Genomic DNA, 55,389 nt, shown 5'->3' on the forward strand with positions numbered 1-55,389 from the left:
TGAAAATGATGCGTCGCAAAAGCTTCCGTCAACGCCATGCGTCCGACGCAAGGCTGGGTTGCGTACCGTGAAATCCGGCAAGAAAAGCTTACAAAAGCGTGGGTTTGGAGAGACGCAGCAACGAAACCATACCGTATCGCAACAGCCGATCTATTGCGTTGCAGCATCGACCGCCTAGCTTGGGTGGATGGCCGACCGCTTTGCCGAAATCGAATCCTTTGTGAAGATCGCCGAATCGGGCACGCTGTCCGAAGCGGCGCGTCGGCTGGGTCTGTCGCTGGCCGCGACCAGCCGCAGACTGTCACAGTTGGAGGCGCGGCTGGGGGTCATGCTGATCCGCCGTAACAGCCGCCATCTGTCGCTGACGGAGGAAGGTTCGCTGCTCTATGACAAGGCCGGCCGGGCCTTGAGCGCCATCGACGATGTCGAAACCGACGTGATGCGCCGCGCGACAGAAGCAACCGGCCTGCTGCGGGTGGTGACGACCGTCAATGCCGCGCGCATGCGCCTGGCGCCGCTGTTCCGCGAATATGCGACGCTGCATCCCGACGTCGCCATCCACCTCGAAACCGCCGAACAGGCAACCAATATCGTCGAGACGGGGCATGACATCGCCATCTGCTTCGACCCGCCGCCGGACAGTATGCTCACCATGAAGCGGCTGACTGACAATCCGCGCCTGCTTTGCGCCGCGCCGGACTATCTCGCCCGCCGCGGCCGGCCTAAGAGCGTCGCGGACCTCGCGCTGCACGACAATATCGTTGTGGGCGAAGCGCAGCAGGACATCTGGCGCTCGGTGGTCGGCAGCGGCAATAGCCCGCGCGTGACGCTCAGCACCAATGACGGCGAAATGGCGCGCGCCTGGGCGCTGGATGGCGCGGGCATTGTCATCAAATCGCTGTGGGAAGTGGCCGACGATCTCGACACTGGCCGGCTCCAGCAATTGCTGCCGGAACTCCCGTTGCCGGCCTCGTCCATTGTCGCGCTTTACGTGCCGGGGCAGGGGGAAATGGCGAAGGTTCGCTCCTGCCTCGACTTCCTCGCCCGCCATCTCAAGCGCGACTGGGTAGCCAAGGCGGCCTAAACCCGCCGGAACGGAAAGGGCGCGATCGTCCGTTCATAGCTGTGCAGGTCCAGCGCGCGCGTGACCGGCGGCAGCGCCCGATCCGGACAGTCGCGCCGCTCGCACAAGTGGCATGTCGGCCCAACCTCGGTGGCATTGCCCTTGTCCAGATCGATCCCGTCCGCATGGACGATCCGCCCGCCATGTTTCGCCTCGCACCCCAGCGCGATCACCGCCCGCCCGCGCGCTGCACCTTGTGGCAGGCCGATCGCCAGCGTCAGGAACCGCTTGCCGTCCAGCGTCTCGACCAGCTGTGATGTCACCTTGTCTACCTCTTGTGTGGCATGCGCATCCCAGCGCGGGCAGGTGCCACCGAAACGGGCGAACGGCCAGGCCTCGCCATCGAAGCGCTTGGAGACAAGTCCCGCCCGGTCGATCCGCGCCATGAAGAAGGGGATACCGCGCGCGCCCGTGCGGTTGAGGCTGGTCAGCCGATGCGCCAGTTGCTCGGTCGATACGCCGAACCGGTCGCGCAGCAATGGCAGGTCATGCCGGCTCTGCTCCGCCGCCTGCCGGAACCGGTCATAGGGCATGATGAGGGCGGCCGCGGCATAGTTGGTCAGCGCCATCACCGCGAGCCTGCGGCTATCCTCATCCGGGGGCGCGGCGCGGGCAATCTGCGCGGCGATCGCATCGGCCAGTTCCTGCGCGCACAGATGATAGGCGATGGCGAACAGCCGCCCGGACGCGGGCAATCGCTCGCTCAGCAACAGCCTTCGCCGGTGCATGTCATAATGGCGCAGCGTCCCGGCCAGCACATCACCGCGCACCACCTGCACGTTCATGCCGTGCCGGTCCTTCAGCCGCGTGCGCAACTCGGCCTGCAACAGGGCAGGATCGTCCGGCAGGTCGGCGTCGATCGCCTCCGCTCCGGCGTCGATTTCCGCGAAATGATTGCCCGCCCGCGATATCGTCTCGCGCAGCCAGTCGACCGGCGCGACCAGCGGTGCCGGCCCGCTGCGCTCCAGCGCCTCGCCCGGCAGCCGGCGCAAATCGCCCAGCGCGCGATAGAATCGGGCGATCGCCTCACTGACGCCGGGGTAGTTTTCCGCCACCTCCAGCACTTCGTCGCGTGCGATGCCGATGTCGCGCACCAGCGCATCGGACAAGATCTCGCTCAACTCTCCGGGACCGCCCTCCTGCGCCTGTGCCGTGAAATCGCGAATGTCGATGTCATAGGTATTGGCCAGCCGTAGCAGCATCTGCGCCGTTAACGGTCGCTGGTTGCGCTCCAGATGGTTGAGATAGCTGGGCGACACGCCCAGTTCTTCGGCCATCTGCGTCTGGTTCAGGCCCAGTTCGCGGCGCAGCACGCGCAGCTTCGGTCCCAGATAGAGTTTGCGATCGGTCAGCTCTGCCATAAAGTCATAATGTCATAGAATGACTAAATGACCAAATCGGATTGTGACTTGCGGCCACTCATCGGCCTTATCGCGGGCGATGCATCTGTCTATCTCGGTGTTCATCAGCCCGGACGGGCCAAGCCGCGAAGGACAGAGATATGACCACCGACACGATCGACCAGACCCGCGAGCCGAGCCGTTCGCGCGCCGTTTTCTCCCAGCAGGATTTCGGCCTGATCCGCACCGCCATCGCGCACTATCTGAAGGAAGTGCAGGACCAGCCGGAATCGATCAAATATGCCAATCTCTATCACCGCCTCGGCCGCGTGGCCTGACGGATCGGACGGACCAAATAGAAAGGGCGCGGGATCACTCCCGCGCCCTTTTGTTATGCCCAATGGACGAATTCTCAGAACAGTCGCGTCAGCCCGTAGAAGAGCGCGCCGATCGCGGCCGAGGCGGGCAGGGTCACGACCCAGGCGACGATGATGCTCGACGCCACGTTCCACCGCACCGCCGACAGCCGCCGTGATGCGCCCACGCCGACGATCGCGCCGGTAATGGTATGGGTGGTCGATACCGGCACGCCCAGATGGGTCGCCATGAACAGGGTGATGGCCCCGCCCGTCTCCGCACAGAAACCCTGCGCCGGGGTCAGCCGGGTGATCTTCGACCCCATCGTATGGACGATCTTCCAGCCGCCAAGCAGCGTGCCGAGGCCCATGGCCGCCTGACAGCTCAGCACCACCCACATCGGCACATGGAAACCGCCGGTCAGCATGCCCTGCGAATAGAGCAGCACGGCGATGATCCCCATCGTCTTCTGCGCGTCATTGCCGCCATGGCCCAGCGAATAGAGCGATGCGGACACGAGTTGCAGCTTGCGGAACACTTTGTCCGCGCCCTGCGGCGTGAACTTGCGGAAGATCCAGCTGATGACCAGCACCAGCATCAGTGCCAGAAACAGGCCGACGGCGGGCGAAATGACGATCGCCGCACTCGTTTTGAACACGCCGCTCCACACGACTGCGCCCAGCCCCGCCTTGGCGGTGCCCGCGCCCAGCAATCCGCCGATCAGCGCATGGCTGGAGGAAGACGGGATGCCCAGCCCCCAGGTGATGAGGTTCCAGGCGATCGCCCCCATCAGCGCGCCGAAGATCACCTGCGGGTCGATGATGCTGGCGTCGACGATGCCCTTGCCCACCGTCTCGGCCACATGCAGGCCGAAGAAGAGGAAGGCGATGAAGTTGAAGAAGGCGGCCCAGGCGACCGCATATTGCGGTTTCAGCACGCGGGTCGACACGATGGTCGCGATCGAGTTGGCGGCGTCGTGCAGGCCGTTCAGGAAATCGAACAGCAAGGCGACACCGATCAGCGCGATCAGTAGGGGTAGGGCGATGGGGTCCATGGGATTGACATCTGTCCTTCAATATTCCGTTCGTCCTGAGTAGCCGCTGAGCGAAGCCGAAGCGGCGTATCGAAGGATGGGGGCAATGCGCGACCCTTCGATACGGGCCTTCGACTTCGCTCAGCGGCTACTCAGGGCGAACGGGTAAGGGCAAAGCCCATCAGGCGTGGTCGATGACCAGGCCAGAAATTTCGTTGGCGACATCCTCGAACCGGTCGGTGACCTTTTCCAGATGGCTGTAAATCTCGTTGCCGACGATGAAGTCCATCGGATTGCCCGCCCGCGCCTGCTCGTACAACGCCTTCAGCCCTGCTTCGTGCAGGATATCGGCATGGCCCTCCAGCTTGACGAGCCGCTCGGTCAGGTCGTGCAGTCGGGTCGCGTTCAGGTTCAGCGAACGCAGCAGCGGCATCGCCTCGGCGGTGATGCGCGCGCATTCCACGATCAGCGCGCTCATATCCTGCATTTGCGGGGCGAAATCCTTCACCTCGTACAGGGCGATCGCCTTGGCGGTCTGGTTCATCTGGTCGATCGCGTCGTCCATGACGCCGATCAGGCCGGTGATAGCGCTGCGGTCGAACGGGGTGACGAAGATGCGGCGCACATCCTGCAACACGTCGCGGATGATATCGTCCGCTTCATGCTCGCGGTCGGATATTTCCTTGATATGTTCGGCCATGTCCGGGCCGCCCTTGAGCAGCTTGGCCAGCGCATCCGCGCCGACGACCAAAGTGGCGGCGTGATCCTCGAACTGCTCGAAGAAGCGCCCCTGTTTGGGCATCAACGCATGAAACCAGCGCAGCATTCCAGTCCTTTCACTTTGCTTTTCGCGGATCGCCAGCAACAGCCGGAAGAACCAGCCGGGATTGGCGGGCGGTTCGCGGAAGGCCGCGATGATCGACTGCAAATCCGGTTCGTCCACCGCTTTTGCAGCGTCGGCTACCGGGAACCAGCGCAGCTCCCTTTGACCCTGTTCGGGCCATTGCGTCAGGTGGCCGGTGACCGCAAGCGGAAAAACCTCGACCGTCGCCTCGCGCGAGTTGCCGTTGCGCTTGCGTTTGTCATAGCGATAGCGGCCGAGCGGGGCGGGACAGGCGATGCCATGGATGCCCGCTTCCTCATAGGCTTCCAGTTCGGCGGCGCGGTGGCCGGCCATGCCCTTGATCCGATTCCCCTTGGGAATCACCCATCGCCGCGTCTCGCGCGACGTGATCAGCAGGATCTGCATCGCGCCGTTCGCATCGGTCGTATAGGGAAGGGCGGCAATCTGGCGCATGGAGCGCTTGTAACGAAATTGTCACAAAACGCAAGATTCTACTCATGGGACGGGGCGGCGCCAGCACGCCCCGTCCCATTGCCGTCTTACAGCGAGAAGCGTGCCGTCACACGAATGTCGCGCCCGGCGAGCGGGGCGAAATCCTTGAGCACGCTGGCGTGGCGGCGGGCCTCCACATCGAAGATATTGTTCGCCGACAGCATCAGCGTCGTGCGGTCATTGCCCTTGAACGGCTTGAAGGCCAGCGACGCGTTGACCAGCGTAAAGCCGTCGGTCGGTGTTTCCGTCGCGGCGATCCGGTTCTGCTCGAACACATGTTCGACCTCGGCCCGCGCGGTGATCCGCTCGCCCTGCGCCTCGATCCCGCCCAGCAGGCGCAGCGGGGGAATGCGCGGCGCCGGGCCGCTGCCCTTGATGGTCGCGCGGACATAGTCGGCCACGCCATCCAGGTTGATCGCATAGCCCCCCAGTTGCGCCAGCTTCACATTGCCCTCGGCCTCGAAGCCATAATAGCGGGCGTCGGCCTGATTATAGGCGTAGCAGGGGAATTCCAGCTCGGCCCCGCCATTGGCGGCCTGGCACACGCTGTCATCGACGATCGAGTCATAGATATAGCCGTCGAACCAGTTGTGATAGGCGGAGAAAGAGACGCTATAGCCAGTGCCCTGACCGCGCAGCGTGCCTTCGACGCCCCAGCTCTTTTCCTTGTTGAAGTCGGCATTGCCCAGTTCGAACGCCTGCGTGCCGGCATGATTGCCACGGGCGAACAGTTCCTCGGCCGACGGCGCGCGTTCGCTGCGCGACAGGTTCAGGCCCACGCGCCAGCCCGGCATGACCGCCTGGCTGATGCCCAGCGATCCGGAAAGCGCGTTGAAATTGCGGCGTCCGCCCGCTGTGAACAGATCCTCGTCTGCTACCGCCGACAGATCCGTATGCTCGAACCGGCCGCCAGCCTCGATGCGGGTGTCGCCCAGATCCAGCGATTGCAGGGTGAAGACGCCCAACTGGTTCGTCTCGTTGCGCGGCAGGAACTTCTCCTCGCCGACCGCCTCGAACCGGCGAGTGAAGAATTGCGCGCCGAAAGCACCGTCCCAGCCGCCCTGACGCGCCTGGATGAACTCCAGTCGGCTTTCCATCGACTGGTTCTTGAAGGTCGTGCCCACCTCGCCGGTCGGCTCGATTTCCTGATGCTGATATTGTGCCCAGCCCGCGCGCAGGCGGATACTGTCCAGGAAGCCGCCACCGGTCGCCACTTCGCCGCGCAGGTCGGCGCGCGTCTGCTTCATCGACAGTGTCACATCCTCATGGGTGTGGCCCGGCTCGTCATGGTCGTGATCTTCGCCTTCATGGTCATGATCCTCGGCCACATCGATCCGCGACGGCACGCCATAGCGATTTTCGCTGTGCGATACCGACACGCCCAGATTGCCGCCCGTGCCGACATAGGCGAAGCCGCCCGCCACTTCCCATGTTTCGGCGGCCGTGTTGGGCAGCTTGCCCTTCCACTGACCGTCCTCGCGAATTTCCGCATCATCCGACTGGGCGGCGATCGCCCGCATCGGTTTGGACAATATATAGCCGCCGGTGCGCAGATCGTCGGTCTTGGTCCAGCTGCCGTCGACATGGACGACGAAATTCTGCGCGATCGGTGCTTCGACTTCGCCGCTCAGCGTGCGCTCATTGGCGGCGCTGCCATAGGTGGCGATGCCATCGACATGGATCGGCTCGTCTGGCACGCGGCGCGGAATGCGGCTGTCGATCACATTGACCACGCCGCCGATCGCCGACGACCCATAGAGCAGGGCGGCCGGGCCGCGCAGCACTTCGATCCGGTCGGCGGTCAGCGGATTGATCGCGACCGCATGGTCGACCGATGTGTTGGACACGTCGAAGCTGCCGATGCCGTCGGTCAGGATGCGCACGCGCTCCCCCTGGAAACCGCGCAGGATCGGGCGGGAGGCGTTGGGGCCAAAGCTGGTGGCCGACACGCCCGGCTGGCGTGCCAGCGTCTCGCCGATGCTGGGGCGCAGGTCGCGGACCAGCTTCTCGCCGGTCAGGACCGATGTGCCCGACAATATGTCGCCCTGCCGGCGCGGGATCAGCGCGGTCACGACGATGTCGGACTTGGCATCGTCATGATAGGCTTGATCGGGGGCAGCGGCCTCTTCGGCCAGGACAGGAAAGGCAAGGCACAGCGCGGACAGCGCGCAACCGGCGCGCAGCAACGGAAAGCGGGACATGAGGATCAACCCTTTTGGTTCTGGTCTGATGTGACCCTGTATCTAGGATGATACATCATATCAAGATCGGTCTGCCGCATTTCTGCTGCGATGCGACATTAAATCTTCGTCATGATGTTAGAGAAACAGAAACTCCGCCAGCGCTTCGACCGCCGGCTTGGCGGTCGATCGCGGCGCAATCGCCTGGCGAATTTCGATGGAGGGCAGCGGCATATCGAGTGCCAGCCGCTGCACGCCGCTCATCCGCCCGATATCGCGCGCCAATGGACCGAACGCCGCGAAACAGCCTGCGCCTTCCCGCAGCGCGGCGATGATCTCGAACATATTGTCGCTTTCCAGCAGCGGCATCATGTTGCGAAACCGCCCCTTGGCCAGTGCCGCCTCGATAATGTCGCGCATCCCGCTGCGCGTCTCCAGCGCCAGCATCGGCGTAAGCGCCAGATCGTCGCGGCTGACGCTGTCGGCCCGCGCCAGCGCATGGTCGCTGCCGGCGTACAGGTTCAACTGTTCCGACCAGCCATAGCGCGAACCGAAGTCCGTCGGCTCCTCCAGCGCATAGAAATAGGCGATGTCCGCCCGTCCGTTGGCCAGCGCGCTCGCTGCATCCCCCGCCGTATGGACATGCAGGTCCAGCGTGATGGCGATATCCTCGTTCGCTGCCTCGAACGCGGTCAGTCCGTCCTGTATCTGGCCGAACACCGGCGCCGGCGCGGCCAGTGTTATGACCTGTCGTGCTGTCCCCTCCAGCACAATGGGGGGAGGGGCCGCGACCGGAATGACGGCAGGAACGGGGGGTGTTTCAGGCTCGGCGTCGGGCGGAAGGACTTCCTCTATCGGTGCTTCGATCGGTGCGGGCGTATCCTGCGTCAGCAGCGTCATCGCCTGCGCGGTCTTGCGCCCCGCCGGCGTCAGCCGCGTCGCCCCGTCCAGATCCTCGAACAACCGATAGCCCAGCCGCATCTCCAGCGATGCCAGGTCCTGCAACACCTGCTCGATGCTGAGGCCCATATTAGCCGCGCATCGCGTCACACCGCCGGCTGCCACCATCTGCGCGAATATATCCAACTGGCGCAGGGAAGGACTGTTCATGTCCGGGATGTAGAACAAATGATGCAGGGGGTTAAGGGGCGATCTGCGCTTTATGGCGCAATCATGGTTGACGAGCGCTATCCGATAATGGCAGGGCGCTCTCCTGCCGGGCGGGTATAGCTCAATGGTAGAGCACTAGCCTTCCAAGCTTGTGATGCGGGTTCGATCCCCGCTACCCGCTCCAGCCCTACCCTACATTCCCCGCCGGCGGTCCTGAACTGCCCCGCTCGACCAGCGTGAACAGGAATTCCGGCGCATCCGCCGGGCCGTTGGCCAGCGCGTCGATGACGGAGCGGCCCATATCCTCCAGCGGCTGGCGCACGGTGGTCAGCGGCGGCCAGGATGTCAGGCTTGCGGTCGTGTCGTCGAACCCCGTGACCGACAGATCCTCCGGCACGCGCAGGCCGATGCGATGGGCCAGCGTCAGCACCCCCAGCGCCATTTCGTCATTGGTGGCGAAGACGGCGCTTGGCGGCTGGGGCAGGGCCAGCAAGGCTTCGCCCGCCTCGATGCCTGAGGCGAAATCGAACCGCCCCTCCACGAACAGGTTCTCTTCCACGGCGATGCCCGCCGCTGCCAGCCCGTCGCGAAACCCGTCGACCCGCCGCAACGCCGCGCGGTGGGTGGGTGGCGGGGTGATGACGCCGATACGGCGATGGCCGAGGCCAATCAGATGGTCGGCCACCATGCGCCCCGCTGCGCGCTCGGGCGTGTGGATGGTGAAGCTCGCCGCCGTCACCGACCCGGCGATCCGGGCGCAGGGCAGCTTCATGTCTGCCAGTCGCGCCAGCAGCCCCTCATCGTCCGACAGCGGCGGCACCAGCAGCACGCCGTCCGGGCGCAGCGCCCCGACCAGCCGTTCCAGCACCTCATAGCGCTCTTCGCCCCCGATGGAGATCGGCTCGACCACCAGATGATAGCCCAGTTCCCGGCAGCGCCAGGCCGCACCGATCTGGATACGGCTGACATAGCCGGGGGCGGGGTTGTTGTAGAGGAAAGCGATCATGAACGACTTGCCCCCGGCCAGCCGCCGTGCCGACTGGTTGGGGCGATAGCCCAGTTGTGCGATGGCGGCGTCCACCCGCGCCTGCAAAGCTGGGCTGACATTGGGCGCTTTGTTGACGACGCGCGATACCGTCTTGATCGAAACCTGGGCAAGCGCGGCGACGTCGTGAATACTGGTCATGGATAAACCATGGCGACAGCCGACGGCGGTTGGCAAGAGGCATTGGCAACAGGCCGGGCGGAAGATTATGGTCTGCCGCAGTTGCCGAGGGGCTGAGGCGACAAGGAACCGATCATGACCAACATCGTCAATCTGCGCCAGGCGCGCAAAACAAAGGCGCGGACCGACAAGGCAAAGCTTGCCGATGAAAATCGCGCCCGCTTTGGCCGGACCAAGGCGCAGCGGCACGCAGATGATATGGAAGAGCAGCGCCGAAAGACTCTGCTGGAAGGCGCCAGGCGAGATCGTGGTGAAGAAAAGTAAAGTTTCGTTTATTACCTCAATGATGAAGTGATGGTTTCATCATCTTCTGTAAATGTCGCATTCATGTCAAAATGAACAATTGTTCATCTTTTTCATCCTGGCGTTCATCAATAACAATTCGTCGTGATTCTGATGCATGCTTTGCGTTGAATCACGCATTCGGTCGTTGACTGATCACTATGACTGGAAATATTCGCACAAACCGCCCCGCCAGGGCCGCGATTGCCGCTGTTCTGGCTTTGACTGCCACCCCGCTGCTGGCTCAGACCGTCGACGTGCCGGCCGCTCCGCCGACCGCACCGGTCATGGTGCCGGATGCCGCGCCAGCCGTAGCGCCCATGCCCGCGACGGCGCCCCCTGCATCGACAATGACTGCGCCGACAGCGCCTGACGCCTCGGCGCCGGCCACGCAGTTCACACCCAGCCAGCCTGTTGTACAGGCGACCCCGCCGATCGACGAGCGGATCGCCGCCGCGACCGCCGCTGCCGAAGCGGAAAAGGCCTCGCCTGTGGCGACCATGCCTCGCACCGCGCAGCGCGCTGCCCCGGCTCCGGCCGCGACCCGTCCGGCGCCTGCACCCCGCGCGGTTTCGCCAGCGCCGGCTGCTCCTGTCGCAACGTCTGAACCGGCTCCGGTGACGCCGCCGGCCGCACCGATGGCCCAGCCTGCGCCCGAAGCCACGCCAGCGCCTGTCGCCGCATCGGCTGATCCTGCTGCGGCGCGCACCGATCAGGCTTTGCTCTGGGCGCTGGGTGGCGGTGCGCTGCTGCTGCTGGGGCTGGGTGGTGCCGCGCTGGTCCGCCGTCGTCGCCCGAGCGAGGAAGACGCGGTCGTGCCGGTCTATGAACCCGCGCCTGTTCCCGCGGCTCCGATGCCGGCCATGGCCGCGCCGGTCGCCCCGCGCCCCGCCATGGCCAGCCCGCGCATGGGCGAAGACGCCACGCTGGAAGCGATGGTGGCTGAGGCGCCCAGTGCGGAAAACCCGTTCCGCACGCGTACGAAGCGTCTGCGCCGCGCCCAATATCTGATCGCGCAGCGTGAAGCCGCTTCGGTCACCGCGCCCGCGCCTCAGACGACGCATGCCGAACCCGTGTCGGTCCCGGCCGCCGATCGCAGCCAGACCGTCTATCGCTTCGGCAGTCAGCGGGCCTCGTCGGGTTTCCTGCGCCCGCGTCCCGCCAAGTAAGGCGCAGGTCCATGACTGAAGGGGCGGAGGGTCCGTGATCCTCCGCCCCTTTTCCTGTGCGGCTCTTGTTGCGCTTTGAGCGATCGGCTGTTACCGGCGCGCCGGTCATTACCGCGCCTCGTTAACGGAAGAATCGCTCAGCCATGTCAGACAAGATCAACCGCATCGTCCTCGCCTTTTCCGGTGGTCTAGACACCAGCGTGATCCTGAAATGGCTTCAGCAGACCTATCAGTGCGAGGTGGTGACCTTCACCGCCGATCTGGGGCAGGGCGAGGAGCTGGAACCTGCGCGGGCCAAGGCCCGCCTGATGGGCGTCAAGGAAGAGCATATCTTCATCGACGACCTGCGCGAAGAATTCGTGAAGGATTATGTCTTCCCGATGATGCGCTCCAATGCGCTCTATGAGGGCCTCTATCTGCTCGGCACCTCGATCGCCCGTCCGCTGATCGCCAAGCGCCAGATCGAGATCGCCAAGCAACTCGGCGCCGACGCCGTCAGCCATGGCGCCACCGGCAAGGGCAATGATCAGGTCCGCTTCGAACTGGGCTATTATGGCCTCGCCCCGGACATCAAGGTGATCGCCCCCTGGCGCGAATGGGATCTGACCAGCCGCACCAAGCTGATCGAGTTCGCCGAAAAGCACCAGATTCCGATCCCGCGCGACAAGCGTGGCGAAAGCCCCTTCTCGACCGACGCCAACATGCTGCACACCTCGTCGGAAGGTAAGGTTCTGGAAGATCCGTGGGAAGAAACCCCGGACTATGTCTATTCGCGCACGGTGAATCCGGAGGATGCGCCCGACGCACCCGAATATATCACCATCGACTTCGAGCGTGGTGATGGCGTGGCGATCAACGGCGTCGGCATGTCACCCGCAACGCTGCTGGAAACGCTGAACGAATATGGCCGCAAGCATGGCATCGGTCGCCTCGATCTGGTCGAGAACCGTTTCGTCGGCATGAAGTCGCGCGGCATGTATGAAACGCCGGGCGGCACCATCTATCATCTCGCCCATCGCGGCATCGAGCAACTGACGCTCGACCGTGGTGCCGCGCATCTGAAGGATGAACTGGCCCCCAAATATGCCGAACTCATCTATAACGGCTTCTGGTTCTCGCCCGAGCGCGAGATGCTTCAGGCCGCGATCGACTATAGCCAGGAAAAGGTCACCGGTACCGTTCGCCTGAAGCTGTACAAGGGCGGCGTCTATGTCGTCGGCCGCAAGTCGCCTTATTCGCTCTACAGCGAAAAGGTCGTGACGTTCGAGGATGACGCGGGCGCCTATGACCAGCGCGACGCGGCCGGCTTCATCAAGCTGAACGCCCTTCGCTTGCGCCTGCTGGGGCGCCGCGATCGCTGATACCGGTGCGGCTTCCCTTTCGGGGTTATCGACAGTTTAATCTTTGCACAGCATATGCTCCATGATGGAGTTATGCTGTGCACGGGCTTGAACTGGAAGCTGCCACGATCTTTCGGGCGATGGATCGCTCGACGGCGATCATCACCTTCGATCGCGATTGCCGGGTGACGGGCGCCAACGACAATTTTCTCGCCCTGTTCGGCTATCGCTTCGATCAGGTGCAGGGGCGGCATCACAGCATCTTCTGCGACGCCGACTATGCCCGGTCGGCGGACTATGCCCGCTTCTGGCAACACCTCCTGTCCGGCCATTTCGACACCGGCGCCTATTGCCGGCTGGACGCGCGCGGCCAGCAGGTCTGGATCAGGGGCAGCTATAACCCCATCATCGGCCCGGACGGCACGCAGACCGGCGTGATCAAATTCGCCAACGACATCAGCGCCGAACATCGCGCCATCGCCGCGCGCGAGGAGGCGGAACAGCGCCTGCGCCAGCAGGAAAGCGATCGCCGCAACGTCGTCGAGCATGTGCTGGGCGAAGTCAGCAGCATCGTGGATTCCATCGACGGCATCGCGCGCCAGACCAATTTGCTTGCCCTCAACGCCTCGATCGAGGCTGCCCGTGCCGGCGATGCCGGGCGCGGCTTCTCCGTCGTCGCGTCGGAAGTCAAGAAACTCGCGGTCGATACCCAGGCCGCAACCAGCCGGGCGCGGGCGATCATTGCTGGCTAGAGCGTTTTCTAAGCAGATTCTAAGCAGATGGAATCATCTGCTGACTCGGAAAACGCGAAAAACAATGGCTCTAACAGGATACAAATTGCGACATTTCCCCCGCTGACCTGACATATCTGCGGGACAACTGCCCTTCATAACCGGTTTCAAGGACGGCGAACCGCCGTTCAGCAAGACCCTTTAAGAAGGAAGACAGACATGCTTCGCAAATTCTTCACCACCGTCGCGGTCGGATCGCTGTTCGTCGGCGGCCTCGCGGCTACCCATGCCGTTTATGCTCAGCCCGGTGCAGACGGAGGCCCCGGCCCGCGCGGCGGACTGATGACCATGGCCGACAGCAACAAGGACGGCAAGATCAGCAAGGCGGAACTGACCGCCGCGCTTGAAGCCCGTTTCGCGAAAATGGACGTCGACCGTGACGGCCAGTTGACGCAGAAGGATCGCGACCTGCGCCGCCAGCAGCGTCTGGACGAACGCTTCGCCGCGCTCGACACCGACAAGAATGGCCAGATCAGCAAGGCCGAATTCACCGCCGGTCATCAGGCCCGCGCCGACAAGCGTGACGACCGCCGCGCCGAAGCCGGCAAGCCCGGTGAGCGCGACGGGCGCGGCTGGGGCAGGGGCCATCGCGGTCCCGGTCGTGGCGGCATGATGATGCGCGGCGGCCCAGGCTTCGGTGATGCGAACAAGGACGGCACCGTCACCAAGGCGGAATTCATGGCCGGCCCGCTCGCCATGTTCGACAAGGCCGACACCAACAAGGACGGCTTCGTCACCGCCGACGAACTTAAGGCAGCCCGTCCGCAGATGCGCGGTCCGATGGGCAAGCGCGGTCCGGGTCAGGGCGGTCCGGGCCATGACGCCCCGCCGCCGCCTCCGGCCGACTGACGCACCTTATATCGGCACGGCGTTCCTCCCCTGGCGCTGTGCCGATACCTCGGAAGGGCGAAGGTTTTCCCCTTACCTTCGCCCTTCCAACCTTTCTCCAGCCATGACAGACAGGCAAGATGAGCGAACGACCCCATCTCCTGCTCGTCGATGACGAGCGCTCGATCCGCGAACCGCTGGCGCAATATCTCTCGCGCAACGGCTTTCGCGTCACCGCTGTGGAAAGCGCGGCCGAAGCGCGCGTGCGGCTCAACGCCAACGCGATCGACCTCGTCATCCTCGACATCATGATGCCGGGCGAGGACGGCCTGTCGCTCTGCCGCCATATCCGCGAGACGAGCGATATCCCCGTCATCCTGCTGACCGCCCGCACCGAAGAGACGGATCGGATAGTCGGCCTCGAAATGGGCGCCGACGATTATGTGCTGAAGCCCTTTTCCCCGCGCGAACTGGTCGCGCGGATCAAGGTGATCTTCCGCCGTGTCGCCACCGGTGGCCAGCGCGTCACCGCGCCCGATGGCGCCAATTACAGCTTCGCTGGCTGGTTGCTGAAGACGCAGGAGCGCACGCTGGTCGACAGCGAAGGCGTGTCGCTGCCGCTCTCCACTGCTGAATATAATCTGATGCTGGCCTTCGCCACGCGCCCCAACAGCGTGCTCAGCCGCGACCAGTTGCTCGACATCACGCAGGGCCGCGAAGCCAATGCCTTCGACCGGGCGATCGACAATCAGATCAGCCGATTGCGCAAGAAGATCGAGCCGGACCCGAAAAACCCGACGCTCATCAAGACCGTATGGGGCGGCGGCTACACCCTCTCGGCGGAGGTCCGCAAACTGTGAAGCGGCTTCGTCTGTGGCCGCAAAGCCTGGTCGGCCAGATCATCATTCTGGTCGCCATCGCCCTGTTCGTGGCGCAGGCGATCAATTTCGGTCTGCTGTTGCGCGAACGCAACCGGGTCGACCTGACCAGCCAGACCGCGCCGGTCGTCTATCGCGTCATCAACGCGCTGGATGCGCGGCCGGATCGCCGCCCCGATCGCCCGGATCGGCGTGATGAAGACCGCGACCGCCCCGACCGGCGCAATGTCGAATTTTCCACGACCCGCCCCATATTGGAGGGCAGGGCGCGCCCCGACGTTCAGGCGCGGGCGGAGGCGATGTTCGATGATATCGGCCTCACCGTCCATTCGGTCGCCGCGGCGGAGGACAGCCGCGTCATGCCCATGCGCCGCTGGGAACAGATACGCAGCCGCGCCACGGGTGAAACGCCGCGCGACCGGCGCGTCGGGCGCCTTAGCCTGGCGGTCGAATATGAACCGGGCAAATGGGTGACGACCGAAGCGCGCATCGGCAATCGCCCGGCGCGCTTTGGCGGCTGGCTGATCGGCCAGACGCTGATCCTCTACGTCATCGTCCTGCTGCCCTTGCTGTGGGTGGGTAGCCGTCTCGCCCGGCCGCTTAGACAACTCACCGGCTCTGCCCAGCAATTCGCCCGCACCGGCGCCGCCGATCCGGTGGACGAGCGTGGCCCCGGTGACGTGCGCGACCTCACCATGGCCTTCAACGCCATGCGGTCGCGGATCATCGCCATGCTGGATGAAAAGGACCGGATGCTGGGCGCGATCGGCCATGATCTGCGCACACCGCTGGCATCGTTACGGGTTCGTACCGAATCGGTGGAGGATGAAGGCGAACGCGCCCGCATGTCCGAAACGATAGACGAGATGAACCGCATGCTGGAGGATATCCTCTCGCTCGCCCGCGCCGGCCGCAGCACGGAGGCCGCGCAGAAGGTCGATCTTGCCGCGCTGGCGGACGCCGTGGTGGAGGATTTCATCGAACTCGGATCGCCCGTCGATCTGGCGGACAGCGACCGGGCCGTCGCCTTCGTCCGTCCGCAACAGATCCGCCGCGCGCTACGCAACCTCATAGAAAACGCCATCGTCTATGGCGACCGCGCCCATGTGACGGTGCTGCACGAAGCTGGCACGATCCGCATCGCCGTCGCCGACGACGGTCCCGGCATCGCCGAGGATCGGATGGAGGAAATGCTCGAACCCTTCACCCGTCTGGAAGGCTCCCGCAACCGCGAAACCGGTGGCGCAGGCCTGGGCCTGGCTCTCGTCCGTGCGATCATGGCCGAACATCAGGGCGAACTGCGTCTGGAAAATCGTCCCGAAGGCGGTCTGGAAGCGAGTCTGGTTCTACCCGCATGAACGTCCGCTAGCGGGCAGAAGCGGACATGTTTCCCCTCCCGTTGACGGGAGGGGGCTAGGGGGTGGGCTGGACGTCGCGACAGCCCACCCCGCTGCGACTAACGCGCTGCGCGCGCAAGTCTCGCTGCCCCTCCCGCAGGCGGGAGGGGAATGGCCGCTCTCCACCCAAATCTGTCCTATTCGCCCACCCTCAGCTATACTCGACACACCCGTCGAAACATAATTTCCGTCTCACGACCGGAAATTACGCATTCAGCGGGAAAAGTGCGAAGTTAAGGCAGCGGTGTCGCCAGCGCCGTCGCCTCCAATCAATGTTTGCCGGGCTTGTTCGATGTCCCCGGCGCGGTCGGGTTGATCAGCGCCGCGCCGGTCGGCAGGCCGGTGCCGCCCATGTCCAGCTTCTGCGCCTGCTCCTTGGCGACGCGCTGCGGATTGTCGCGTTCCTTGATCGCCGCCTGCGTTTCGGGGTCCTGATCCTCGTCGTCATCCTTGCTGCTGCCACGGGTCCAGCCCAATATGATCGACATGCGCCGGTTGCGCGGATCATAGGCATCATCCTTGATGAACGGCTCGCGGTCGGCGACGCCCTCGATCCGGGCGAAGCGGTCGTTGCCGATGCCGGACTGGCTGAGCGCCTGCCGCGTCGATTCGGCGCGCGCGGACGAGAGCATCCAGTTGTTCATGCTGCGACCCGACGCATAGGGCAGGCCATCGGTATGGCCGCGCACGATCAGCGGGTTGGGCATGGTCTTGAGCACCTGCGACACTTCGGCGATCAGCGCGCGGGCCTCTGGCACCAACTGTTCGGTGCCCGATTTGAACATCGCGAAATCGGCTTCGTCGATCAGGTCGATACGCAATCCCTCGCGCGTCTCGGTAAAGCGCACATTCTTGCGCAGCTTGCCCAGCCCCTTGCGGGACATGCGCTCTTCCAGATCTTTCTTGATCGACTCGAATTTCTGCCGGTCCTGCGCCCGCATCGCCTTGCCGCCCTGGTCCTTGGTGCCGGTGGCGTCGCGCGGGATGGTGATCGACAGATTGCCGACGCCGCCCGTGGTCGGGTAATTTTCCTTGCCGGTCATGCTGTCGCCGCCCATCAGGCCGGTCGACCCGGCCGACGCCATCTTCAGTTCGACCAAAGTCGGCGTGAAATAGTCGGCCAGCGCCTTGCGCTGCTTTTCGGTGGTCGCGCCCAGCAGCCACATCAGCAGGAAGAAGGCCATCATCGCCGTCACGAAGTCGGCATAGGCCACCTTCCAGGCGCCGCCATGATGGCCGCCATGCCCTTCGACGATGATCTTCTTGACGATGATCGGCCGGGGTTCCGGCTCGTTCGCCCCGCGCTTCTTTTCCGCCATGGCTTATTTGCCCCGCATGCCGTCGAACACCTCGGCAAAGCCGGGCTGGTTGGCATGGGTCAGGCCCGAACGGGCGGCTTCGATGACCAGCGGCTGCGGATGGCCGTGGAGCGACGCGATGATGATCTGCTTGACGACATGGTAAATGGCGCCATCGGCCTCGATCACCGACCGGCAGCGATTGGCGAAGGGATTGACCATGCCATAGGCGAGCAGAATGCCGAGGAACGTACCGACCAGCGCCGAGCCGATCATCGCACCCAGGATGGCGGGCGGCTGGTCGATCGAGCCCATGGTCTTCACCACGCCCAGAACCGCCGCGACGATGCCCAGCGCGGGCAGGGCGTCGGCCAGCCCTTGCAGATTGTCGGCCGGCTTGATCGCTTCATGGTGATGCGTCTTGAGCGCATTGTCCATCACATCCTCGACCGCATGCGGGTCGAGCGTGCCGGACGAAATCACGACCAGGCGCAGCGTGTCGCTGATCAGGTGGACCAGCGCCTTGTCCTTCATCAGCTTGGGATATTCGGTGAAGATGGTGGAGCTGGACGGGTCCTCGATATGGGGTTCCAGCGCGACCGGGCCTTCGACCCGCAGCGTCTTCATCAGCTTCGACACCAGAAAGATGCAGTCGAGAAAGTCCTGCTTCTTATATTTGGCGCCCTTGAACACCTTGCCCAGGCCGCCGCCCAGCGCCTTCAGGTCCGCGCCGCTATTGCCGATGACGAGCGCGCCGACGGCCGCGCCACCGATGATCAGCATTTCGTGGGGCAGGGCATGGAGCACCGGGCCAAGGTCGCCGCCGGTGAAGGCGAATCCGCCGAACACCATGACGAGCAGAATGACGAGGCCGATGGCTGCGAACATGATTATCCCCGATTGAAGCGCCCCGCAGGCGTTAGTCCGATGGCATCTTTGGCGACGCCGTTCTTAAGGTTAATACGGACTGGTTAGCGTCCGGTTTAGGACCATCGCGCCTTTTTCGGGCCGATCACTTGATCAGGTCGAACAATGTCTGCTGGTTGATCCGTGCAAAGGTGGTCTGCGCCGCATCCAGCTGCAACAGCCCCGCCTTCACCTTGGCGATCACCTCTTCCAGCTTGGTCGATTCCAGGTTGGAACGCTTTTCGGTCAGGCCCAGATCGACATCGGTCAGGCGCGTACCGATCACTTCCAGCCGGTCGCTGCGCACGCCCTGTCTGGCCTGCTCGACGGTGATATGGCCCTGCGCGGTCTGCGTCGCGGTCACGGCAGAGGCCATGGCGGCGTCGTCCCCGCTTTGCACGGCGGCGATACCCTGCGCCAATATGTCGTCGATCGACATGGATGTGCCGTCGACGTCGACGGTCGTCACTTCCTGCTTCGTGCCCACGACGGCCAGATTGAGGCCGCGGCTGACCGGCACCAGCACGCTCTGGTCCTCATCGAACACGGAGACGCCCTGATAATCCTTCTGGTTCACCAATTCGTTGATGGTGGTGCGGATGGTCGACATTTCCTCGACGATCGCGGCCCGGTTGGTTTCGTTGAGCGAGCCGTTGCGGGCCGACGTCACCAGTTCCTGCGCACGAGTCAGCAGATTATCGATTTCCGACAGATTGGCTTCGGCATTGCCGGACCGGGCGTTGCCATAGCTGACATTGGCCTGCCAAGCGGCCTGCTGGGCCTGCGCCCGGCCGACATCGGATACCTGCACCCAGGCGAGCGCGTTGTCCGACGGTTTGTTCAGCGTCACGCCGGTCGAAATCGCGGTCTGCCCGGCGACCAGTTCCTGCGACAGTTTTTGCTGCCGGCGAATTTCGGCGAGCATGATCTTGTTGGTGATGCCTACCATGACTCAGTCCTCTCTCAGATGATGTTCATGATGGAATCGAGGGTTTCCTTGGCGACTTGCAGAATCTTTGCCGACGCCGAATAGGCCTGCTGCAACCGCAACAGGTCTGCCGCTTCCAGATCCAGATCGACGCCGCTCACGGCTTCGCGCGCCGCGACCGCCTGGTCGTTGCGGCTTGATGCCGTTTCCGCCTCCGCCTTGGTCGACGACAATAATGTCGCCTGCTGGGCGATCAGCGACGTCCAGTTCTGCTCCACGCTGCCATTGCCGCGCAGGGCGGTGCCGACCGTCAGCAGATTGCCATTGGCCGTGCCATCTGACGATTTGAGCGCCAGTTGGGCCGGGTCGGTAATCAGCGCGGACAGGCTCGCCGCCGTTGTGCCAGACAGCAACGCGGCACCCGCAGCGCCGCCATCGGTCACACCCTGCGCATGCCATTCATTGATGTCGGTGACGAACTGCGCCGCCAGCGTATCCAGGCTTTCGCGGCGGTCCGCTACCGTGTTGGCGGATGAAAACAGGCCGCCCAGCGTCCCGCTGGCCGGTGCGGTCAGCGCCGTGCCATCCGCCATCCCCAGCGACAGCGTACCATCATCATTGGCCGTCAGGGCAAGGGATGTGGCGCTATTGCCGGTGACCAGCGTCTGCCCGTTGAAGCTGACTTCGGCGCTGTCATTGGCGCCGAAGCTGATCGTGATATTCATGTTTTCCGACAGCGTCTGGAGCGCGGAGTCGCGACTGTCGAGCAACTGCGCATAGGCAGAGGTGCCCGGCTGCGCGCGCAACAGGCTGTTGTTGATGTCGGCCAGCGCGTCGAGCGACTGGTTGATCGTGGCGACCGATGCCTTGCCTTCGGTGGCGATGCCCTCCGACACGGTCTTGAGGTCGGCGGAGGTCTGGTTGAACGCCTGGGCGACGCGGCTGATGCTGTCCAGCGTGGTGACGCGCAGCGACGTATCGGTCGGGCTGGCGGCCAGCTTTTCCATATTCTGGAACATGCTGGTCATCAGCTGGCCGACGCCGGTGCTGGTGTCGTTCATCGCCGTTTCGGCATCGCTCAGCCAGCGCAGCCGCGCATTGGCGCTGCCCAGCGCCATGCCGGTATTGCGGACCGTCGCGTCCAGATAGGGATCGGATGCGCGATTGACGCCTGCAACCTGCGTACCGCCGAAATTGGCGCGCGAAATATACAGCGACATGGTTGCCGTCGATGCGCCGGATTCGATCGTCGTCACCGACCGGCGGGCATAGCCTTCAGTGCTCGCGTTGGAGATATTCTCCGCGATCGCGGCCATCGCCGTGCGATAGGCCTTGGTGCCCGATGCGCCGATGACGAACAGGTCACTCATGCGCCGGCGGCCTTGCTTGCCGTGTCAGTAGCGGCGGGCGTATCGCTCACACGGGCGCCAAACTGCTTCATCAGCAGTTCTGCGATGCCCATCGCGCCCTTGCCGGCCATCGCGTCGGCGGTGCGGGCGTCTGCCATGTCCTGAAATTGCTGTGTCGCGCTGGAATCGCTGATGCCCTCGGCGAGGCTCGCCGAGCGCATCGCGCCGATCATCTGGCGCAGGAAGACGGCCTCGAACTGCTGCGCCGCTTTCTGCAGCTGCGCCTTTTGCGAGGATGTGGCGCCCGTTGCGGCGGCATTGCTCGTCGTCGTTACCTGCATCACAGCACCACCAGTTCCGCTTTCATCGCGCCCGCCTGTTTCAAGGCTTCGAGGATCGCGACCATATCCGCCGGGGAAGCCCCGATTGCATTGACCGCCTTCACTATATCGGCCAGCGACGCTCCACCTTTAAAATTAATCATCGGTTTCTTTTCCTGGTCGATGCTGATCGCGCTCGACGGTTCCAGCGCGGTCTGGCCCTGACTGAAGGGCGCGGGCTGCACGATACGGGGGCTTTCATTGACGCTGACGGTCAATTTTCCGTGCGCCACGGCGGCCGGATGGATCTTGACCGCGCCATTGATGACGACCGTACCGGTGCGGGCATTGACGATCACCTTGGCGGGCGCATCGGCGGGCGCGACCTCGATATTCTCGATCATGCCCATCATCAGGATGCGGTCTTCGGCGCCCGGCGTGGCGTCGATGCTGACCGACACGGCGTCGGTCGCGCGGGCGCGGCGATCGCCGAACATCTTGTTGATGCCATCGGCAACGCGCAGCGCGGTGGTCAGGTCGGCTTCGGCAAGATTGAAGGTCAGGGTCGGCGCAGTGTCGAAGCCGGTCGCGACCGCCCGTTCTACCGTCGCGCCGCCGGGAATGCGGCCGGCCGACGGCACGTTGACCGACACCTGGCTGCCATCGGCGCCGGTCACGCCCAGACCGCCGACGGCCAGATTGCCCTGCGCCATGCCGTAGATTTCGTTATCCGCACCGCGCAGCGGTGTCATGATCAGCGTACCGCCGCGCAGCGACTTGGCCTTGCCCAGCGCCGACACGGTAACGTCCAGCCGCTGGCCGGGCTTCGCAAAGGCCGGCAGGTCGGCGGTGACGAGCACGGCCGCTGCATTCTTCAGCGCCGGATTGACGTTCGAAGGCAGCGTCAGGCCAAAGCGCGAGACGACGCCTTTCATGCCCTCGGTCGCATATTGGATGCTGTCGTCGCCGGTGCCGGCCAGACCCACGACGATGCCATAGCCTGTCAGCTGGTTGGGACGGACGCCCTGGAACGTGCCCAGATCCTTGATCCGCTCGGCATGGGCCGGCACGGCAACAAGCGCGAAGATCGGCAAAAGCAGGCGAAGCAGACGGATCATGGCGTTTGCGGTTTCCATCAGAAGGGGCTGATTGCGGAGAAGAAGCGCTGGAACCAGCCCTGACGGCTGGCATTGGCGATCTCGCCTTTGCCCTTGTAGATAATCTTGGCGTCGGCCACGCGGGTCGATGCGATGCGGTTGTCCGGTGCGATATCGGCCTGGCGGACGAGGCCGCTGATCTGGATGAACTCGTCGCCGCGATTGAGCGTCAGTGCCTTTTCACCCTTCACCAGCATCGTGCCGTTGGGGTAGACCGCCGCGATCGTCACGGTGATCTCGCCGGTCAGCGCGTTCGACTGGCTGGCATTGCCCTTGCCGGTGAACGTATTCTGGCCGCTGGCACCGATGTCGGTGGGCGAAATCAGCTTGGACAGGATGCCGGTGCTCGGCGGCGTCAGGCCGACCGAGCCGTTGCGGGCGGTGTCGGCGCTGGTCGTCTTGCTCGCCTGCGTCCGTTCGACCAGCACGATGGTGATGATGTCGCCCACTGTGGTGGCGCGCGCGCCGCTGGTCAGCGGCGTATAGCCCATCGATGCTTGGAATATGGAGCCGTTCGCGGCCGGCGCGACAGACTGCGCGACGGTCGGCATATAATAATCGCGCTCGACTTCGCGCTTCTTCTTCTTGGCGGCTTCCAGCGGGGAAGCGGCCAGGGCGATCAGCGAGGCGGCGGCGAGAACGGCGTGGGACAGGCGCATCATTCAGCCTTAGATATTCTGGTTGACGTACTGAAGCATCTCGTCGGTCGCCTTGATCATCTTGCTGTTGACCTCATAGGCGCGCTGCGTCTCGATCATGTCGACCAGTTCCTCGACGATGTTGACGTTCGACGTTTCCAGATAGCCCGACCGCATCAGGCCGCGACCTTCCAGCCCCGCGACACCGACCTGCGGCACGCCACTGGCAGCGCTTTCGGTCAGCAGGTTGCCGCCGATGGAGGTCAGGCCCGCCGGGTTCATGAAGGTGGCGATTTCGATCTGGCCGAGGTTGCTCGGTTCGCTCTCGCCCTGCAAAGTGGCCGATACGGTGCCGTCATTGCCGATCGTCACCGACGTCGCGCCTTGCGGCACGGTGATCTGCGGGATCAGCGGCAGGCCGTCACTGGTGACGACAGTGCCTTCTGCGGTGACGCTGAAATTGCCGGCGCGTGTATAGGCGATGGAACCGTCAGGCTGCTGCACCTGAAAATAGCCGGACCCTTCGATCGCGATATCCAGCACATTGTTGGTCTGGTTCAGCGTGCCCTGAGTGTTGATCTTGCTGGTGCCCTGCAACGCGACACCGGAGCCGAGGTTCAGGCCGTTGGCGAACTTGTTCTCGCTGTCCGAATTGGAACCGGCCTGAATGATCTGCTGATAAGCCAGCGTCTCGAAATCGGCACGGTCCTTCTTGAAACCGGTCGTGTTGACGTTCGCCAGATTGTTGGCGATCACGCGCATCTTCGTGTTCTGCGCGTCAAGGCCGGTGCGGGCGACATGAAGGGCGGCGTTGCTCATCGTTCAATCTCCGTGGCGGCATCCCGGAAGATGCTCATGCGTCCATCACAGCAAGATACGTGCCAATATTAACCATTCGCTCCGTCAACCGTCGAGGCGCATCAGCGACGCGCCGCCATCGTCCAGCTGCTTGGCGGTATCGATCATCTTGACCTGGGTTTCCCAGGCGCGGCTGGCCTCGATCATCTGGATCAGGGCCTGGGTCGCGTTGACGTTGGACCCTTCCAGCGCGCCGGATGTCACGGTCGCCAGCGGATCGGACGGCAGCGCGCCGCCATTCACTTCGCGAAACAGGCCGTCCGTGCCCTTGGCGATGCTGGACCCTGCGGCATTGACCAGCTTCAGCTTGTCGACCTGCGCCGGATTGGCCGGGTCGCCGCCCTGCGGCACGCCCCAGATGCTGCCATCCTTGGCGATCGACACGCTGTCCATCTGGGGCAGGGTGATCGGACCGCCTTCGCCCATGACGGCCAAGCCGTCGCCGGTGGTCAGCAGGCCGCTGTCCGTGACCTTCAGATCGCCGCGGCGCGTATAGGCTTCACTGCCGTCCGCGGCCTGAACGGCGAGCAAAGCATCGCCGTTCATGGCCACGTCCAGCGTGTTGCCGGTTTCGGTCATCGCGCCTTGCGCCATGTCGGCGGCGATGACCTGTTCGGAGGCTTGGGCACGGGTGTCGAACGTGTCGCCCTTGATCCAGCGCGTCTCGGCATTGGCGATTTCGGCGCGAAAGCCGACGGTGTTGACGTTCGCGAGGTTGTTCGCGACCGACGCCTGCCGCGCCATCGCGCCGCGCATCGCCGTAAGGGCCGTGTTGACGAGCCGATCCATGGGCTAAACCTTCTATCCCGTGCCTTTAAACGTCTTAGGTGCGCAGGTTGACGATGGTCGTGGTCAGCGTGTTCGCCGCCTCGATCGCCTTGCTGTTCGCCTGGAAGTTGCGCTGTGCCGCGATCAGGTTGACCAACTCGTCGGTGATGTCGACGTTGGAGCGTTCCAGAAAGCCCGAGTTGACGGCGCCGAACAGGCCCTGATTGGCGGTGCCCAGCGTGGGCTGCCCGCTGGCGACGGTCGAGGTCCAGTGGGCATCGCCCTCCTGACGCAGGCCTTCCTGGCTGTTGAACGAGGCCATGGCGACCTGACCCAGATAGACGGTGCTGCCATCGGCATAGACCGCCGAAACCAGACCTTCCTTCGACACGGCGACGCTGTTCAGCTGCGCGCCATCGGCCGCACCATTCAGCGTGGTCGGGATTTGCAGGTCGGTCAGGTCGGCCGGCGTCGCGCCCGTGGTGGCGCCAGTGCGATCGCCGGTCTCGGGATCGACGGCGAACACCTGAATGCGCGAACCGGTGGTATCGACGGCATAGCGATCTTCATCGACCGAGAAGGCGCCGTTGCGGGTATAGCTGACGGTGCCGTCCTCACCCTTCACGGTGAAGAAGCCTTCGCCGGTGATGGCAAGGTCCAGCGTCTTGTCGGTGCCTTCGATCGTGCCCTGCGTGAACTGCTGGGCGACGTCCTGCACGCGCACGCCCTGGCCGGCGACCTGATTGGTGGTCTGCATCGGGGCAGCGGCGAAGATGTCGCCAAACTGCGCCTTGCTCTTCTTGAACGCGGTCGAGCTGACGTTGGCGACGTTGTTGGACGTGGTGGCGAGGTCGATCTGGGCGGCCTTGAGGCCCGACAGGGAGATGTAGAAGGACATGGCGTTGCTCCTTGGGTGAAAAGGATTGTGGGTGAGAAAGGGAAAAAAATTACATCAGGCTGATCGCGTCGGACGGGCTGTAGCTGCCGAGCGCGGTGATGAGTTTCGAGGATGATCCGTCGGCGGGCGACTGGACGGCAGCAATGGTGGCCCAGGTCGCGACCTTGCTGGTCGTGGCGCCGCTGACCTTCACCTGAAGGGCAGAGGTCGAAACCGTCTCGCCTGCATCATTCTTGCCATCCCAGTAGAAGGTGAGGTCGCCGGCCGGCTGCGCGCCGGTCTCGATCGTCTTGACCACATTGCCGGCCGAATCGACCAGATCGATGGTCGCGCCACTGGTGGCGGCGGACAGGGTGATCTGGCCGGCATAAGTGCCGCTGGCGTCGGGCGCGGCGATATTGCTCTGGACCAGCATCGACTTGCCGATCCAGCTGGCCGCATCGCCCAGCCGCGTGCCGGTCAGTTCGCTCGCCATATTCTTGAGCGTCTGGTTCATTTCCGCGATGCCGGACGAATTGGTGATGGTCGCCATCTGCGACACCATCTGGGCGTTATCGACCGGTTCGAACGGATCCTGATATTGCATCTGCGCGGTCAGCAGCGTCAGGAAGCTGGACTGGTCCATCGTCGCGCTGCCGGTGCCGACATTCTTGGTCGGATTATAGACCGAAAGGCCTGCGCTATCGGTGACCGTGGATGTGGTCGTCATTTGCCGATCCTTATGGTTTCCATCATCAGGGACTTGGCCGTGTTCAAGACCTGGACGTTGTTCTGGTACATGCGAGCCGTCTCGATCATGTCGATCAGCTCGGCATTGCCGTCCACGGCCGCTTCCCACACATCGCCATTGGAATCAGCGAGTGGGTGGTTGGGGTCGTGGCGCTTGGTCGGTTCCGCATTGGTGGTGACGACATTCTTGACCTTCACCGTCGACACGCCGGGCGTGTCGGTGACGCTTTCGAACACCGGCTTGATCGCGCGATAGGCTTCGCCGGCGGTGCCGGTGACGTTGCCGGCATTGGCCATGTTGGACGCGGTGGCGTTCAGGCGCACCAGCTGGGCGCTCATGGCGCGGCCGGCAATGTCGAAGATGTTCATGGGCGTATTGCTGCTCATGCTCATTCTCCCTTCAGGGCGCGGTTGATGGTGTTGATGCGGCCCTCAAGGAAGGAGAGGGTCGTGCGATATTTGACCGCATTTTCGGCAAACAGCGTCTGTTCGGTGCTCAGTTCGACCGTATTGCCGTCCAGGCTGGGTTGCAGCGGCACGCGATAGCCCATCGAGTCGTCGACGGCCCTGGACACGTCGGTTGCGCTGTTCCCGGCCTGCGTCGTGGCTTCCTTCAGCGCGGACTCGAAATCGATGTCGCGCGCCTTGTAACCGGGCGTGGAGGCATTGGCGATGTTGGACGCGAGCAGGGACAGGCGCTGCGAACGAAGCGCCAGCGCCTTTCCGTGTATCCCGAACAGATTGTCATCCACCGACATGGTCAAATTCGCTCTAAAAGTTTTGCGTCCCCCGCCGTTCTGACACCTGATGGCGTCTCCTTCCGGGTGATCCTGTCGGAGATCAGCAAGAGCCGTGCCAATTTGCGTGGGTGACGCATCGGCAGCACGATAATCCCCGGCAAACGGGGCGCTTGCTGGGGGAGGCGGCAAGGGCGGCAATTTTTTGCCGGCCAGCGGCAGGGCGTTGCCGTTGGTCGATAAGGTGATGGGAAACAGGCGTTCATGATCGCGATTATCAGCCATTTGTTCGACCCGCTGACGCTGGCAGCGATGCTGGCCGGGATCGCGGCGGTGGCGCTGTTCCAGAATGGCGTCGGCGCGATGGGGCGTGCCATGGCTGCCCTGCGTCCGCTGCTGACCGCCGATCCCGCGCGCGACCGCGATGCCGCCCGCGCGGCGATGCTCAAGATCGATCAGGTGGCGCAATTGCGCGGTCTGTCCTGCACTGACCGGGTGAAGACCGCCAATCCCTTCCTGACCGAAGCCGCGCGCAAACTTGCCAATAGCGAGCGCACCGACCTGTTCGAACTCTGGGCGGCGCAGGCGCTGGCCGACCGGGCGCAGCGCCATGGCGCCGTGCACAAGGTCTGGCTGTCGATCGCCGACGCTGCCCCGGCGCTCGGCATGGCGGGCACCATCATCGGCCTGGTCGGCATGTTCGCCGCGATGGACGATCCGGCCAAGCTCGGCCCGTCCATGGCGCTGGCGCTGCTCACCACCTTCTATGGCGTCGTCATCGCTAACATTATCGCTGCGCCTGTCGCCGCGCGCCTCGCCGACTTGTCGGAGCGCGAACTGGCCTGGCAGAGTGAAGTGGCGGACCGGATGCTGGGCATAGCCCGGCGCGAAAATGCGCCGCTGCGCCGCGCCACGATCCGCGAAGTCGCATGACCGCGTCTTACTCCACGACATCGGCCTCTGCTGCCCGGCGCAATCGCTGGGCGGTCAGCTTTGCCGATCTGCTCCTCCTCCTGCTTGCCTTCTTCGTACTGTTGCAGGCCAGCGGATCGCGCCGCGACGCCATGCTCTCGCAGGTCAGCCAGCAATTTGGCGGCCGGGCCATGCAGCAAGGCGTGGAATTGCGCGCCGCCGACTTGTTCCTGCCGGGCGAGGCACTGCTCAGCGATGCTGGTCGCGCCCGCTTGTCCGCAGTCGCAAAGCGGTTCGCGCATGAACCGGGTGGGCTGGAAATCCGCAGCGACGGGTCCGACCAGGGGCGGCAACGGTTCGACGACTGGGATCTGGCCGCCGCCCGTCTGGGTGCGGTCGCCCGCGCCTTGCGCATGGATGGCATTGCGCAGGATCGCCTGCGCATTCGGGGTCTTGATCAGGGGGACAGCCAGAGCACGGGGCAAGGCGGGCAGGGGCAGATCATCCGCATCGCGCCCGGCCGTTAATCATATTTGGCACGAAAATTGCTGAAATCCTGACAAGACCGTATTTCCGTCAGGAGACATGCCGTGTTCCGATTTTCGCCCCTCCACCTCGCCGCCGCCGCGCTGATCAGCGTGTCGCCTGCGCTGGCTCAGGCGCAGGGAAGCCAGAAATTCGAGAATCTCGACCGTATCGACAGCCTGGTGGCGATGACCGTCGGCGCCAATCTGGGCGAACCGGGCGGCCCTGCCGCGCCGGTGGATCGCCGGTTGCGCCTAGCCGCCTGCCCGACCACGCCCAGCGTCGAAGGGCCGATCTTCGGCGCCGCGATGGTGAAGTGCGATGCCCTGAACTGGCGCATCCGCGTGCCGCTGGTCGCCGGATCGGCCGCTGCCGCATCCGGCCCGGTGCCGCGCGCGGCCTCCTCCTTCGGCGCTAGCCGCTTCGCCCGCCCGGCACCGGCCGTCGCGAAGGAGGCGGTCGTGCGCAAGGGCGATCCGGTGCAACTGATGGCCGGCAACGCGGCTTTCAGCGTGTCGCGCATGATGGTAGCCGACGAGGACGGCGCCATGGGTGAGACGATTCGCGTGCGTGAAGACAAGAAAAGCGCGCCTATTTTCGCCCAGGTCGTAGAAATGGGCGTTGTGCGCGTTCCGGGATTTAATGATTTTTGAACTTGTCCGTTATAGTCAGTAGGGACGAGTGAAGGATTATCCAATGATCAAGTCAGTGGGCCAGAATATCAGCGCTGCCATCGAGGCTTCCCGCCTGCGGGAAGGTGCCAAGGTGCGCGCGACTGCCACCACCGGATCGACCACGGCCGCTTCCGCCGCCGCGTCGAGCAGCCCTGCCGCGCGCATGGCCGCCGAAGGCGCGCCGGTCGACATGGACCGTATCGCCGCCATCAAATCTGCCATCGCATCGGGCAATTACCCGGTTAACCCGTCCGCCATTGCCGAGCGCATGATCGCACTCGACCTGTCGGCGGCCTGATAAAGGATTAAAGCCATGCCGCTGGGTCTTGCTGCGCTGGATGATCTGTTCGACGCATTCGAGGATCTTCGCGACGTGCTCGACGGCACTGACGCCGCCGCGATCGAAATCGCCAGCAATCGTGTCAGCCGCGCGGCCTCGTCCGTCCGCGCGATCGGCGCCTGGCGTTCTGACCCTGCGGTGGTGGAGCGGCTCAGCAAGATGATGCCGTTGCTCGACAGCGCCCGCGTCCGGGTGAAGCTGCTGGCCGATCATGCGCATCAGCGCCTTGCCATCCTCGCCACCCATGGCGCGCAGACCGCACCGCTGACCTACGGCCGCTAACGGCGTCCGTAAAAAATATTTCGACTTTCGACTAAAGCGGCGCCTTCGGGCGCCGTTTTTCGTTGTGGGAATACGAATCCCTTACCCACGTTAACCAAATCTTGGCACAAACATTGCTCTAATGTCCTCGCTAGCAAGTGAGGATTTTAGTCGTGTCCGCTTTCGCAGACATATCAGCAACCGGGACTTCGACGGGTAATCGCGTGACCAACGCGATTGCGATGGCGAGCCGCCGTACTGGTGTCGACTTCTCCTATTTGCTGGGTCAGGCCAAGATCGAATCGAGCCTGAACCCCACGGCCCGCGCGGCGACGTCGTCTGCCACCGGCCTTTATCAGTTCATCGACCAGAGCTGGCTCGCCGTCATCGACAAACATGGCAGCGAATATGGCCTGGGCTGGGCCGCCAACGCGATCCAGCAGAGCGGCGGCCGCTATTATGTCGCCGACCCGGACATGCGCAAACAGATACTCGACCTGCGCAAGCATCCCGAAACCGCCTCGGTCATGGCGGCGGAACATGCCGCCGACAACAAGGCCTATCTGGAATCGAAGCTGGGCCGCGAGGCCGAGCCGGTCGATCTCTACCTCGCCCATTTCCTTGGTGTCGGCGGGGCGTCCAAATTCCTGTCGGTGCATGATCGTGCGCCCGGCGCCACGGCCGCCTCGCTCTTCCCGTCCGCCGCCCGCGCCAACCGCTCGATCTTCTACGACAAGCAGGGCAATGCCCGCAGCTTCGCCGACATCCGCGATCGTTTCGCGTCCAAGCTGCAAAAGGGCGTCGATAGCATCGGCGGCGACGTCCAATATGCGTCCGCCGGCCTGCCTGCGGGCAGCAAGACGGTCCAGCCCGCCGACTATGTGCGGATCGAAACCCAGCGCCTCAGCGAGCAGCCTGACATCATGGTCAAGCCGCAGCCGCAGACGGCGCGCCTCGCCTATCTCATGCTTGCCACCCTCGGAAGGTAATCGGCCGCAATGTCTCCTGCCCAAGTCAAAGCGAAGATCTGGATGAGCGCCGTGAAGGGAGCCGTGCTCCCCTTTGCGACGCTGATGGTCGTGCTGTTCATGATGGTGCCGGTCCCGGCGGTCATGCTGGACATTGGCTTCATCACCAACATCATGATCTCGCTGGCCGTGCTGATGGTGGCGCTGAACGCCGCCAAGCCGCTCGATTTCTCCAGCTTCCCGACCGTGCTGCTGTTCGCCACGCTGCTGCGCCTGGCGCTCAACGTCGCGTCCACCCGCGTCGTGCTGGTGTCGGGCCATGAAGGATCGGACGCGGCGGGGCAGGTGATCGAGGCGTTCGGCCACTTCCTGATCGGCGGCGACTATGTCGTGGGCATCTTCGTCTTCGCCATCCTGATGATCATCAATCTGGTCGTCATCACCAAAGGTGCGGGCCGCGTGTCCGAAGTGTCGGCCCGCTTCACCCTGGACGCCTTGCCGGGCAAGCAGATGGCGATCGACGCTGATTTGAACGCCGGCCTGATGACGCCCGAAGAAGCCAAGCTCCGCCGCGCCGAAGTCGCGACGGAGGCCGACTTCTACGGTTCGATGGACGGTGCCAGCAAGTTCGTGAAGGGCGACGCGGTCGCGGGCATCCTGATCCTCGTCATCAACATCGTCGGCGGCATCATCCTGGGCGTGGTCAGTCACAAGCTGGCGATCGGCGAAGCGGCGCAGACCTACATCATCCTCGCCATCGGCGACGCGCTGGTCGCGCAGATTCCGGCGCTGCTGCTCTCGATCGCGGCGGCGTCCATCGTCACCCGCGTCAAGAGCGAGCAGGATCTGTCCAGTCAGGTCGCCAACCAGTTCGGCTCGGGCAAGGCCTGGGTACCGGTCGCCGCGATCCTGGGCTTCCTCGGCATCCTGCCGGGCATGCCGCACATCATCATCCTGACCGCTGCGGCCATTGCCGGCGGCATCGCCTGGCAGTTGCGCAAGAACAGCCAGAAAAAGGCCGCCGAACCCGCGCCCGTGGCGCCGCCGCCCAATCCCGCCATCATCGAATGGGACGATGTCTCGGACGGCGCGATCCTCGGCCTCGAAATCGGCTATGGCCTCATCAGCCTGGTGGACGAACGCAAGGGCGCGCCGCTCATGGCTCGCATCACCGGCATCCGTCGCCAGCTGTCGAAGGAACTGGGCTTCGTCGTGCCGATGGTCCGCGTGAAGGACAACCTGGCGCTGGAACCGAACCAGTATCGCATCACCATCGCTGGCGTCGTGGTCGGCGAAGACGAAATCTGGCCCGAAGACCTGCTCGCGCTCGACAGCGGCGCATTGGAAGGCACCGTCGCCGGCCGCGTTGCGAAAGATCCGACCTTCGGCCTCGACGCCGTCTGGATTCCGCAGGGCAAGCGCAGCGAGGCCGTAGTCGCCGGCTATACGGTGGTCGATCCGCCGACGGTCGTGGCGACGCACCTCAACCAGCTGATCGCGATGAATGCGTCGGAAATGTTCGGTCTGGACGAAGCACGCAAGCTGCTCGACAACCTCAAGGACGCCGCGCCGCAACTGGTCGACGGCCTGACCCCCGGCACGCTCAGCCTGACGCAGATCAGTGCGCTCTGCCGTGCGCTCCTGTCCGAAGGCATCGCGCTCAAGGATTTCCGCCGCATCTGCGAAGCCATGGTCGATGCCGCACGCCCGGACATGAGCCACGAGCAGCTGGTCGAAGCCGTGCGTCAGCGGATCGGCGCCCTTATTATCCAGGGCCTCGTGCCCGTGAAGATGCCGCTGCCGGTCATCACGCTCGACGGCGATCTGGAAGGGCTGCTGGCCCAGGCCATGCGTGTTGCAGGCGATGCCAAGCATCCGATCGAACCCGCGCTCGCCAATCGCATCGTCGAAGCGGTGATCCACGCCGCCCGTCCGCTGATGGGTCAGGCGCGCGCCTTCGCCATCGTCACCTCGCCGGTGGCGCGCCGCGCGCTCGCCCGCCTGTTCAAGCCGCATCTGCCTGAAACGCCGGTGCTGTCCTTCCTCGAAATTCCTGACGGCAAGGGTGTCGAAGTGGTGGCCGTGGTGGGTAATGAGCGCCCCGCACCGCGTCACGATCCCTTGCCGCAACGCGAACGGGTCGCCTGAAAGGAGGCTGAGCCATGTATATGAACAAGATAACGGCCGGCGCCCATACTTATGGTAAACCCGGTGAAAACAGTCCGGAACGCCTCGCCCGCCAATATATGCCGCTGGTGCGCAAGATCGCCTGGCATGTCCATGGCCGCGTCTCGACCGCGATCGAGGTGGAGGATTTGCTCCAGATCGGCATGGTCGCGCTGGTCGAGGCCGCCAACAGTTTTGAGGATCGCGGCCTTGGCTTCGCTGCCTATGCCCAGCTGCGCGTGCGCGGCGCGATGATCGACCATTTGCGGCGGCAGGCAACAATTTGCCGGTCGGCAATGACGAAGCGGAAAGAACTTGCCAAGGTGCGCAACCGGCTGGAGCAAAAGCTTGGCCGCCTGCCGACCGAAGCGGAAATGTCCGCCGACATGGGGCTGGAGCCAGCCGCCTATCGCGAAGTCGCCGACAGCGTCGAAATGGTCCAGCATACCAGCATGGACGAAGTCTATTCCGACCAGTCCATGTGGTTCGCCGACGTCGAGGACCGTGCCGACGACATCATGGAGCGGGAATCGCTGAAGAAGGCGCTGGCCGGCTGCATCGGCGAACTGCCCCAGCGCGAAGCGCTGGTGCTGCAACTCTATTTCGTCGAGGAAATGAACCTGGAGGAAATCGGCCAGACGCTCGACATCGGCGCCGCGCGCGTCTGCCAGATCAAGAAGGCTGCGCTCGACAAGCTGCGCGAAAAGCTGCGCGACTGGGACGACTAGTCGATCCGACGCTATGATTCATGAAGAAGGGCGGGGCAGTCTGGCTGCACCCGCCCTTCTTCATGATATCCTATTCGTCGTTTGCCGCCAGCGGTCCCACATCCTTCTTGTCGCCGGTCGGCCAGCGGAAGCGCAACGGCCGATAGCTTTGCGTCCGCCACCACGGATCGGCGACTTGAAACAGGCCACTTTCCTCGGCCCGGCGGCCCAGATCCTTGCGCGCTGTCACCGCCGCCAGGATCGGCGCGGCGAACAGGCCCGCCAGCACCGGCGACATCCAGGCGACACTACCGGCCTTCACTGCCATCACGGTAAAGGCGACGCCCAGCAGCAGATGCCATTTGAACAGCCAGATCGCGCTGGTGATCGCCATGCCGTCACGATCGCGGGTCTGCCCGTTCCAGTTCGCCTTCTTGCCCATCAAGATGCCGAACAGGTTGATCGTCTGGGTCAGCATCGCCACCGGCGCCATCAGGATCGACAGCAGGATATCGGCGATCACTCCGCGCGTCATCCGCGCCGCGCCGCCAAAGCCGATGCGCCGGGCCGGGTCGGCCATCGCCCACAGGATCGCCAATATCTTAGGGCCAAACAGCAGCACCACGGTCAGTGCCAGCAATCCGCCCGACGGCAGCACCGCCGTCGGCGGCCAAAGCCCGCTGATCGCGCCGCCCAGCACCACCAGCATCAGCAACAGCCAGAGCGGCGACGTGCAATAGGCCGATGCGCCGACCAGCAACTGGAACCGGCTGACTGGGTGCAGGCCCTTGATCTTCACCAGCAGCGGCACATGCTGGATATTGCCCTGGCACCAGCGCCGGTCGCGAGTGAACAGGTCCGGCATGGACGGGGGAAATTCCTCGAAACTGTCGTCGGCCGTGACCATATGCACGTCCCAGCCGCGCCGGCGTAGCAAAGCGGCCTCCAGCATATCGTGGCTGAGGATATGCCCGCCAAACGGCGCGCGGCCCGGCAATTCCGGCAGGCCGCAACTTTCGGCAAAGGCGCTCACGCGCACGATGGCGTTATGGCCCCAGAACATGCCCTCTGACCCGGCCCACCAGATCATGCCGGCGGCGGAGGTCGGACCGAACAGGCGGCTGGCAAATTGCTGCCAACGGGCGAAGAGTGTCGCCGCCCCCATCACCGTGGGCACGGTCTGGATCAGGCCGACATGCGGATGCCGTTCCATATCGGCGGCGAGGCGCGCCATGGTCTGACCGCTGACCACGCTGTCCGCGTCCAGCACCACCATATAGTCATAGCCACCGCCGAAGCGCTGCACCCATTCGGCGATATTGCCGGGCTTGCGCCCGATGTTGAGCGCCCGGCGGCGATAATGGACAGGCCGCGAGAAGGAGTCGCGCATTTCCAGATAGGCGCGCCGTTCCGTCTCGCCGCTTTCGACATTGGAATCGGACAGGATGAAGAATTCGAACCGCTCGCCGCCCATCACCTGCGCCAGCGACCGTTCCATGATCGACAGTCGGCCCAGCACACCCAGGAAATCCTCATTGCATACCGGCAGCAGAATCGCGGTCTTGCCCTTCAACGGCGTGGCTGCATTGAGCGGGCGGGGGGTGACGCTGCGGCCCTTGCCGACGGTCAGCAACAGGAAACCGATCATCGCAGTGGCAAAACCGAAGGCGATCCAGGCGAAAAGGGGGATGAACAAGGCAAGATAGATGCCCTCCATCAGGTCGATGCCATCCAGACCGATCGACTGGCGCATCTCATGGCCGGCCATGGCGGCAGGTAGAAGGGCCAGCAATACGACCAGCAAGCGCCGCGCCCATATGTCGATATTGAGCGGGCGGCGCACGGTCAGGTCCGGCTTCGTGCCGAAATCCTGCTCCGGCATTGCCAGTGGACTTTCCGCCGGTACTTGTTCAAAGGCGCGCGCCAATGGCTTGCTCTCCGCATCGTCCTGCGGCGCCTGCACGCCCCCGTTCCCCGTCATCTGCAAGCCCTATCGCGATTGACCCAAGTTAGGGGAACCGCTCAATAGGCCGACGGTTCCCTTCACGCGCCCAGCGGATAATGGACATATTCGCTGAGGGCGCGATCACCCGACCGCAATTGCAGTCGGATGTCCGCTGCTTTACCCTGTGGACGCACGACATCAAGCACTGTGCGGAACAGCCTGTCCTGCCCCAGCACCGGATAGCCCGCCTGCTTGGCGATGGTGCCGCCGCTCACATCGACCCAGATGTCGGGTTTGGGATCGGCGGCCACGCCGACAAAGTCGATCACCAGCTTTTCCGCGCCCTTCTGCTCGCTATGGCCGCGCCAGACATTCTGGACGATAGCCAACCCTGCGGACGCCGGTGCGCGGGCGGCCGACCAGTCCAGATGATAGCTGGCGTCGATCCGCTTGCCCGGCTGCGCTGCGCCCTCCGGCGTCCAGTAGGCGCAGACATTGTCGGTATATTCGCTGTCGGTGGGGAAAGCATAGAGCCGCACCTGCCCCTTGCCCCATGGGCTGTTGGGCGTGGCCCAGAGCGAAGGGCGGCGATCATAGAAGACACCGTCATCCTGATAATGGCTGAAATCGCGGTCGCGCTGCAACAGGCCGAACCCCTTGGGGCTGACCTCGGTAAAGGCACTGAAATGCGGCGCGGACGGATTGACGATCGGCCGAACATGGGCGGTCCCGTCGGCATCGGCGATCGACAGCATGTCATTGTCATGCACGGCCGGGCGCCAGTCCGTGCCCTGCGTCCGGTTCGCCTGATTGTACCAGAACATGCTGGTCATCGGCATCAGGCCCAGTTCCTGAATCGGGCGGCGAGGGAAGAGCGCGGCGGTCACATCCTGCTTCACGCCATCCGGCCCCAGACTGCTGACGAAGCGATAGGCGCCGGTGATCGACGCCCCATCCAGCAGCGCATAGATGGTGACGCTGTTGTTGCCGGTCCGCTCCAGCCAGAAATGGGTGAAGGCGGGAAATTCCTCCTTGCCCGGCAGGCTGGTGTTGATCGCGATACCGCGCGCCGACATGCCGAACTGTTTCTGCGGGCTGGGCGCGCGGAAATAACTGGCGCCCAGAAAGGACAGCCAGTCGCCGTCCCGCTTGGCATTCATAATGCGGAAACCGGCAAAGCCCGCATCCGGCCCCAGCTTCGCCACGGCATTGTCGGCCGGCATGTCGAACATCGTCGGATCGTAGCGCAGCGGCGTGGCGCGCCCTTTCTCGACGGTCGATATCTGCACCGGCTGGGTCGAATATTGCGACAGGGGAAAGAAGCGGATGCCGGTATCGCCCGGCAGGTCGTTCCATAAGGTGCGCTCGTCGCGGAACCGCGCTTCATGCTGCGCTATATAGTCGACCTTCGCCGCACCGGGATGGCGCGGTACTTCCTTATAGGGCGCGCGCGACAGGCGTTGCGCCGACGCGATCAGCTTGTCCCAGGAGAAAGCGGCGCCCTTCGTCTGCGCCAGCAGCGTGTCGGGGAGCAGCAGGACGGCGGCGGAGGCGGCGATCATCGCGCGCCGGTCGATCTGTGTCATGGCGTTCATCATGGACCCGGAAAACGACCGAGCCAACACTTGTATCCATGTCGTAATGAAGAAGCCTCCGCCCGGGGGGACGGAGGCTTCTAAATTCTGGCCGTTCGATCGAAGGTGTGATCCCGGCACGGTGGGGACTGTTGATGTGCCGGGACCACCATGGTCGGCTGGCGGTGACCAATACCTCAGCCGACCAATCTGGTGTCGGGTTTAGCCGATCAGCTTCAGCACGCCCTGCTGGCTCTGGTTGGCCTGGGCCAGCATCGCGGTCGAGGCCTGGCTCAGGATCTGCTGCTTGGCGAGAGCGGTCGTTTCGGCCGAGAAGTCGGCGTCTTCGATGCGGCTGCGGGCGTCCGTCAGGTTGGTGATGTTGTTGGTCAGGTTGCTGACCGTCGATTCGAGGCGGTTCTGCACTGCACCGAGGTTGGCGCGGGTCGTCGCAACCGAAGCCAGGGCGGTGTCGAACGTGTCGAGGTCAGCCGTGGTGGCGGTGGTGGCGTCGATGGCCAGCGCCGCAGTCATGGAGGTCGTCACGTTGTCGAGCGTGATGTCGACGGTGTCCGCAGCGTTGGCACCGGCCTGGATCGTTACGGTGGCGGTCGAACCGTCGAACAGCTTGGTGCCGTTGAATTCGGTGTTGGCCAGCGTGTCGGTGATCTGGGTCTGGAGCTGGGCGACTTCCGCCTGGATGTTCGTCTTGGCGTCGGTGTCGTTGGTGCCGTTCAGCGCCTGGACGGTCAGTTCACGCATACGCTGCAGCATGTTGCTGACTTCGTTCAGCGCGCCTTCCGCCGTCTGCGCCAGGCTGATGCCGTCATTGGCGTTGCGGACGCCTTGGGTCATGCCGCGGATCTGGGCGGTCATGGCCGACGAAATGGCGAGGCCGGCGGCGTCGTCCTTGGCGCTGTTGATGCGCTTGCCGGTCGACAGGCGTTCCATTGCAGTGCCCAGAGCCTTGCTGGCCGACGAAGAAGCGTTGGCCGAGCGCAGAGCAGCGGTGTTGGTTGCGATAACAGTCATGGTGTTCCCTTTCCATTCATCAATCAGGTCGCTGCCATCAGTTAGAGCGCTTGCGGCCTCGAAAGGGGATAACGGCGGGGTGCGGGAAGCTTTTAGCACCGGAGTCGATTTTTTTCGGATCGGGGCGAATCATATGCCTGAAAAATGGCCCTTACGCGGGCGCGTCGTGCGCGCGACACGCGCGGATTAGACTTAGGTCGGAATTATTGCCGCTTTTGCCGGAAAAAACCTGCCGGTCTGCGGCAAGCGGCCTTGCCGCGTTAACTATCTGATAACCACAGAACGGGTATTTATTAACCATCGAAGGGGGCTGGGGCGTGCGGGGGCACAAACCGCCCAAAACATGGGGTCTGTTCATGTCTATGCTTGACGTGAGCCGTGGGGTCTGCGCGCTTCTTCCGGGCTTGCAGCACTGGCTTGAGAATGCCTACTACACCGTTCGTATCGTCGACGCCGCCAGCCCCCGTGAACGGGACGACCGGCGCATATTGCTGGCCACCGAAATCGGTCATGCCACGCATCGCGATATCCTTATCAACGTCGTCGATGGCGCGCCGTCGCTGGTTGCCGCCGCCAACGGCCTTCCGGCCCGCGTCGCGTTCGGCATCTGCGACATGGGCTTCGCCTTTGCCCTGATCGCTGAACTCGTTCGCCCGGCATCGGTTCCGGCGGTCGGCGACAGCGGCAGCGCGCGTCTGATGACGCTGGCCGGCCGTGTCGCCCGCAGCGACGCGACCGTCCTCATTCAGGGCGACACCGGCACCGGCAAGGAAGGCATGGCGCGCTTCCTCCATGCCCAGTCCGGTCGGATCGCCCACGACTTCATCGCCGTCAACTGCGCCGCGCTGCCCGAAACCATGATGGAAGCGATGCTGTTCGGTCATAAGAAGGGCAGCTTCACCGGCGCGTCCAACGCGTCGGAGGGCCTGTTTCTGGCCGCGGATGGCGGTACGCTCTTCCTCGACGAAATCGCCGAACTGCCGCTGACGCTTCAGTCCAAGCTGCTGCGCGCGTTGCAGGAAGGCGAAGTGCTGCCGGTCGGTGCCACCCATCCGGTGCCGGTCAATGTCCGCATCATCGCGGCCTGCAACCGCGACCTCGCCGCCGAAGTCGCCGCCGGCCGCTTCCGCGAAGATCTCTACTGGCGCCTCAACGTCATGCCGCTGGAACTGCGTCCGCTGGCAGAGCGTCCCGGTGACGTCGCCGCGATCGCCGCTGCCATGCTCCTGCGTCAGCAGGACATGGGCAAGGCCGGCTTCGTCTGGCCGACCGCCGATGCCATGGACAAGCTGAGCGCCCACAACTGGCGCGGCAACGCCCGCGAACTGGGCAATGTGCTTCAGCGTGCGCTGGTTCTGCGCGATGGCGCGATGATCGAGGCGGACGACCTGCACCTGACCGGTGCGCCGCAGCCGCTGCGCGTCGTCGCGCCGGCCGCCGCCGTGCCGGTCCTCGCAACAGCCGAACCGATCCGCCTGCGCGACGTTGCCCATCACAGCAAACTCGAAGCCATCCGCATCGCCCTGCGCGAAACCGATGGCCATCGCGCTGCCGCCGCCCGCAAGCTGGGCATTTCCGAACGCACGCTTCGCTATCGGCTTGCCGAAATGCGTGAGCTGGCCGCAGCATAAGGGAGGGTTGAACCATGGCTATCAACGGCGTTTCCCCGACCGACAGCGTGATGGCGATCCGCAACGCCATCCTGCAAAAAAATGCGGCCCTGCGCGACGTCGCCTCGACCGGTACGGTCGGCGCGCCCGGCGTCGGTGGCACGCAGGGCACCGCGCCCGGCGGCTTTACCGAGGCGCTCAACAGCGCTCTGCAACAGGTCAACGGCCTGCAAAATCAGGCGGGCGAGGCTGCGGCTTCGTTCGAGCGTGGCGAAACCACCGACATCGCCGCCGTCATGCTGGCCAAGCAGCAGGCGTCGGTCAGCTTCGAAGCGACCCTTCAGGTCCGCAACAAACTCCTGTCCGCCTATAAGGACATTATGAGCATGCCGGTTTAAACCATGAGCGAGAACGCACTCAGCACCACTGTCGGCGGCGCGGCCCCCGCTCTCCCGGCTTCCTCGGCTTCCTTCACCGGCAGTAACGGCGCCAAGGGCATGGATGCCCTCAAGGCCCGCTTCACCGGCTTCATCAAACAACCCGCCGTGGCGAAGAGCCTGCCGCTGCTCGGCCTGCTCGGCACCGTCGCGGTGGCCGGTGCGGCATGGCTTGCGCTGCGCGAACCGCCCCAGCGCGACCTGTTCCGCGCCCTGCCCGACACGGATAAATCCGCCGTCGCGCAGGTGCTGGACCAGAATGGCATCAAATATGGCTTCGACAATAGCGGCGGCATGACCGTCGGCGAAGGCGACTATTTCAAGGCGAAGATGATGCTCGCCGCCCAGGGCCTGCCCAAGAGCGCGCCGGACGGCAACACGATGATCGACAGCTTGCCGATGGGCGCTTCGCGCGCCGTCGAAGGCGAAAAGCTGCGCTCGGCCCGCGAAATGGATCTGGCCCGCACGATCGAGGCGATCGACAGCGTCGAAACCGCCAAGGTGCATCTCGCCGTCGAACCGCCCAGCGTCTTCCTGCGCGAACGGTCCAAGCCCTCGGCATCGGTCATGCTGCGTCTCGCCAACGGCCGCACGCTCACCGACCAGCAGGTCAGCGCCATCGTCCATCTCGTCGCCTCGTCGATCCCGGAACTCAACCCGGACGATATCTCGGTGGTCGACCAGAATGGCCGTCTGCTCAGCGACAATGACAGCAACGCCGCCGACGATCGCCAGTTGGCGGTGCAGGGCAAGATCGAGGATCGCTATCGCCAGTCGGTGATCGCGCTGCTGACCCCGATCCTGGGTCAGGGCAATTTCTCGACCGAGGTCCATGCCGAACTGAACTTCGCCGAGCGTCAGGGCACCCGCGAAACCTATCCGCAGGATGAAGCGCGCCTGCGCACCGAACAGGGCACCTGGGCCTCCGACCCGCGCGGTCAGGGCACGGGCGAAGCCTCCGGCATCCCCGGCGCGCTCAGCAATCAGGCGCCGGTCAACCCCACCGTCACCCAGACCAATCCCAATGGTCAGGCCGTGGCGCAGGGCCAGACCGCGAATGGCGCGCAGCCCGGCCAGCCCGGCACGCCGCCCAATCCGCTGATGAAGACCGAGGAAACCTTCAACCGCAGCTTCGAGCTGGGCCGTGAAGTGTCGGTCACCCGCGATGCCATCGGCACCGTCAAGCGTCTGTCGGTCGCCGTCGCGCTCGACAATGCACCCGATGGCAAGGCCCGCACGCCGCAGGAAATCGCCGCGCTTGAAGCACTGGTGAAGGGCGCGGTCGGCTTCGACCAGACCCGTGGCGACGTGGTGGCCCTGTCCTCGCGCAGCTTCCTGAAGACGGAAGAAGCCGCTGCTCCCTGGTACGAAGCCGACTGGGTTTCGCCGCTGGTGCGCAATGTCTCGGCCCTGCTGGTCGCGCTGCTGGTCATCTTCGGCATCGGCCGCCCGCTGCTCAAGCGCCGCGCCGCGCCGCAGGAGGCTCTCGCCGCCCCGACGCCCGAGGAAGGCCAGCGGATCGGCCGCGAGATTTCGAGCGAAATCACCAAGCAGGCCGCCGTCCTTACGACCGAAAACGGTGAACCGAAGGTCACGCTCGACATGATCTCCTCGACCTACGACTATGCCCAGCGCGCCGACCTCATCCGCAATTTCGTGAAGCAGGACCCCGATCGCGCCGCTCTGGTGGTCCGCGATCTGCTGAAGGACGCCAAGAAGGAAAAGGAAAATGCCTGAGATCGTCCCCGGCCGTCCCGAGGCGCTGAAAGGCAGCGCTGCCGCCGCCGTCCTGCTGATGCTGTTCGATGAAGACGAAGCCGCCCAGATCCTGTCCCGTCTGGAACCCGACGAAGTGCGTCAGCTTGGCTATGCCATGTATGACGTGCAGGATGTCGACCCGGAGGAAGTGAACGAGGCGCTCGATCATTTCGTCACCAAGGCCAAGAAGCGCACCACCATCGGTTATGGCGCCACCCGCCATATCCGTGGCGCGATGACCAAGGCTTTGGGCGAGGAACGCGCGGAAACCATCTTGGCGCGCATCACCCCGCCGACCCGCTCCACCCAGCTGGAAATGCTGAAATGGATGGATGCCAAGGAAATCGGTACCCTGATCGAGGCGGAGCATCCGCAGATCATGGCGATCGTGCTGGCTCATCTGGAGGCGCCCGTCGCCGCCGACGTGCTGCAACTGCTGCCGGTCGAATATCAGGAAGAGATCGTCTACCGCATCGCCACGCTCGGCCCGGTGTCGAACGAGGCGCTGGAGGATCTGGAGCAGTTGCTGCTGCGCGGCCCGGTGAACAAGCAGGGCGCGGCGTCGCAGCGCGGCGGCACGGTCGAAGCGGCCGCGATGATGAACAATGTCCGCAAGGACAATGAACAGCGGATCATGAAGGCGCTGTCCAAGCGCGACAAGATGATCGCCCAGACGATCGAGGAGGAGATGTTCGTCTTCGACAACCTCATCGACATGGACGACAAGAATCTGGGCACGCTGATGCGCACCGTCGACAGCCAGGTGCTGGTCGTGGCGCTCAAGGGCGCGAACGACATGCTCAAGGCGAAGATCTTCAGCTGCATGTCGGCCCGTGCCGCGCAGGCGATCGCCGACGAGATCGAGGAACGCGGTCCGATCCGCCTTGCCGAAGTGATCGATGCGCAGAAGCTGATCATCGCCACCGCGCGCCGCATGGCCGACGCCGGCACCATCATGCTGGGTGGCAAGGGGAACGACTTTGTCTAAAATTTGGGGGGCAGAGGCTATTTCGGACGTCGCACCGGTTGCGGTTGCAGGCTTCCGTCCGGTCAGCGGCGGCTTTCGCACACTCTACGCTTCGCCCGAAACCCCGATCGCGGCGACGATGCGCAATGGCGTGATCGAACCCGAACCGGAAATCGACCTGCTGGAAGAAGCCCGGATGGAGGCTTTTACCCAGGGTTTCGACGAAGGTTGCCGCGTCACCGCCGAAGCCCATGGCGAAGAGGCGGACGCCCGCGCCCGCCTGACCGAAGCGCTGGAGATGCTCGCGCCTGCGCCCAGCGGCATGCTCTCCACCATGCTTTCGGCCACCGTCGTTCGCCTCGTCGAACAGATTGTGGGCGAAGTCGAAATCGACATCGAACGCCTTGTCCAGCGTTGCGACACGGTCGCCGCCTTCATCGAGAATGAAGAGGGCAAGAACGCGCTTCACCTTCATCCCGACGACATCAGCCTGCTGGAAGGCGAAGCGATCGGCGTCAAGCTGGTGGGTGACAGGAGCATGCACCGTGGGTGCGTACGCCTCGAAACCAGCGAAGGCTGGGTCGAGGATGGCCCGGACGTTCGCCTGTCGCGCCTGCGCGCACTGATGGACGATATGGAGGGCAAGGCGTGATTCGTGCCCAGATCGCCCAGGCCGAAACCCTGTTCGACCATTTGCAGGTCCAGAACCGCGCGCCGCGCCATGTCGGCCGTCTGGTCAGCCATGATGCCGGCATGCTGGAAGTCACCGGTTTCCGTCGTCCGATCGGATCGGGCGCGCGCGTGCTGGCCAGCGACGGCTCGGTTTGCCGCGCCGAAGTCGTCGGCTTTCGCGGCGACCGCGCCCTGCTGGTGCCGCTCGATGCCGACGCGCCGCTGGAAAACGGCATCCGCGTCGAACCGGACAGTCAGGCGAACATGGTGCAGGTGGGCGATGGCCTGATCGGCCGCGTCATTGACGCCATGGGCCAGCCGCTCGATCGCAAGGGGCCGATCATCGCGGGCGGCACATGGCCATTGAATGGCGTGAAGGGCAATGTCCTCGATCGCGGCCGCGTCACCGAAGCCTTCGACCTGGGCGTCCGCGCCGTCAACGCGCTGCTCACCGCCGGGCGCGGTCAGCGTATCGCCATCATCGCCGGCTCGGGTGTCGGCAAATCGGTGCTGATGGGCCAGATGATCGCCGGTGCCGAAGCTGATGTCGTCGTCGTCGGCCTGATCGGCGAACGTGGCCGCGAAGTCAGCGACTTTCTCGAAACCAAGCTCAAGCACACGATGGGCAAGAGCGTCGTCGTGGCCGTGCCCGCCGATCATCCGCCGGTGCTGCGCCTGCGCGCTGCCGCCCGCGCCACCGCCATCGCCGAATATTTCCGCGCCCGCGGCAAGAAGGTGCTGCTGCTGATCGACAGCCTCACGCGCTGCGCCCATGCCCAGCGCGAAATCGGTCTGGCCCTGGGCGAACCGCCGGCGATGAAGGGCTATCCGCCCTCGGCGCTCGCCCTCATCCCCCGTCTGGTGGAGCGCGCCGGTGTCGACGCGCGCACTGGCGGCTCGATCACCGCGCTCTACACCGTGCTGGCCGATGGCGACGATACCGACGATCCGATCGTCGACGCCGCCCGCGCCATCGTGGACGGCCATTTCGTCCTGTCGCGTCAGTTGTCCGAACAGGCGATCTTCCCCGCCATCGACATCGGCAAGTCGCTCTCTCGCGTCATGGCCGACGTCGTGCCGGACGAGCATCGCATGGCCGCCGCCGTCTATCGCCGCCTCTGGGCCGCCTATGAGGAAAATCGCGATCTCATCCTGATGGGCGCCTATCGTCCCGGCAACGATCCCGTCATCGACGAAGCCGTCCGCCGCCGTCAGGAAATTCTCGACTTCATTCGTCAGGATCAGAAAAGCCGCATCGACCTCGATACCAGCGCCAACGCCCTCATCGCCGGGTTCGGCGCGTGAAGGGGCTGGTCGGCCGTCGCCAGCGCGTGCTGCGCGTCCGCCATGTACAGCATGCCATGGCCGTGGCCGAAACCGCCCGCGCGCGCGACGAGGCCAATGCGCTCGCCCATAATATCGAACGCCTCAACAAGGTGCGCAGCGAATTGTTCGAAACAGAAGGGATGGCCAGCGGCGCCTCTTTCGCCGCGATGCAGGAACTGGCGACCCGTCTCGAACAGGCCGGCCGCCAGCTTGACGGCGCCCTTTATGACGCAAAGCGCAATGTCGAGGCGAAAGAAGGCATGACTCTTGCAGCGAACCGCGAGAAGGAAATCGCCACTCGCCTCAAGGACCGCGCCCGCGCGAACCTGGAGGAGTGGCGAGAGAATAAGCTTGCGGCGTTGCCGCGCTATCGCCGCATGCAGCGGACCGGGGACGTTTGACGATGACTATGCTGACCAGCCTCAAGGCTTTGCTGTTCCCCACGCCCGCACGGACGGGCGTGAAGGGGGATGCCATGCCGACTGAAGGCAGCGCCGGCTTCGCGCAACTGTTGAACAGCATGGGCACGACACCCACTCCCGTCGCTCAGCCGACAGAGCCTGCGCCCGCCACTGGGAATGGTGCAGACGTTTCAGATGATATTGTTGAATATCATAATGTTAGAGAAAATTCATGGCGTCAGACCTTCGTCGGGACGCCCTCTGCGACCGTTTCCGCAGGCCCGGCATCGGATGTTGAAAAACCGCAATTAGCTGTCCAACTCGCTGTCGCACATCCCGATTCCGAAACAACCCCGGCCGTCGCCATATCCGCTTCGGCACCGACTGAGGCAGCGGCCGCCCCTGTTACTGCAAAGGATGTCGTCGCGCCGCGCGATCCCACCCCGGCCAACGACATTCCGGCTGACCGGGCGCCTGCTGCTGTTGCTGCTGACACAGGGGTGGAGGCAGCCATTCCCCTGCCGGATCAGCCGGAAGGGGAGATGGCTACCCCGTTGCCGACTGCGCCCATGTCGGTCCCAGATGTACCGACCGCCCCCGCTGCCGTCGAGCAGCAATCAGCGCTGGCGCCGGTCAAGGTCCATCCTGTCCGGCTGCACGAAGCTGCGCCGCTGGACACCGTCACCCAATCGCTGCCAGCAGCAACGCCGGACGACGCGCCGGAAGCCGCCAAACCCTCCAGCGATGACGCTGAGTTCGCTGTGCGGGACGATAATCAGCCGCTGGTGCAGCCGACCATCACCGTCATGGCGCCACCAACGCCGGTCGCCGCGCCCGCAACTCTGCCGACCGCAACCGCCGATGGTGCTGCCACGCGGGTGGAAGTCGCTGGCCCGTCCGCCGCATCGCGCCCGGCTGCTGCCCCGACCCCCAAGGCGCAGCCTGCCGCCGACACGCCGGTCGACAGCGTCAATGTCGCAACCCGTTCTACGCCGGAGACGCCCGCATCGCCGGCTCCCGCCATGCCGACGCGATCGCTGGTCGCGTCAGGCGCAATATCGTCGCCTGCCGAGGCTGAACCACTGTCACCCGGTGTGGCAGCACCGGAGGCGAGCGCCATGGTGCCGCTGTCGGTTGAACCGGCTTCGGTATCCACTGACATGCTCGTGAAACAGCCCGCCATTGGTAAGGCCCTGCCCGACACCGCTCAGGCCGGGACGGCGATTTCCATGCCGGCTGCAACCCCAGCACCCGCCACGGCTGCAACCCCAGCACCCGCCACGGCTGCTGCTGCGGTACCCTCCGTCGCGGTCGCGACTGCTCCGCTACCGGAGACTGTCACGACCACCGCAGACGTACCCGTCGCGCCCGCCGCATCGGAACCAGTGGAAGTCCTGGACCCGGCAGCCCCTGATCTGGCACAAGCCGCGTCCCCGACCGCTCCTGCCAAGCCGCGCGCAGAAGCCGTGTCCCTGCTTCAACTGGTCCGCGACCATATGAGCCTGCGCGCGCCGCGCCGGACCGAAACGGCGGCGCCCATAAGCGATGCTACCCCCGATGCCGTGCCGTTAATCCTGCCCACGGCCGTGAATGACAGCACCACGCCGCTGACGCCGCTGGTCCAGCCAACCGCGCAGCCGCTTGCGCCCGCCGCACCCGCCATGCCGACCGTCGACCTGTCCGCCAGCCTTGGCGCGCAGGTGGTCGACATGGGCGTGTCAGGCCAGTGGATAGACGGGCTGGCGCGAGACATCGCCGGCCTTTCGGCAAACGGAGCGCAGGGTCGGTTCCAGATCAATGCGACCGAGCTTGGATCCATTCAGGTCGATATCCGTCAGGGCGACGATGGTGCTGCCATCAGCCTGACCGTAGCGACCGAAGCGGCCGAACAGGCATTGCGGCAGGACAGCGACCGGCTGAAGCTGGATGCCAGCCTGTCTGCCGTGCGCATCAGCGATGTGAAGATCGAGCGCGCGCCCCAGCCTGCCGAAACCGCGCGTGCTGACAGCACAGCCAGCCAGAGCACAGCGCAACAACAGTCCGGTAGCAGCAGCCAGAATCCGGGTCAGGCAGCCGGTCAGAATATGGGCCAGTCGTCGGCCCAGTCGCACATGCAGGGCCGCGGCCAGCAACGTGAAAATATCGCCTTCGGACATAAAGCGGGGAATGACGGAGCCGTTCTTAACCATATGGACGCCGGCGACACCGCAGGCGGGGCCGCGCGCGCGCGCTATGCGTGACCGGCTCTAATCCCAGGGGACAGATCAGATGAGCGACGAACCAAAGGCCAAGAAGAAAAAAGGCGGGGGCATGAAGATGATCCTGCTGCTGGTCGTGGGTGTCGTCGTGGGTGGCGCTGGCGCAGCAGGCGGCCTTTATGCCGCAGGCTTCTTCAGCCCGAAGGCCGAAGGGCCGAAGGAAGATCCCAACAAGCCGGTCCTGGTGCTGGCTGGTGAAGATGCGCAGGCCGTCGCGACCGCCCATGGCTGGGCCGGCGAGGGCGGCGGTGGTGGCGGTGAAGGCGGCGGCCATGAAGGCGGCGGCGGTGGCGAAAGCCATGCTGTCTCGGCCGGTCACGCGCCCGGCAAGGGAATCGACCTGCCGTCTCCTGCGAATCCGGCTGCCTATCAGGCCACCTATTTCCAGCTTCAGGCGCCCTTCACGTCCAACATGTCGGACACGGATGCCTTCGCTCAGATCACCGTCGCCGTATCGACCTATTATGACTATCGCGTCATTGCTGCGATCAAGCAGCATGAAATGCCGATCCGCAGTTCTGTGCTGATGATGCTGGCCGAACAGCCGCAGGAAGTGCTCGACACGCCCAAGGGCAAGCAGATGCTCCAGGGCAAGATCAAGGGCATTATCAACGACATATTGAAGCAGAAGACGGGCTACGGCGGCGTCGATAATGTCTATTTCACGAATTTCGTGATCCAGTAAATAACGGCCTTCCGAACGTCCTGCGCTCCGTGGTTCGCGCGGGGCGGGGTTTGGTCCTGTTAACCCCAATTTTACCATTTTCGTTATTAATGGGCCTTGCGCCAAAGGATCGGGATGACCCCTGATCCGTCATGGTGCAGGGGACCAAGATGGACGACGTACAAACCTACGCTTTCGGGCGCGGGGATTCTCAGGCGCCGATCATGCTGTCGGGGCTGGACCGGCTGAGCGAGAAGCTCGGCCGGCGCATGCGCGCCTTGATCGAGCCGATCGCCGGCGTACGCCCGATGGTTGAGGCGCAGGATACGCGCGTGCTCGACTTCGGTGCCTGGTCGGCCGAAATTCCCGCCTTTTGCAGCCTGTCCATCTATCGCCTGCTGCCTTTGAAGGGGCAGATGCTGCTGCGCATGGACGCGGCGATGATTTCCACGATGGTGGATTGCTTCTATGGCGGCATCGGCAATCGCCCGCTGCCCGCGCGCGGCGAGTTCACCCCGACCGAAGACCGGCTGATCGCCCGCCTGTCCGACACGATCGTCACGCGCCTGGTCGAAACCTGGGCCGATATCCTGCCGCTGGAACAGGGGCTGATTCTGCGTGAAAGCGCGGTCGGCTATGCTGCCGCTGCGCAGCCGGGCGACCAGATGGTGCTGCAACGCTTCATGATCTCCATCACCCGCGAGCAGGAATGGCCGATCGATCTCCTCTTCCCGCTTTCTGCCCTGCGCGGCGTCGAGGCGCTGATGGGCAGCAACCTGCCGGCCGATGAGGAACATCGCGACCCCGTCTGGCAGACCCGGATCGCCCGGCGGATGCGCGACATTCGCTTGCCCGCCCGCACCGTGCTGGCGCGCCCCAACCTCTCGCTGGCCGAGCTGATGCAGCTCAAGGTCGGCGACGTCATCCCCGTGACCATCGGCCGATCGCTGCCGCTGATCGTCGGAAACCGCATCGTCGCGCATGGCACGATCGGCGAACAGGAAGGCCGCGCCGCCTTCCAGATTGAAAAGCTTGCACAGGAACCCGATCAATGAGCGACATGAGCGAAGCCCCCCGCATGGAGCGTGGCGAAGATCCGCTGAGCCGCATGACCAACAATCGCCAGTTCAAGCTGCTGGCCGACATCCCGGTCCGCATGTCGGTGGAGGTCGGCTCCACGTCGCTGCGCCTCGCCGAAGTGATGGATCTGGCCGAAGGCAGCATCGTGGAGCTGGATCGTCAGGCTGACGATCTGCTCGACATCATGGTCAATGGCGCGCTGATCGCCAAGGGTGAAGTCGTCACGGTGAATGGCCGCTATGGCATCCGCATCGTGGATATCGCCGCGACCGAAAATCGCCTGGCCGGCATCGAACGACGCGGCTGACGGTAATCGACTGATTTTAAGCTTGCCTTCCGCCGCGAAACTGCGGATCGCAGGCGTGGTTAACCATGACTGCGGGCAGGCCATTTCATGTTCTGGTATTTCGTCAAACTGCTGATCCTGCTGCCGCTGGTGGGCGGCATGGCCTTTGGCGCGCTGTGGCTGTGGCGCAAATATCAACCCGGCATGATCGCAGGGCAGGGCGACCGGTCGCTGAAGCTGCTTGAAGCGCTGCCGATGGGCGCCTTCGGCAAGCTCGCCGTGGTCGAGTTCGAGGGCAAGAAAATCCTGCTGTCCGTTACTCGCAGCCGGATCGAGAAGATCGCGGAAGGCGATCATGTCCGCCTGCGCTGACCTCGTCATTCCTGCGAGGGCAGGGCGCTATCGCCTGATTGTCGCAGCCATCGCGATCGTGCTTTTGGCTGTCCTGCTATTTACGGTCCCCGCCTTCGCGCAGGCGGCACCCACTGCTGCACCGCCAGCGGACAATGGTGGCGCGCTAAGCCGCGCCATGGGCCAGATTTCGGGCGACGGCCGCTCGCTCTCGCTCAGCCTCCAGATCCTTGTCCTGATGAGCCTGCTGACGGTGCTGCCGTCGCTTGTGCTCATGATGACCAGCTTCACCCGCATCATCATCGTCCTGTCATTGCTGCGTCAGGCGCTGGGGCTGCAACAGACGCCGCCCAATCAGGTGCTGGTCGGCCTTACCCTGTTCCTTTCTCTGTTCGTGATGCGCCCGGCGATCGACGCGATCAATGCGCAGGCCTTCGATCCCTATGGCAAGGGCCAGATCAGTATCGAGGAGGCGGTCGGCCGCTCGGGCAAGGTGCTGCACGGCTTCATGGCCAAGCAGACCCGCGAAAGCGACCTCAAGCTGTTCCAGAATCTCGCCAAGGCCCCAGCCTTCAACACGCCGGACGATATCCCCTTCACCATCCTGCTGCCGGCCTTCGTCACTAGCGAGTTGAAGACCGCGTTCCAGATCGGCTTCATGATCTTCTTGCCTTTCCTCATCATCGACCTTGTCGTTGCGTCCACGCTGATGGCGCTGGGCATGATGATGTTGTCTCCCACGATCATCTCCATGCCGTTCAAGCTGTTGCTGTTCGTGCTGGTCGACGGCTGGGCGCTGACCATGGGTTCCCTCGCGGGGTCGTTCGCGACATGAGTCCGCCACCTTCCCAACACCCGTTCAGTTCGAGCCGGTCGAGAACCGCTCACCGGGCCTTGTTCTCGACAGGCTCGAACCGAACGGAATGGGCAATCTAATCCGATGGAAAACGCCGATTTCTTCATGGGATTGGCCCAGCAGGCGCTGTGGATCACGGCGCTTGCCGCCGCGCCCGTGCTGATCCCGGCACTGATCGCGGGCGTCATCATCGGCATGGTCCAGGCCGCGACCTCGATCAATGAACAGACATTGAGCTTCATTCCCAAGATCATCGTCGTGGGCGGCATGCTGGCGCTGTTCGGCGGGTCGATCATGGTGCTGATCGCCGATTTCACTCGCGAAATCTTCGAACGTATCCCGGACCTGCTCCAATGATCGCACCCGGCTTCACCGCCGTCGAAACGCAGCTCTGGATCTGGCTGATCGCGATGATCCGGCCGGGCGCGGCCTTCATTGCCGCGCCGGTGTTCGGTGCGCCGGCCGTGCCGCTGCAACTGCGCCTGATCCTCAGCCTGGCGCTCGGCCTCGCTGCGCTCAACAGCGTCACCATCACCCTGCCGCACGACGGCGTCGCCAGTTTCGAAGGCGTGATGATGGTCGCTGGCGAAGTGCTGGCAGGGTTGGCCCTCGGCTTCGCGGTCCAGATCGGCTATGCAGCCGCCTTTGTCGCGGGGGAAACCATTGGCAACGCCATGGGCCTCAACTTCGCGGCGATGGTCGATCCGTCGTCGGGTCAGTCGACGCAGGTGCTGGGCACCTTCCTGTCGGTCCTCGCCACCTTCCTGTTGCTCGGCATGGACGGCCATCTGCTGCTCGCCAGCTTCGTCGTGCAAAGCTATGAGGCAATCCCGCCGGGCGGCGCGATCCTGTCCAACGACACGGTCTGGCGCCTTGTCACCTTCGGCGGCTCGCTGCTCGGCGCGGGCGTCACTGTGGCGCTGCCGGTCGGCTTCGCATTGGTGCTGGTGCAGATCATCATGGGCATGCTGGCCCGTGCCGCCCCCTCGCTCAACCTGTTCGCCGTCGGCATGCCGGTGGCGATGATGGCGGGCATCGTCCTCCTCGCCATCGCCGCGCCGATCATGGCCGAAGGCATCACCGCATCGCTCAAGGCTGGCCTCGAAGAAGCCCAGTCGATCGCGGAAGGACGGTAAGCCATGGCGGACAGTCCCGGCGGCGGCGAAAAGACCGAAAAGCCGACACAGAAAAAACTGAATGATGCCGCCAAGAAGGGCGACATCCTCCAGTCGCGCGAACTGGGTACGGCGCTGGTGGTCATGGCCGGCATCGCCTGGCTGGCGATCACCGGGCCTTCCCTGATCGATGCGCTGGCGGACATGCTGGCCGATGCGCTGCGTTTCCGGCGCGAGGATATTGTCGACTTCTCGCCTGCCGCGCGCGGTGCTGAACTGCTTGGTGCGGTCGCTGTTCCGGCCGCCGGCGTCATGCTGGCCACGTTCATCGCTGCGATCGCCGCGCCGGCCTTGCTCGGCTCGCTCGGCTTCCGTCCCGGCGCCTTCGCGCCCAAGGCGTCGAAGATGAATCCGGCCGCCGGCATCAAGAAGATTTTCGGCACGCAGGGCCTTATCGAACTGGTCAAGTCGATGGCCAAGGTGGGCCTGCTCGGCAGCATCGGCGTCTGGCTGATCTGGGACCGGCTGACGGAAATCACGGCGCTCGGCAAGATGGGCGTTGCGCCCGCCATGGCTGATCTGGGCAATATCTTCATCCTGACCTGCCTCGTCATGGCGGGCGGCCTGTTCCTGATCGCGGGCATCGACGTGCCCGCGCAGATCATGCAGCGCGCCAAGCGGCTCGGCATGAGCAAGCAGGAAATCAAGGACGAACATAAGGAAAGCGAAGGGTCGCCCGAACTCAAGGGGCAAATCCGTCGCCGCCAGTTCGAGGTATTGAACGGCTCCACTCGACAGGCTGTGGCCGAAGCCAGCGTCATCATCACCAACCCCACCCACTTCGCCGTTGCCCTGCGCTACAAGCCCGGCGTTGATGCCGCGCCGGTCGTGGTCGCACGCGGCTGCGATGCGATCGCCGCATCGATCCGCGAACTGGCGGATGAAAATGGCGTTGCGGTCCTTCAATATCCCGACCTCGCCCGTGCCATCTACTTCACCTCGCGCGCCGGGCAGATCGTCAATGAAGGGCTCTTCATGGCGGTGGCCACCGTGCTGGCCTTCGTCTTCCGGGTCGAAAACAAAATGGCCACGGAAATGGACCGTCCCTTCATCACCGTCCCCGAAGACATGCGCTTCGACGCGAACGGACAGAAGCAATAGCGGCGATGGTCGATCGACTGCGCCTATTGTGGGTCGGGGCCGGCCTGCTGCTGCTGGTCTTCGTCCCTGCCTATCTGCTTACCCTGACGACCGGGCATGGTATCCCGCGCGATGGTACATCGTTGGTGGTGGGTCGGGACTTCCTCAATATCTGGATGTACGGCCGCGCGGCTTGGGAAACCGGTCCGGAACGCTACTACGACATGGACACCTATCTCGCCGCGTTGGGGCCGATCGTGGGGGAGGGCTATCCGGGCCAGCTCTGGTCCTATCCGCCGGTCGCACTGCTGGTGGGCGCGCCCTTTGGCCTGATGCCCTATCTCCCAGCACTGGCGCTGTGGACCCTGATCGGGGCTGCCTGCTTCGCTGCTTCGCTCCGGCTATGGATGCGCGATTATCGGCCGCTTGCCCTGCTGCTGGCCTCGCCCGCCGCGCTGCTTGGCATCATGTCCGGCCAGTTCGCGCTGTTTGCCGCCGCGATCATCCTGATGGTCCTACGCTGGCGTGAGGAGCGACCTTGGCTGGCCGGCGGGTTGGTGGGCCTGTTGCTGGTCAAGCCGCAACTCGCTTTGCTTCTGCCGATTCTATTCATCGCAACGCGCAACTGGCGGGCCTTCATCGCTGCGACCCTGTCTAGCCTGACACTGGTCGCGCTCGTCGCCCTGCTCTGGGGCGTCGATATCTGGCGCATCTACATCCAGACCGGCATTGCCAACCAGTCACTGGTGCTCAGCGATCCGGATCATCTGGCCGGTCCGTTCATGGCGACCTTGTTCATGAACCTGCGCGTCATGGGGATGGCCGTGCCTTGGGCGAGCGGGCTTCAGATGGCGCTTGCCATCCTTGCTGCCATGCTCGTCTGGCTGCATTTTCGCCACCGCCCGGTCGCAACCGACCTGTCGGCGAATCTCCTCTTCCTTGCCTGCGCCATGTCGGCCACGCCCTATATGCTGTCCTACGACACCCTGTCCTTCGCGGCGATAGCGGTGCTGCTGCTGGCTGCCGGACAGGGGCGAGTGATGCCGATTCTGGTCTATTTTCTACCGCTGTTCCAGCTGGTTGGCGGTATGGTTGGTTTGCCCGGTCCGGGTCTCATCCCGATCGCCATTGCCCTGTATCTGACCTTGGCTGAAAAAAATTCTGCTTCTCCATTAAAGTTTAACCGCAGCTGGACGTAATGCCTGTTGTGGGGATGCATTCTGGTGGTGCGTCATGAACGACTATGTATCTAGGACCAAACTGCCGCCGGTGGACCGGACGGTGTCGCGTGCGCCTTCTCCCGTCCAGACCGTGCAGTCTGTGGCGGCCAGTCGTTCTGCGCAGACGGCCGTGCGCGACAGTATCCAGCAACCTGCCACCGCACAGGCCGATACCGTCACGATCGACGACGATCTGGCCAGCGTTGCCGAATATGTCGAGGTTCACGCCCGCATCGCGGACATACTTGCCGATCTCCAGTCCGGCGTAGGCAGCGTGGACGATGCCGCCGGGGCAATCCAGGCGATGATTCCGCGCCCGATGGTGCTGGTTCCGTTGCCCCCCGCCAGCAAGGAGGCGGTCGAACATGCCGCAGTGCTGGCCAAGCGCATTGTCGAACGGGCGTCCTACTCCCATGCGGCGCATGCCCAGATTTCACGCGGCACCGTCGAACAGGTGGCAATTTCCACCAACTGACATTCACCGCGCTACCGGTTTGAAAAGGCATGATCCGTTCCGTGCGGCTCATGCCTTTTCCTGTCTCGGAGCCGATGATGGCGGCTCAACCCGACCCAGCCCCGCCACGAAAATCTTTCCTAAAGATCTTGTCGCTACTGCCGTTCTATCCCCCTGAAAGGAAAGCGCATGACCACGGTAGGCAGCAGCATTTTGACCGCGCTCAACGCAGGGTCGGGCATCGACACTTCGGCGTTGGTGTCCAGTCTGGTCAGCGCGACCCGTGAGCCCAAGCAAACCGCGATCACCAATCAGCAGACGCTGAACAGCTCGCGTATTTCTGCCCTGGCTTCCGCCATCAGCTCGCTGGATACATTCGCCGACGCGCTGACCGAGGTGCTGTCCGGCGCGGCCTATACCGGTACTGCTGCGTCCAACGACACCAGCATTGCGTCGGTGACGATGCTGAGCGGTGGTACTCCCAGCGGCCTGCCGGCCCAGTTGACGGTCGAGCAACTCGCGACCGCCCGCGTCTATTCCTCTGCCGCGTCCAGCGGTTCGACGGGCAGCACCGTGATCGGTACGGGCAGCTTCACCATCACCAATGCGGCCGGCGAAGCGACCACCATCACGCTGGATTCGACCAACAACACATTTGCTGGCCTGGCATCGGCGATCAATGCCGCCAATACCGGCGTCACCGCCCGCGTCGTCA

Annotated in this window: 58 protein-coding genes and 1 tRNA gene (1 of these 59 cut by a window edge); 37 read left to right on the forward strand and 22 right to left on the reverse strand. The window is 64.2% G+C overall.

Annotated features, from left to right (window positions below; all coding sequences use genetic code 11):
• Window positions 1-187: 187 nt before the first annotated feature.
• Window positions 188-1,084, forward strand: a complete 897-nt coding sequence (locus RQH62_RS00195; RefSeq protein WP_311266738.1) for a LysR family transcriptional regulator — start codon at window positions 188-190, stop codon at window positions 1,082-1,084.
• Here the strand turns inward: RQH62_RS00195 and RQH62_RS00200 are convergent.
• The gene (locus RQH62_RS00200; protein ID WP_311266739.1) at window positions 1,081-2,484 is read right to left on the reverse strand and encodes a short-chain fatty acyl-CoA regulator family protein; all 1,404 of its coding nucleotides are present in this window, start codon (window positions 2,482-2,484) and stop codon (window positions 1,081-1,083) included. The genes RQH62_RS00195 and RQH62_RS00200 overlap by 4 nt on opposite strands.
• Before the next feature lie 140 nt (window positions 2,485-2,624).
• On the opposite strand from RQH62_RS00200, the gene RQH62_RS00205 reads away from it, so the two are divergent.
• Window positions 2,625-2,801, forward strand: a complete 177-nt coding sequence (locus tag RQH62_RS00205; protein ID WP_170267472.1) for a hypothetical protein — start codon at window positions 2,625-2,627, stop codon at window positions 2,799-2,801.
• Window positions 2,802-2,875: 74 nt separating this feature from the next.
• Here the strand turns inward: RQH62_RS00205 and RQH62_RS00210 are convergent, their stop codons facing one another.
• The 4 genes from RQH62_RS00210 to RQH62_RS00225 all read right to left on the reverse strand — a co-directional run bounded on the left by RQH62_RS00210 (window position 2,876) and on the right by RQH62_RS00225 (window position 8,479).
• Window positions 2,876-3,874: an inorganic phosphate transporter gene (locus RQH62_RS00210; protein ID WP_311266740.1), complete on the reverse strand. Its 999-nt coding sequence runs from the start codon at window positions 3,872-3,874 to the stop codon at window positions 2,876-2,878.
• Between the two features lie 160 nt (window positions 3,875-4,034).
• A complete protein-coding gene (locus RQH62_RS00215; RefSeq protein WP_311266741.1) occupies window positions 4,035-5,150 on the reverse strand; it encodes a DUF47 family protein in 1,116 nt (371 codons plus the stop codon).
• An 86-nt stretch (window positions 5,151-5,236) separates the two neighbouring features.
• A complete protein-coding gene (locus tag RQH62_RS00220; protein WP_311266742.1) occupies window positions 5,237-7,390 on the reverse strand; it encodes a TonB-dependent receptor domain-containing protein in 2,154 nt (717 codons plus the stop codon).
• A 117-nt stretch (window positions 7,391-7,507) separates the two neighbouring features.
• Window positions 7,508-8,479 (reverse strand): LysR family transcriptional regulator, encoded by a 972-nt coding sequence (locus RQH62_RS00225; RefSeq protein WP_311266743.1) that lies wholly within the window; start codon window positions 8,477-8,479, stop codon window positions 7,508-7,510.
• A 110-nt stretch (window positions 8,480-8,589) separates the two neighbouring features.
• On the opposite strand from RQH62_RS00225, the gene RQH62_RS00230 reads away from it, so the two are divergent.
• Window positions 8,590-8,663: transfer RNA gene (locus tag RQH62_RS00230), tRNA-Gly, on the forward strand.
• A 3-nt stretch (window positions 8,664-8,666) separates the two neighbouring features.
• Here the strand turns inward: RQH62_RS00230 and RQH62_RS00235 are convergent.
• Entirely contained in the window at window positions 8,667-9,665 is a 999-nt protein-coding gene (locus tag RQH62_RS00235) for a LacI family DNA-binding transcriptional regulator (protein WP_311266744.1), read from the reverse strand.
• A gap of 114 nt (window positions 9,666-9,779) precedes the next feature.
• On the opposite strand from RQH62_RS00235, the gene RQH62_RS00240 reads away from it, so the two are divergent.
• The 7 genes from RQH62_RS00240 (at window position 9,780) to RQH62_RS00270 (ending at window position 16,350) form a co-directional block, all read left to right on the forward strand.
• A complete protein-coding gene (locus tag RQH62_RS00240; RefSeq protein ID WP_311266745.1) occupies window positions 9,780-9,968 on the forward strand; it encodes a DUF4169 family protein in 189 nt (62 codons plus the stop codon).
• Window positions 9,969-10,207: 239 nt separating this feature from the next.
• On the forward strand, window positions 10,208-11,155 hold the full coding sequence (locus tag RQH62_RS00245; RefSeq protein ID WP_311266746.1) for a hypothetical protein: 948 nt from the start codon (window positions 10,208-10,210) through the stop codon (window positions 11,153-11,155).
• A 143-nt stretch (window positions 11,156-11,298) separates the two neighbouring features.
• Window positions 11,299-12,516, forward strand: coding sequence for an argininosuccinate synthase (locus tag RQH62_RS00250; protein WP_093086307.1), 1,218 nt, complete (start codon window positions 11,299-11,301; stop codon window positions 12,514-12,516).
• 77 nt (window positions 12,517-12,593) lie between these two features.
• Window positions 12,594-13,247, forward strand: coding sequence for a methyl-accepting chemotaxis protein (locus tag RQH62_RS00255; RefSeq protein ID WP_311266747.1), 654 nt, complete (start codon window positions 12,594-12,596; stop codon window positions 13,245-13,247).
• A gap of 198 nt (window positions 13,248-13,445) precedes the next feature.
• A complete protein-coding gene (locus RQH62_RS00260; protein ID WP_311266748.1) occupies window positions 13,446-14,135 on the forward strand; it encodes an EF-hand domain-containing protein in 690 nt (229 codons plus the stop codon).
• A 119-nt stretch (window positions 14,136-14,254) separates the two neighbouring features.
• Window positions 14,255-14,974: a response regulator transcription factor gene (locus RQH62_RS00265; protein ID WP_311266749.1), complete on the forward strand. Its 720-nt coding sequence runs from the start codon at window positions 14,255-14,257 to the stop codon at window positions 14,972-14,974.
• On the forward strand, window positions 14,971-16,350 hold the full coding sequence (locus RQH62_RS00270) for an ATP-binding protein (RefSeq protein ID WP_311266750.1): 1,380 nt from the start codon (window positions 14,971-14,973) through the stop codon (window positions 16,348-16,350). The genes RQH62_RS00265 and RQH62_RS00270 overlap by 4 nt, the downstream gene beginning before the upstream one ends.
• Window positions 16,351-16,658: 308 nt before the next feature.
• Here the strand turns inward: RQH62_RS00270 and RQH62_RS00275 are convergent, their stop codons facing one another.
• The 13 genes from RQH62_RS00275 to flgB all read right to left on the reverse strand — a co-directional run bounded on the left by RQH62_RS00275 (window position 16,659) and on the right by flgB (window position 26,996).
• Window positions 16,659-17,708 (reverse strand): flagellar motor protein MotB, encoded by a 1,050-nt coding sequence (locus RQH62_RS00275; RefSeq protein ID WP_311266751.1) that lies wholly within the window; start codon window positions 17,706-17,708, stop codon window positions 16,659-16,661.
• 3 nt (window positions 17,709-17,711) lie between these two features.
• Entirely contained in the window at window positions 17,712-18,575 is an 864-nt protein-coding gene (gene motA, locus RQH62_RS00280; protein WP_150424969.1) for a flagellar motor stator protein MotA, read from the reverse strand.
• Window positions 18,576-18,699: 124 nt separating this feature from the next.
• Window positions 18,700-19,542: a flagellin gene (locus RQH62_RS00285; protein ID WP_311266752.1), complete on the reverse strand. Its 843-nt coding sequence runs from the start codon at window positions 19,540-19,542 to the stop codon at window positions 18,700-18,702.
• A gap of 14 nt (window positions 19,543-19,556) precedes the next feature.
• Complete coding sequence (gene flgK / locus RQH62_RS00290) at window positions 19,557-20,891, reverse strand: flagellar hook-associated protein FlgK (protein ID WP_311266753.1); 1,335 nt, start codon at window positions 20,889-20,891, stop codon at window positions 19,557-19,559.
• Window positions 20,888-21,211, reverse strand: a complete 324-nt coding sequence (locus tag RQH62_RS00295) for a rod-binding protein (RefSeq protein ID WP_311266754.1) — start codon at window positions 21,209-21,211, stop codon at window positions 20,888-20,890. The genes flgK and RQH62_RS00295 overlap by 4 nt, the downstream gene beginning before the upstream one ends.
• On the reverse strand, window positions 21,211-22,326 hold the full coding sequence (locus tag RQH62_RS00300; RefSeq protein ID WP_311266755.1) for a flagellar basal body P-ring protein FlgI: 1,116 nt from the start codon (window positions 22,324-22,326) through the stop codon (window positions 21,211-21,213). Before RQH62_RS00300 ends, RQH62_RS00295 begins: the two co-directional genes overlap by 1 nt.
• Window positions 22,326-23,006: a flagellar basal body L-ring protein FlgH gene (locus RQH62_RS00305; RefSeq protein ID WP_405053510.1), complete on the reverse strand. Its 681-nt coding sequence runs from the start codon at window positions 23,004-23,006 to the stop codon at window positions 22,326-22,328. Before RQH62_RS00305 ends, RQH62_RS00300 begins: the two co-directional genes overlap by 1 nt.
• A 9-nt stretch (window positions 23,007-23,015) precedes the next feature.
• The gene (gene flgG, locus RQH62_RS00310; RefSeq protein ID WP_311266757.1) at window positions 23,016-23,804 is read right to left on the reverse strand and encodes a flagellar basal-body rod protein FlgG; all 789 of its coding nucleotides are present in this window, start codon (window positions 23,802-23,804) and stop codon (window positions 23,016-23,018) included.
• An 84-nt stretch (window positions 23,805-23,888) separates the two neighbouring features.
• A complete protein-coding gene (locus RQH62_RS00315) occupies window positions 23,889-24,632 on the reverse strand; it encodes a flagellar basal body rod protein FlgF (RefSeq protein ID WP_311266758.1) in 744 nt (247 codons plus the stop codon).
• Between the two features lie 34 nt (window positions 24,633-24,666).
• A complete protein-coding gene (locus RQH62_RS00320) occupies window positions 24,667-25,509 on the reverse strand; it encodes a flagellar hook-basal body complex protein (RefSeq protein ID WP_311266759.1) in 843 nt (280 codons plus the stop codon).
• 49 nt (window positions 25,510-25,558) lie between these two features.
• Window positions 25,559-26,218 (reverse strand): flagellar hook capping FlgD N-terminal domain-containing protein, encoded by a 660-nt coding sequence (locus RQH62_RS00325; RefSeq protein WP_311266760.1) that lies wholly within the window; start codon window positions 26,216-26,218, stop codon window positions 25,559-25,561.
• The gene (gene flgC, locus RQH62_RS00330; protein WP_311266761.1) at window positions 26,215-26,625 is read right to left on the reverse strand and encodes a flagellar basal body rod protein FlgC; all 411 of its coding nucleotides are present in this window, start codon (window positions 26,623-26,625) and stop codon (window positions 26,215-26,217) included. The genes RQH62_RS00325 and flgC overlap by 4 nt, the downstream gene beginning before the upstream one ends.
• 2 nt (window positions 26,626-26,627) lie before the next feature.
• Complete coding sequence (flgB, locus tag RQH62_RS00335; protein WP_311267487.1) at window positions 26,628-26,996, reverse strand: flagellar basal body rod protein FlgB; 369 nt, start codon at window positions 26,994-26,996, stop codon at window positions 26,628-26,630.
• A 243-nt stretch (window positions 26,997-27,239) separates the two neighbouring features.
• Between flgB and RQH62_RS00340 the strand changes: the two genes are divergently transcribed.
• The 8 genes from RQH62_RS00340 to RQH62_RS00375 all read left to right on the forward strand — a co-directional run bounded on the left by RQH62_RS00340 (window position 27,240) and on the right by RQH62_RS00375 (window position 33,549).
• The gene (locus tag RQH62_RS00340; RefSeq protein WP_311266762.1) at window positions 27,240-27,908 is read left to right on the forward strand and encodes a MotA/TolQ/ExbB proton channel family protein; all 669 of its coding nucleotides are present in this window, start codon (window positions 27,240-27,242) and stop codon (window positions 27,906-27,908) included.
• The gene (locus tag RQH62_RS00345; RefSeq protein ID WP_311266763.1) at window positions 27,905-28,414 is read left to right on the forward strand and encodes a flagellar motor protein MotB; all 510 of its coding nucleotides are present in this window, start codon (window positions 27,905-27,907) and stop codon (window positions 28,412-28,414) included. The genes RQH62_RS00340 and RQH62_RS00345 overlap by 4 nt, the downstream gene beginning before the upstream one ends.
• 63 nt (window positions 28,415-28,477) lie before the next feature.
• Window positions 28,478-29,065 (forward strand): flagella basal body P-ring formation protein FlgA, encoded by a 588-nt coding sequence (locus RQH62_RS00350; RefSeq protein WP_311266764.1) that lies wholly within the window; start codon window positions 28,478-28,480, stop codon window positions 29,063-29,065.
• Between the two features lie 43 nt (window positions 29,066-29,108).
• A complete protein-coding gene (gene flgM, locus RQH62_RS00355) occupies window positions 29,109-29,384 on the forward strand; it encodes a flagellar biosynthesis anti-sigma factor FlgM (protein ID WP_311266765.1) in 276 nt (91 codons plus the stop codon).
• A gap of 15 nt (window positions 29,385-29,399) precedes the next feature.
• Window positions 29,400-29,708 carry a hypothetical protein gene (locus RQH62_RS00360; protein WP_311266766.1) on the forward strand — a complete coding sequence of 103 codons (309 nt, stop codon included), beginning with the start codon at window positions 29,400-29,402 and terminating at the stop codon, window positions 29,706-29,708.
• Between the two features lie 152 nt (window positions 29,709-29,860).
• Window positions 29,861-30,676: a lytic transglycosylase domain-containing protein gene (locus RQH62_RS00365; RefSeq protein ID WP_311266767.1), complete on the forward strand. Its 816-nt coding sequence runs from the start codon at window positions 29,861-29,863 to the stop codon at window positions 30,674-30,676.
• Between the two features lie 9 nt (window positions 30,677-30,685).
• A complete protein-coding gene (gene flhA / locus RQH62_RS00370) occupies window positions 30,686-32,803 on the forward strand; it encodes a flagellar biosynthesis protein FlhA (RefSeq protein WP_311266768.1) in 2,118 nt (705 codons plus the stop codon).
• Window positions 32,804-32,817: 14 nt separating this feature from the next.
• Window positions 32,818-33,549: a FliA/WhiG family RNA polymerase sigma factor gene (locus tag RQH62_RS00375; RefSeq protein ID WP_311266769.1), complete on the forward strand. Its 732-nt coding sequence runs from the start codon at window positions 32,818-32,820 to the stop codon at window positions 33,547-33,549.
• A gap of 70 nt (window positions 33,550-33,619) precedes the next feature.
• Here the strand turns inward: RQH62_RS00375 and mdoH are convergent, their stop codons facing one another.
• The 3 genes from mdoH to RQH62_RS00390 form a co-directional block, all read right to left on the reverse strand.
• Complete coding sequence (mdoH, locus tag RQH62_RS00380) at window positions 33,620-35,509, reverse strand: glucans biosynthesis glucosyltransferase MdoH (protein WP_311266770.1); 1,890 nt, start codon at window positions 35,507-35,509, stop codon at window positions 33,620-33,622.
• Window positions 35,510-35,571: 62 nt separating this feature from the next.
• Complete coding sequence (locus RQH62_RS00385; RefSeq protein ID WP_311267488.1) at window positions 35,572-37,059, reverse strand: glucan biosynthesis protein; 1,488 nt, start codon at window positions 37,057-37,059, stop codon at window positions 35,572-35,574.
• Window positions 37,060-37,269: 210 nt separating this feature from the next.
• The gene (locus tag RQH62_RS00390; protein ID WP_311266771.1) at window positions 37,270-38,079 is read right to left on the reverse strand and encodes a flagellin; all 810 of its coding nucleotides are present in this window, start codon (window positions 38,077-38,079) and stop codon (window positions 37,270-37,272) included.
• 356 nt (window positions 38,080-38,435) lie between these two features.
• Between RQH62_RS00390 and RQH62_RS00395 the strand changes: the two genes are divergently transcribed.
• From RQH62_RS00395 to fliD, 19 genes are all read left to right on the forward strand, one after another.
• Complete coding sequence (locus RQH62_RS00395; protein ID WP_311266772.1) at window positions 38,436-39,710, forward strand: sigma-54 dependent transcriptional regulator; 1,275 nt, start codon at window positions 38,436-38,438, stop codon at window positions 39,708-39,710.
• Between the two features lie 20 nt (window positions 39,711-39,730).
• Entirely contained in the window at window positions 39,731-40,087 is a 357-nt protein-coding gene (fliE, locus tag RQH62_RS00400) for a flagellar hook-basal body complex protein FliE (protein ID WP_311267489.1), read from the forward strand.
• A gap of 3 nt (window positions 40,088-40,090) precedes the next feature.
• On the forward strand, window positions 40,091-41,863 hold the full coding sequence (gene fliF / locus RQH62_RS00405) for a flagellar basal-body MS-ring/collar protein FliF (protein WP_311266773.1): 1,773 nt from the start codon (window positions 40,091-40,093) through the stop codon (window positions 41,861-41,863).
• Entirely contained in the window at window positions 41,856-42,872 is a 1,017-nt protein-coding gene (gene fliG, locus RQH62_RS00410) for a flagellar motor switch protein FliG (RefSeq protein WP_311266774.1), read from the forward strand. Before fliF ends, fliG begins: the two co-directional genes overlap by 8 nt.
• A complete protein-coding gene (locus RQH62_RS00415; protein WP_311266775.1) occupies window positions 42,865-43,503 on the forward strand; it encodes a FliH/SctL family protein in 639 nt (212 codons plus the stop codon). Before fliG ends, RQH62_RS00415 begins: the two co-directional genes overlap by 8 nt.
• Complete coding sequence (locus RQH62_RS00420) at window positions 43,500-44,828, forward strand: FliI/YscN family ATPase (RefSeq protein WP_311266776.1); 1,329 nt, start codon at window positions 43,500-43,502, stop codon at window positions 44,826-44,828. Before RQH62_RS00415 ends, RQH62_RS00420 begins: the two co-directional genes overlap by 4 nt.
• Complete coding sequence (locus RQH62_RS00425; RefSeq protein WP_311266777.1) at window positions 44,825-45,250, forward strand: hypothetical protein; 426 nt, start codon at window positions 44,825-44,827, stop codon at window positions 45,248-45,250. The genes RQH62_RS00420 and RQH62_RS00425 overlap by 4 nt, the downstream gene beginning before the upstream one ends.
• A gap of 2 nt (window positions 45,251-45,252) precedes the next feature.
• A complete protein-coding gene (locus tag RQH62_RS00430; RefSeq protein ID WP_311266778.1) occupies window positions 45,253-47,490 on the forward strand; it encodes a flagellar hook-length control protein FliK in 2,238 nt (745 codons plus the stop codon).
• 28 nt (window positions 47,491-47,518) lie between these two features.
• The gene (fliL, locus tag RQH62_RS00435; protein WP_311266779.1) at window positions 47,519-48,193 is read left to right on the forward strand and encodes a flagellar basal body-associated FliL family protein; all 675 of its coding nucleotides are present in this window, start codon (window positions 47,519-47,521) and stop codon (window positions 48,191-48,193) included.
• Window positions 48,194-48,342: 149 nt separating this feature from the next.
• Window positions 48,343-49,227 carry a FliM/FliN family flagellar motor switch protein gene (locus tag RQH62_RS00440; RefSeq protein ID WP_311266780.1) on the forward strand — a complete coding sequence of 295 codons (885 nt, stop codon included), beginning with the start codon at window positions 48,343-48,345 and terminating at the stop codon, window positions 49,225-49,227.
• Window positions 49,224-49,559 (forward strand): flagellar motor switch protein FliN, encoded by a 336-nt coding sequence (gene fliN / locus RQH62_RS00445; RefSeq protein WP_056691458.1) that lies wholly within the window; start codon window positions 49,224-49,226, stop codon window positions 49,557-49,559. The genes RQH62_RS00440 and fliN overlap by 4 nt, the downstream gene beginning before the upstream one ends.
• Before the next feature lie 87 nt (window positions 49,560-49,646).
• Window positions 49,647-49,910 (forward strand): flagellar biosynthetic protein FliO, encoded by a 264-nt coding sequence (locus tag RQH62_RS00450; RefSeq protein ID WP_056691455.1) that lies wholly within the window; start codon window positions 49,647-49,649, stop codon window positions 49,908-49,910.
• Entirely contained in the window at window positions 49,894-50,724 is an 831-nt protein-coding gene (gene fliP, locus RQH62_RS00455; RefSeq protein ID WP_311266781.1) for a flagellar type III secretion system pore protein FliP, read from the forward strand. The genes RQH62_RS00450 and fliP overlap by 17 nt, the downstream gene beginning before the upstream one ends.
• Before the next feature lie 105 nt (window positions 50,725-50,829).
• A complete protein-coding gene (fliQ, locus tag RQH62_RS00460) occupies window positions 50,830-51,102 on the forward strand; it encodes a flagellar biosynthesis protein FliQ (RefSeq protein ID WP_056691450.1) in 273 nt (90 codons plus the stop codon).
• The gene (gene fliR / locus RQH62_RS00465) at window positions 51,099-51,881 is read left to right on the forward strand and encodes a flagellar biosynthetic protein FliR (protein ID WP_311266782.1); all 783 of its coding nucleotides are present in this window, start codon (window positions 51,099-51,101) and stop codon (window positions 51,879-51,881) included. Before fliQ ends, fliR begins: the two co-directional genes overlap by 4 nt.
• A 3-nt stretch (window positions 51,882-51,884) precedes the next feature.
• The gene (locus RQH62_RS00470) at window positions 51,885-53,021 is read left to right on the forward strand and encodes a flagellar type III secretion system protein FlhB (protein ID WP_311266783.1); all 1,137 of its coding nucleotides are present in this window, start codon (window positions 51,885-51,887) and stop codon (window positions 53,019-53,021) included.
• 5 nt (window positions 53,022-53,026) lie between these two features.
• Window positions 53,027-54,199 (forward strand): glycosyltransferase family 87 protein, encoded by a 1,173-nt coding sequence (locus tag RQH62_RS00475; protein ID WP_311266784.1) that lies wholly within the window; start codon window positions 53,027-53,029, stop codon window positions 54,197-54,199.
• Between the two features lie 34 nt (window positions 54,200-54,233).
• Entirely contained in the window at window positions 54,234-54,695 is a 462-nt protein-coding gene (locus RQH62_RS00480; RefSeq protein ID WP_311266785.1) for a hypothetical protein, read from the forward strand.
• A gap of 168 nt (window positions 54,696-54,863) precedes the next feature.
• A protein-coding gene (gene fliD / locus RQH62_RS00485) for a flagellar filament capping protein FliD (RefSeq protein WP_311266786.1) crosses the window boundary here: on the forward strand, window positions 54,864-55,389 show its start. The gene runs 866 nt beyond the window's last position; the window shows 526 of its 1,392 coding nt (coding positions 1-526); the start codon lies at window positions 54,864-54,866; its stop codon lies off the right edge, out of view.

This window comes from Sphingobium sp. WCS2017Hpa-17, assembly GCF_031843765.1.
Classification (GTDB): Bacteria; Pseudomonadota; Alphaproteobacteria; order Sphingomonadales; family Sphingomonadaceae; genus Sphingobium.

What these genes read in the sequence shown, in the direction of transcription:
- RQH62_RS00215 (WP_311266741.1), bottom strand. Translation starts at nt 5,150, where the DNA reads ATGCGCCAGATTGCCGCCCTTCCCTATACGACCGATGCGAACGGCGCG.
- flgK (WP_311266753.1), bottom strand. Translation starts at nt 20,891, where the DNA reads ATGAGTGACCTGTTCGTCATCGGCGCATCGGGCACCAAGGCCTATCGC.
- flgB (WP_311267487.1), bottom strand. Translation starts at nt 26,996, where the DNA reads ATGTCGGTGGATGACAATCTGTTCGGGATACACGGAAAGGCGCTGGCG.
- flhA (WP_311266768.1), top strand. Translation starts at nt 30,686, where the DNA reads ATGTCTCCTGCCCAAGTCAAAGCGAAGATCTGGATGAGCGCCGTGAAG.
- RQH62_RS00385 (WP_311267488.1), bottom strand. Translation starts at nt 37,059, where the DNA reads ATGACACAGATCGACCGGCGCGCGATGATCGCCGCCTCCGCCGCCGTC.
- RQH62_RS00220 (WP_311266742.1), bottom strand. Translation starts at nt 7,390, where the DNA reads ATGTCCCGCTTTCCGTTGCTGCGCGCCGGTTGCGCGCTGTCCGCGCTG.
- RQH62_RS00225 (WP_311266743.1), bottom strand. Translation starts at nt 8,479, where the DNA reads ATGAACAGTCCTTCCCTGCGCCAGTTGGATATATTCGCGCAGATGGTG.
- RQH62_RS00295 (WP_311266754.1), bottom strand. Translation starts at nt 21,211, where the DNA reads ATGCAGGTAACGACGACGAGCAATGCCGCCGCAACGGGCGCCACATCC.
- RQH62_RS00395 (WP_311266772.1), top strand. Translation starts at nt 38,436, where the DNA reads ATGTCTATGCTTGACGTGAGCCGTGGGGTCTGCGCGCTTCTTCCGGGC.
- RQH62_RS00390 (WP_311266771.1), bottom strand. Translation starts at nt 38,079, where the DNA reads ATGACTGTTATCGCAACCAACACCGCTGCTCTGCGCTCGGCCAACGCT.
- fliP (WP_311266781.1), top strand. Translation starts at nt 49,894, where the DNA reads ATGTCCGCCTGCGCTGACCTCGTCATTCCTGCGAGGGCAGGGCGCTAT.
- flgC (WP_311266761.1), bottom strand. Translation starts at nt 26,625, where the DNA reads ATGAGCAGCAATACGCCCATGAACATCTTCGACATTGCCGGCCGCGCC.
- RQH62_RS00325 (WP_311266760.1), bottom strand. Translation starts at nt 26,218, where the DNA reads ATGACGACCACATCCACGGTCACCGATAGCGCAGGCCTTTCGGTCTAT.
- fliL (WP_311266779.1), top strand. Translation starts at nt 47,519, where the DNA reads ATGAGCGACGAACCAAAGGCCAAGAAGAAAAAAGGCGGGGGCATGAAG.
- RQH62_RS00470 (WP_311266783.1), top strand. Translation starts at nt 51,885, where the DNA reads ATGGCGGACAGTCCCGGCGGCGGCGAAAAGACCGAAAAGCCGACACAG.
- RQH62_RS00240 (WP_311266745.1), top strand. Translation starts at nt 9,780, where the DNA reads ATGACCAACATCGTCAATCTGCGCCAGGCGCGCAAAACAAAGGCGCGG.
- RQH62_RS00250 (WP_093086307.1), top strand. Translation starts at nt 11,299, where the DNA reads ATGTCAGACAAGATCAACCGCATCGTCCTCGCCTTTTCCGGTGGTCTA.
- RQH62_RS00210 (WP_311266740.1), bottom strand. Translation starts at nt 3,874, where the DNA reads ATGGACCCCATCGCCCTACCCCTACTGATCGCGCTGATCGGTGTCGCC.
- RQH62_RS00195 (WP_311266738.1), top strand. Translation starts at nt 188, where the DNA reads ATGGCCGACCGCTTTGCCGAAATCGAATCCTTTGTGAAGATCGCCGAA.
- flgG (WP_311266757.1), bottom strand. Translation starts at nt 23,804, where the DNA reads ATGAGCAACGCCGCCCTTCATGTCGCCCGCACCGGCCTTGACGCGCAG.
- RQH62_RS00440 (WP_311266780.1), top strand. Translation starts at nt 48,343, where the DNA reads ATGGACGACGTACAAACCTACGCTTTCGGGCGCGGGGATTCTCAGGCG.
- RQH62_RS00285 (WP_311266752.1), bottom strand. Translation starts at nt 19,542, where the DNA reads ATGGTAGGCATCACCAACAAGATCATGCTCGCCGAAATTCGCCGGCAG.
- fliF (WP_311266773.1), top strand. Translation starts at nt 40,091, where the DNA reads ATGAGCGAGAACGCACTCAGCACCACTGTCGGCGGCGCGGCCCCCGCT.
- RQH62_RS00275 (WP_311266751.1), bottom strand. Translation starts at nt 17,708, where the DNA reads ATGGCGGAAAAGAAGCGCGGGGCGAACGAGCCGGAACCCCGGCCGATC.
- RQH62_RS00265 (WP_311266749.1), top strand. Translation starts at nt 14,255, where the DNA reads ATGAGCGAACGACCCCATCTCCTGCTCGTCGATGACGAGCGCTCGATC.
- RQH62_RS00200 (WP_311266739.1), bottom strand. Translation starts at nt 2,484, where the DNA reads ATGGCAGAGCTGACCGATCGCAAACTCTATCTGGGACCGAAGCTGCGC.
- RQH62_RS00235 (WP_311266744.1), bottom strand. Translation starts at nt 9,665, where the DNA reads ATGACCAGTATTCACGACGTCGCCGCGCTTGCCCAGGTTTCGATCAAG.
- flgM (WP_311266765.1), top strand. Translation starts at nt 29,109, where the DNA reads ATGATCAAGTCAGTGGGCCAGAATATCAGCGCTGCCATCGAGGCTTCC.
- RQH62_RS00305 (WP_405053510.1), bottom strand. Translation starts at nt 23,006, where the DNA reads ATGCGCCTGTCCCACGCCGTTCTCGCCGCCGCCTCGCTGATCGCCCTG.
- mdoH (WP_311266770.1), bottom strand. Translation starts at nt 35,509, where the DNA reads ATGACGGGGAACGGGGGCGTGCAGGCGCCGCAGGACGATGCGGAGAGC.
- RQH62_RS00430 (WP_311266778.1), top strand. Translation starts at nt 45,253, where the DNA reads ATGACTATGCTGACCAGCCTCAAGGCTTTGCTGTTCCCCACGCCCGCA.
- RQH62_RS00315 (WP_311266758.1), bottom strand. Translation starts at nt 24,632, where the DNA reads ATGGATCGGCTCGTCAACACGGCCCTTACGGCGATGCGCGGCGCGATG.
- RQH62_RS00375 (WP_311266769.1), top strand. Translation starts at nt 32,818, where the DNA reads ATGTATATGAACAAGATAACGGCCGGCGCCCATACTTATGGTAAACCC.
- RQH62_RS00480 (WP_311266785.1), top strand. Translation starts at nt 54,234, where the DNA reads ATGAACGACTATGTATCTAGGACCAAACTGCCGCCGGTGGACCGGACG.
- fliG (WP_311266774.1), top strand. Translation starts at nt 41,856, where the DNA reads ATGCCTGAGATCGTCCCCGGCCGTCCCGAGGCGCTGAAAGGCAGCGCT.
- RQH62_RS00300 (WP_311266755.1), bottom strand. Translation starts at nt 22,326, where the DNA reads ATGGAAACCGCAAACGCCATGATCCGTCTGCTTCGCCTGCTTTTGCCG.
- RQH62_RS00260 (WP_311266748.1), top strand. Translation starts at nt 13,446, where the DNA reads ATGCTTCGCAAATTCTTCACCACCGTCGCGGTCGGATCGCTGTTCGTC.
- RQH62_RS00340 (WP_311266762.1), top strand. Translation starts at nt 27,240, where the DNA reads ATGATCGCGATTATCAGCCATTTGTTCGACCCGCTGACGCTGGCAGCG.
- RQH62_RS00205 (WP_170267472.1), top strand. Translation starts at nt 2,625, where the DNA reads ATGACCACCGACACGATCGACCAGACCCGCGAGCCGAGCCGTTCGCGC.
- fliN (WP_056691458.1), top strand. Translation starts at nt 49,224, where the DNA reads ATGAGCGACATGAGCGAAGCCCCCCGCATGGAGCGTGGCGAAGATCCG.
- fliQ (WP_056691450.1), top strand. Translation starts at nt 50,830, where the DNA reads ATGGAAAACGCCGATTTCTTCATGGGATTGGCCCAGCAGGCGCTGTGG.
- fliR (WP_311266782.1), top strand. Translation starts at nt 51,099, where the DNA reads ATGATCGCACCCGGCTTCACCGCCGTCGAAACGCAGCTCTGGATCTGG.
- RQH62_RS00360 (WP_311266766.1), top strand. Translation starts at nt 29,400, where the DNA reads ATGCCGCTGGGTCTTGCTGCGCTGGATGATCTGTTCGACGCATTCGAG.
- RQH62_RS00475 (WP_311266784.1), top strand. Translation starts at nt 53,027, where the DNA reads ATGGTCGATCGACTGCGCCTATTGTGGGTCGGGGCCGGCCTGCTGCTG.
- motA (WP_150424969.1), bottom strand. Translation starts at nt 18,575, where the DNA reads ATGTTCGCAGCCATCGGCCTCGTCATTCTGCTCGTCATGGTGTTCGGC.
- RQH62_RS00320 (WP_311266759.1), bottom strand. Translation starts at nt 25,509, where the DNA reads ATGTCCTTCTACATCTCCCTGTCGGGCCTCAAGGCCGCCCAGATCGAC.
- RQH62_RS00450 (WP_056691455.1), top strand. Translation starts at nt 49,647, where the DNA reads ATGTTCTGGTATTTCGTCAAACTGCTGATCCTGCTGCCGCTGGTGGGC.
- RQH62_RS00345 (WP_311266763.1), top strand. Translation starts at nt 27,905, where the DNA reads ATGACCGCGTCTTACTCCACGACATCGGCCTCTGCTGCCCGGCGCAAT.